The organism is Neorhizobium sp. BT27B (assembly GCF_050455485.1).
Taxonomy (GTDB): Bacteria; Pseudomonadota; Alphaproteobacteria; order Rhizobiales; family Rhizobiaceae; genus Neorhizobium.
Map to the genome: position 1 here is coordinate 108,780 of NZ_JBCIYT010000012.1, position 53,970 is coordinate 162,749.

59 protein-coding genes and 2 pseudogenes (1 of these 61 cut by a window edge) are annotated in these 53,970 nt (G+C 57.0%); 28 read left to right on the forward strand and 33 right to left on the reverse strand.

Annotation, left to right across the window (positions count from 1 at the left end; translation table 11 throughout):
- On the reverse strand, positions 1 to 139 hold the 5' end (the start) of the coding sequence (locus tag AAIH70_RS25405) for a hypothetical protein (RefSeq protein WP_430036314.1). It extends 440 nt beyond the left edge of the window; the window shows 139 of its 579 coding nt (coding positions 1-139); the start codon lies at positions 137 to 139; its stop codon lies off the left edge, out of view.
- Positions 140 to 429: 290 nt separating this feature from the next.
- Between AAIH70_RS25405 and AAIH70_RS25410 the strand changes: the two genes are divergently transcribed.
- Together AAIH70_RS25410 and AAIH70_RS25415 are read left to right on the forward strand one after the other, a co-directional pair.
- Positions 430 to 798 carry a hypothetical protein gene (locus AAIH70_RS25410; protein WP_430036316.1) on the forward strand — a complete coding sequence of 123 codons (369 nt, stop codon included), beginning with the start codon at positions 430 to 432 and terminating at the stop codon, positions 796 to 798.
- Positions 799 to 1,034: 236 nt separating this feature from the next.
- Entirely contained in the window at positions 1,035 to 1,217 is a 183-nt protein-coding gene (locus AAIH70_RS25415; RefSeq protein ID WP_430036318.1) for a transposase, read from the forward strand.
- Between the two features lie 16 nt (positions 1,218 to 1,233).
- Here the strand turns inward: AAIH70_RS25415 and AAIH70_RS25420 are convergent.
- A pseudogene (locus tag AAIH70_RS25420) lies at positions 1,234 to 1,694 on the reverse strand (IS3 family transposase); the annotation flags it as partial.
- Here AAIH70_RS25420 and AAIH70_RS25425 point away from each other — a divergent pair.
- Both AAIH70_RS25425 and AAIH70_RS25430 read left to right on the forward strand, forming a co-directional pair.
- Positions 1,581 to 1,853, forward strand: coding sequence for a hypothetical protein (locus tag AAIH70_RS25425; protein WP_430036320.1), 273 nt, complete (start codon positions 1,581 to 1,583; stop codon positions 1,851 to 1,853). The pseudogene AAIH70_RS25420 and the gene AAIH70_RS25425 overlap by 114 nt on opposite strands.
- Before the next feature lie 179 nt (positions 1,854 to 2,032).
- Positions 2,033 to 2,491, forward strand: coding sequence for a hypothetical protein (locus AAIH70_RS25430; protein ID WP_430036322.1), 459 nt, complete (start codon positions 2,033 to 2,035; stop codon positions 2,489 to 2,491).
- Positions 2,492 to 2,603: 112 nt separating this feature from the next.
- Here the strand turns inward: AAIH70_RS25430 and repC are convergent, their stop codons facing one another.
- From repC to repA, 3 genes are all read right to left on the reverse strand, one after another.
- Positions 2,604 to 3,818 carry a plasmid replication protein RepC gene (gene repC / locus AAIH70_RS25435; protein WP_430036324.1) on the reverse strand — a complete coding sequence of 405 codons (1,215 nt, stop codon included), beginning with the start codon at positions 3,816 to 3,818 and terminating at the stop codon, positions 2,604 to 2,606.
- Positions 3,819 to 3,984: 166 nt separating this feature from the next.
- Positions 3,985 to 5,016, reverse strand: a complete 1,032-nt coding sequence (gene repB / locus AAIH70_RS25440; protein ID WP_430036326.1) for a plasmid partitioning protein RepB — start codon at positions 5,014 to 5,016, stop codon at positions 3,985 to 3,987.
- Positions 5,017 to 5,082: 66 nt separating this feature from the next.
- On the reverse strand, positions 5,083 to 6,291 hold the full coding sequence (gene repA, locus AAIH70_RS25445; RefSeq protein WP_430036328.1) for a plasmid partitioning protein RepA: 1,209 nt from the start codon (positions 6,289 to 6,291) through the stop codon (positions 5,083 to 5,085).
- A 456-nt stretch (positions 6,292 to 6,747) separates the two neighbouring features.
- Here repA and trbB point away from each other — a divergent pair, with 456 nt between their 5' ends.
- The 11 genes from trbB to AAIH70_RS25500 all read left to right on the forward strand — a co-directional run bounded on the left by trbB (position 6,748) and on the right by AAIH70_RS25500 (position 17,163).
- Positions 6,748 to 7,713, forward strand: coding sequence for a P-type conjugative transfer ATPase TrbB (trbB, locus tag AAIH70_RS25450; protein WP_430036330.1), 966 nt, complete (start codon positions 6,748 to 6,750; stop codon positions 7,711 to 7,713).
- On the forward strand, positions 7,703 to 8,083 hold the full coding sequence (locus AAIH70_RS25455) for a TrbC/VirB2 family protein (protein ID WP_430036332.1): 381 nt from the start codon (positions 7,703 to 7,705) through the stop codon (positions 8,081 to 8,083). Before trbB ends, AAIH70_RS25455 begins: the two co-directional genes overlap by 11 nt.
- On the forward strand, positions 8,076 to 8,375 hold the full coding sequence (locus AAIH70_RS25460; RefSeq protein ID WP_430036334.1) for a conjugal transfer protein TrbD: 300 nt from the start codon (positions 8,076 to 8,078) through the stop codon (positions 8,373 to 8,375). The genes AAIH70_RS25455 and AAIH70_RS25460 overlap by 8 nt, the downstream gene beginning before the upstream one ends.
- Positions 8,376 to 8,385: 10 nt before the next feature.
- A complete protein-coding gene (locus tag AAIH70_RS25465; protein WP_430036336.1) occupies positions 8,386 to 10,851 on the forward strand; it encodes a conjugal transfer protein TrbE in 2,466 nt (821 codons plus the stop codon).
- Entirely contained in the window at positions 10,823 to 11,623 is an 801-nt protein-coding gene (trbJ, locus tag AAIH70_RS25470) for a P-type conjugative transfer protein TrbJ (RefSeq protein ID WP_430036338.1), read from the forward strand. The genes AAIH70_RS25465 and trbJ overlap by 29 nt, the downstream gene beginning before the upstream one ends.
- Positions 11,624 to 11,793: 170 nt before the next feature.
- Positions 11,794 to 12,984 carry a P-type conjugative transfer protein TrbL gene (trbL, locus tag AAIH70_RS25475; RefSeq protein WP_430036340.1) on the forward strand — a complete coding sequence of 397 codons (1,191 nt, stop codon included), beginning with the start codon at positions 11,794 to 11,796 and terminating at the stop codon, positions 12,982 to 12,984.
- Positions 12,985 to 12,994: 10 nt separating this feature from the next.
- Positions 12,995 to 13,657, forward strand: a complete 663-nt coding sequence (locus tag AAIH70_RS25480; protein WP_430036342.1) for a conjugal transfer protein TrbF — start codon at positions 12,995 to 12,997, stop codon at positions 13,655 to 13,657.
- Positions 13,658 to 13,674: 17 nt separating this feature from the next.
- Complete coding sequence (gene trbG, locus AAIH70_RS25485) at positions 13,675 to 14,484, forward strand: P-type conjugative transfer protein TrbG (RefSeq protein WP_430036449.1); 810 nt, start codon at positions 13,675 to 13,677, stop codon at positions 14,482 to 14,484.
- A 3-nt stretch (positions 14,485 to 14,487) separates the two neighbouring features.
- Positions 14,488 to 14,919, forward strand: coding sequence for a conjugal transfer protein TrbH (locus tag AAIH70_RS25490; protein WP_430036344.1), 432 nt, complete (start codon positions 14,488 to 14,490; stop codon positions 14,917 to 14,919).
- Between the two features lie 11 nt (positions 14,920 to 14,930).
- Complete coding sequence (gene trbI, locus AAIH70_RS25495; protein WP_430036346.1) at positions 14,931 to 16,238, forward strand: IncP-type conjugal transfer protein TrbI; 1,308 nt, start codon at positions 14,931 to 14,933, stop codon at positions 16,236 to 16,238.
- Between the two features lie 226 nt (positions 16,239 to 16,464).
- Positions 16,465 to 17,163, forward strand: a complete 699-nt coding sequence (locus AAIH70_RS25500; RefSeq protein ID WP_430036348.1) for an autoinducer binding domain-containing protein — start codon at positions 16,465 to 16,467, stop codon at positions 17,161 to 17,163.
- A 3-nt stretch (positions 17,164 to 17,166) separates the two neighbouring features.
- Here the strand turns inward: AAIH70_RS25500 and AAIH70_RS25505 are convergent, their stop codons facing one another.
- Positions 17,167 to 17,457: a transcriptional repressor TraM gene (locus AAIH70_RS25505; protein WP_430036350.1), complete on the reverse strand. Its 291-nt coding sequence runs from the start codon at positions 17,455 to 17,457 to the stop codon at positions 17,167 to 17,169.
- A gap of 218 nt (positions 17,458 to 17,675) precedes the next feature.
- Here AAIH70_RS25505 and AAIH70_RS25510 point away from each other — a divergent pair, with 218 nt between their 5' ends.
- Positions 17,676 to 17,903 (forward strand): helix-turn-helix domain-containing protein, encoded by a 228-nt coding sequence (locus AAIH70_RS25510; RefSeq protein WP_430036352.1) that lies wholly within the window; start codon positions 17,676 to 17,678, stop codon positions 17,901 to 17,903.
- Between the two features lie 18 nt (positions 17,904 to 17,921).
- On the opposite strand, the gene AAIH70_RS25515 is transcribed toward AAIH70_RS25510, so the two are convergent.
- The 7 genes from AAIH70_RS25515 to AAIH70_RS25545 all read right to left on the reverse strand — a co-directional run bounded on the left by AAIH70_RS25515 (position 17,922) and on the right by AAIH70_RS25545 (position 25,969).
- Positions 17,922 to 18,437 (reverse strand): N-acetyltransferase family protein, encoded by a 516-nt coding sequence (locus AAIH70_RS25515; protein ID WP_430036354.1) that lies wholly within the window; start codon positions 18,435 to 18,437, stop codon positions 17,922 to 17,924.
- Entirely contained in the window at positions 18,421 to 19,680 is a 1,260-nt protein-coding gene (locus AAIH70_RS25520) for a threonine synthase (protein WP_430036356.1), read from the reverse strand. The genes AAIH70_RS25515 and AAIH70_RS25520 overlap by 17 nt, the downstream gene beginning before the upstream one ends.
- Positions 19,681 to 19,684: 4 nt before the next feature.
- Positions 19,685 to 20,767 (reverse strand): succinylglutamate desuccinylase/aspartoacylase family protein, encoded by a 1,083-nt coding sequence (locus AAIH70_RS25525; RefSeq protein WP_430036358.1) that lies wholly within the window; start codon positions 20,765 to 20,767, stop codon positions 19,685 to 19,687.
- On the reverse strand, positions 20,754 to 22,562 hold the full coding sequence (locus AAIH70_RS25530) for an ABC transporter permease subunit (RefSeq protein WP_430036360.1): 1,809 nt from the start codon (positions 22,560 to 22,562) through the stop codon (positions 20,754 to 20,756). Before AAIH70_RS25530 ends, AAIH70_RS25525 begins: the two co-directional genes overlap by 14 nt.
- The gene (locus tag AAIH70_RS25535) at positions 22,562 to 23,662 is read right to left on the reverse strand and encodes an ABC transporter ATP-binding protein (protein ID WP_430036362.1); all 1,101 of its coding nucleotides are present in this window, start codon (positions 23,660 to 23,662) and stop codon (positions 22,562 to 22,564) included. The genes AAIH70_RS25530 and AAIH70_RS25535 overlap by 1 nt, the downstream gene beginning before the upstream one ends.
- A gap of 62 nt (positions 23,663 to 23,724) precedes the next feature.
- Positions 23,725 to 24,807 carry a polyamine ABC transporter substrate-binding protein gene (locus AAIH70_RS25540; protein WP_430036364.1) on the reverse strand — a complete coding sequence of 361 codons (1,083 nt, stop codon included), beginning with the start codon at positions 24,805 to 24,807 and terminating at the stop codon, positions 23,725 to 23,727.
- A gap of 256 nt (positions 24,808 to 25,063) precedes the next feature.
- Entirely contained in the window at positions 25,064 to 25,969 is a 906-nt protein-coding gene (locus AAIH70_RS25545) for a LysR substrate-binding domain-containing protein (RefSeq protein WP_430036366.1), read from the reverse strand.
- A gap of 658 nt (positions 25,970 to 26,627) precedes the next feature.
- Between AAIH70_RS25545 and AAIH70_RS25550 the strand changes: the two genes are divergently transcribed.
- Together AAIH70_RS25550 and AAIH70_RS25555 are read left to right on the forward strand one after the other, a co-directional pair.
- Complete coding sequence (locus tag AAIH70_RS25550) at positions 26,628 to 27,167, forward strand: hypothetical protein (protein WP_430036368.1); 540 nt, start codon at positions 26,628 to 26,630, stop codon at positions 27,165 to 27,167.
- A 392-nt stretch (positions 27,168 to 27,559) separates the two neighbouring features.
- Positions 27,560 to 28,261, forward strand: a complete 702-nt coding sequence (locus AAIH70_RS25555; RefSeq protein WP_430036370.1) for a response regulator transcription factor — start codon at positions 27,560 to 27,562, stop codon at positions 28,259 to 28,261.
- 27 nt (positions 28,262 to 28,288) lie between these two features.
- On the opposite strand, the gene AAIH70_RS25560 is transcribed toward AAIH70_RS25555, so the two are convergent.
- The 5 genes from AAIH70_RS25560 to AAIH70_RS25580 form a co-directional block, all read right to left on the reverse strand.
- A complete protein-coding gene (locus AAIH70_RS25560; RefSeq protein ID WP_430036372.1) occupies positions 28,289 to 29,494 on the reverse strand; it encodes an ATP-grasp domain-containing protein in 1,206 nt (401 codons plus the stop codon).
- A gap of 43 nt (positions 29,495 to 29,537) precedes the next feature.
- On the reverse strand, positions 29,538 to 30,581 hold the full coding sequence (locus AAIH70_RS25565) for a pyridoxal-phosphate dependent enzyme (RefSeq protein ID WP_430036374.1): 1,044 nt from the start codon (positions 30,579 to 30,581) through the stop codon (positions 29,538 to 29,540).
- A gap of 15 nt (positions 30,582 to 30,596) precedes the next feature.
- Positions 30,597 to 31,328: a GHMP kinase gene (locus tag AAIH70_RS25570; protein WP_430036376.1), complete on the reverse strand. Its 732-nt coding sequence runs from the start codon at positions 31,326 to 31,328 to the stop codon at positions 30,597 to 30,599.
- A 334-nt stretch (positions 31,329 to 31,662) separates the two neighbouring features.
- Positions 31,663 to 31,935, reverse strand: a complete 273-nt coding sequence (locus AAIH70_RS25575) for a helix-turn-helix transcriptional regulator (protein WP_430036378.1) — start codon at positions 31,933 to 31,935, stop codon at positions 31,663 to 31,665.
- Between the two features lie 17 nt (positions 31,936 to 31,952).
- The gene (locus AAIH70_RS25580; RefSeq protein ID WP_430036380.1) at positions 31,953 to 33,275 is read right to left on the reverse strand and encodes a type II toxin-antitoxin system HipA family toxin; all 1,323 of its coding nucleotides are present in this window, start codon (positions 33,273 to 33,275) and stop codon (positions 31,953 to 31,955) included.
- Between the two features lie 440 nt (positions 33,276 to 33,715).
- Between AAIH70_RS25580 and AAIH70_RS25585 the strand changes: the two genes are divergently transcribed.
- On the forward strand, positions 33,716 to 34,633 hold the full coding sequence (locus AAIH70_RS25585) for a nucleotidyltransferase and HEPN domain-containing protein (protein WP_430036382.1): 918 nt from the start codon (positions 33,716 to 33,718) through the stop codon (positions 34,631 to 34,633).
- Positions 34,634 to 34,665: 32 nt separating this feature from the next.
- Here the strand turns inward: AAIH70_RS25585 and AAIH70_RS25590 are convergent, their stop codons facing one another.
- From AAIH70_RS25590 to traA, 6 genes are all read right to left on the reverse strand, one after another.
- On the reverse strand, positions 34,666 to 35,256 hold the full coding sequence (locus AAIH70_RS25590) for a PIN domain-containing protein (RefSeq protein ID WP_430036384.1): 591 nt from the start codon (positions 35,254 to 35,256) through the stop codon (positions 34,666 to 34,668).
- Positions 35,253 to 35,711 (reverse strand): excisionase family DNA-binding protein, encoded by a 459-nt coding sequence (locus AAIH70_RS25595; protein WP_430036386.1) that lies wholly within the window; start codon positions 35,709 to 35,711, stop codon positions 35,253 to 35,255. The genes AAIH70_RS25590 and AAIH70_RS25595 overlap by 4 nt, the downstream gene beginning before the upstream one ends.
- A gap of 223 nt (positions 35,712 to 35,934) precedes the next feature.
- Positions 35,935 to 36,537, reverse strand: a complete 603-nt coding sequence (locus AAIH70_RS25600) for a TraH family protein (protein ID WP_430036388.1) — start codon at positions 36,535 to 36,537, stop codon at positions 35,935 to 35,937.
- An 8-nt stretch (positions 36,538 to 36,545) separates the two neighbouring features.
- A complete protein-coding gene (locus tag AAIH70_RS25605) occupies positions 36,546 to 37,718 on the reverse strand; it encodes a conjugal transfer protein TraB (RefSeq protein WP_430036390.1) in 1,173 nt (390 codons plus the stop codon).
- Positions 37,708 to 38,268: a conjugative transfer signal peptidase TraF gene (gene traF / locus AAIH70_RS25610; RefSeq protein WP_430036451.1), complete on the reverse strand. Its 561-nt coding sequence runs from the start codon at positions 38,266 to 38,268 to the stop codon at positions 37,708 to 37,710. The genes AAIH70_RS25605 and traF overlap by 11 nt, the downstream gene beginning before the upstream one ends.
- Positions 38,269 to 38,270: 2 nt before the next feature.
- The gene (gene traA, locus AAIH70_RS25615; RefSeq protein WP_430036392.1) at positions 38,271 to 41,591 is read right to left on the reverse strand and encodes a Ti-type conjugative transfer relaxase TraA; all 3,321 of its coding nucleotides are present in this window, start codon (positions 41,589 to 41,591) and stop codon (positions 38,271 to 38,273) included.
- Positions 41,592 to 41,845: 254 nt separating this feature from the next.
- Between traA and traC the strand changes: the two genes are divergently transcribed.
- From traC to traG, 3 genes are read left to right on the forward strand one after another with little or no spacing between them, the layout of a single operon-like run.
- Complete coding sequence (gene traC / locus AAIH70_RS25620) at positions 41,846 to 42,142, forward strand: conjugal transfer protein TraC (protein ID WP_430036394.1); 297 nt, start codon at positions 41,846 to 41,848, stop codon at positions 42,140 to 42,142.
- Positions 42,143 to 42,146: 4 nt separating this feature from the next.
- On the forward strand, positions 42,147 to 42,362 hold the full coding sequence (gene traD, locus AAIH70_RS25625) for a type IV conjugative transfer system coupling protein TraD (RefSeq protein ID WP_430036396.1): 216 nt from the start codon (positions 42,147 to 42,149) through the stop codon (positions 42,360 to 42,362).
- The gene (gene traG / locus AAIH70_RS25630) at positions 42,349 to 44,274 is read left to right on the forward strand and encodes a Ti-type conjugative transfer system protein TraG (protein WP_430036398.1); all 1,926 of its coding nucleotides are present in this window, start codon (positions 42,349 to 42,351) and stop codon (positions 44,272 to 44,274) included. Before traD ends, traG begins: the two co-directional genes overlap by 14 nt.
- 43 nt (positions 44,275 to 44,317) lie before the next feature.
- On the opposite strand, the gene AAIH70_RS25635 is transcribed toward traG, so the two are convergent.
- Positions 44,318 to 44,563 carry a hypothetical protein gene (locus tag AAIH70_RS25635; RefSeq protein ID WP_430036400.1) on the reverse strand — a complete coding sequence of 82 codons (246 nt, stop codon included), beginning with the start codon at positions 44,561 to 44,563 and terminating at the stop codon, positions 44,318 to 44,320.
- Between the two features lie 142 nt (positions 44,564 to 44,705).
- On the opposite strand from AAIH70_RS25635, the gene AAIH70_RS25640 reads away from it, so the two are divergent.
- From AAIH70_RS25640 to AAIH70_RS25655, 4 genes are all read left to right on the forward strand, one after another.
- Complete coding sequence (locus AAIH70_RS25640; protein WP_430036402.1) at positions 44,706 to 44,975, forward strand: WGR domain-containing protein; 270 nt, start codon at positions 44,706 to 44,708, stop codon at positions 44,973 to 44,975.
- A 76-nt stretch (positions 44,976 to 45,051) separates the two neighbouring features.
- Complete coding sequence (locus AAIH70_RS25645) at positions 45,052 to 45,330, forward strand: HU family DNA-binding protein (RefSeq protein ID WP_430036404.1); 279 nt, start codon at positions 45,052 to 45,054, stop codon at positions 45,328 to 45,330.
- A 637-nt stretch (positions 45,331 to 45,967) separates the two neighbouring features.
- Complete coding sequence (locus AAIH70_RS25650) at positions 45,968 to 46,384, forward strand: SH3 domain-containing protein (RefSeq protein ID WP_430036406.1); 417 nt, start codon at positions 45,968 to 45,970, stop codon at positions 46,382 to 46,384.
- A 1,579-nt stretch (positions 46,385 to 47,963) separates the two neighbouring features.
- Entirely contained in the window at positions 47,964 to 48,182 is a 219-nt protein-coding gene (locus tag AAIH70_RS25655) for a hypothetical protein (RefSeq protein WP_430036408.1), read from the forward strand.
- An 8-nt stretch (positions 48,183 to 48,190) separates the two neighbouring features.
- Here AAIH70_RS25655 and AAIH70_RS25660 read toward each other — a convergent pair whose 3' ends face one another.
- The 4 genes from AAIH70_RS25660 to AAIH70_RS25675 all read right to left on the reverse strand — a co-directional run bounded on the left by AAIH70_RS25660 (position 48,191) and on the right by AAIH70_RS25675 (position 50,173).
- Positions 48,191 to 48,817 (reverse strand): hypothetical protein, encoded by a 627-nt coding sequence (locus AAIH70_RS25660; protein WP_430036410.1) that lies wholly within the window; start codon positions 48,815 to 48,817, stop codon positions 48,191 to 48,193.
- Positions 48,818 to 49,352: 535 nt separating this feature from the next.
- Complete coding sequence (locus tag AAIH70_RS25665) at positions 49,353 to 49,508, reverse strand: hypothetical protein (protein ID WP_430036412.1); 156 nt, start codon at positions 49,506 to 49,508, stop codon at positions 49,353 to 49,355.
- A gap of 156 nt (positions 49,509 to 49,664) precedes the next feature.
- Positions 49,665 to 49,838 carry an excisionase family DNA-binding protein gene (locus tag AAIH70_RS25670; protein ID WP_430036414.1) on the reverse strand — a complete coding sequence of 58 codons (174 nt, stop codon included), beginning with the start codon at positions 49,836 to 49,838 and terminating at the stop codon, positions 49,665 to 49,667.
- Between the two features lie 68 nt (positions 49,839 to 49,906).
- Complete coding sequence (locus AAIH70_RS25675; protein ID WP_430036416.1) at positions 49,907 to 50,173, reverse strand: hypothetical protein; 267 nt, start codon at positions 50,171 to 50,173, stop codon at positions 49,907 to 49,909.
- Positions 50,174 to 50,586: 413 nt separating this feature from the next.
- Between AAIH70_RS25675 and AAIH70_RS25680 the strand changes: the two genes are divergently transcribed.
- Both AAIH70_RS25680 and AAIH70_RS25685 read left to right on the forward strand, forming a co-directional pair.
- Positions 50,587 to 51,009 (forward strand): SyrB-like regulator, encoded by a 423-nt coding sequence (locus AAIH70_RS25680; RefSeq protein ID WP_430036418.1) that lies wholly within the window; start codon positions 50,587 to 50,589, stop codon positions 51,007 to 51,009.
- A 144-nt stretch (positions 51,010 to 51,153) separates the two neighbouring features.
- Positions 51,154 to 51,729 carry a hypothetical protein gene (locus AAIH70_RS25685; protein WP_430036420.1) on the forward strand — a complete coding sequence of 192 codons (576 nt, stop codon included), beginning with the start codon at positions 51,154 to 51,156 and terminating at the stop codon, positions 51,727 to 51,729.
- Positions 51,730 to 52,130: 401 nt separating this feature from the next.
- Here AAIH70_RS25685 and AAIH70_RS25690 read toward each other — a convergent pair whose 3' ends face one another.
- From AAIH70_RS25690 to AAIH70_RS25705, 4 genes and pseudogenes are all read right to left on the reverse strand, one after another.
- The gene (locus AAIH70_RS25690) at positions 52,131 to 52,295 is read right to left on the reverse strand and encodes a hypothetical protein (protein WP_430036422.1); all 165 of its coding nucleotides are present in this window, start codon (positions 52,293 to 52,295) and stop codon (positions 52,131 to 52,133) included.
- Positions 52,296 to 52,623: 328 nt separating this feature from the next.
- Positions 52,624 to 52,788, reverse strand: a pseudogene (locus AAIH70_RS25695) (DUF736 domain-containing protein); the annotation flags it as partial.
- Positions 52,789 to 52,951: 163 nt separating this feature from the next.
- Positions 52,952 to 53,251, reverse strand: a complete 300-nt coding sequence (locus tag AAIH70_RS25700; protein WP_024318408.1) for a DUF736 domain-containing protein — start codon at positions 53,249 to 53,251, stop codon at positions 52,952 to 52,954.
- Between the two features lie 463 nt (positions 53,252 to 53,714).
- Positions 53,715 to 53,840, reverse strand: a complete 126-nt coding sequence (locus AAIH70_RS25705) for a hypothetical protein (RefSeq protein ID WP_430036425.1) — start codon at positions 53,838 to 53,840, stop codon at positions 53,715 to 53,717.
- Between the last annotated feature and the right edge of the window lie 130 nt (positions 53,841 to 53,970).

Consider the following 53,970-nt stretch of genomic DNA (forward strand, 5'->3'; position numbering starts at 1 on the left):
CATGATGAGCATAAGCCAGATGTTTGACCGGCAGTGCCTTCAGCCAGCGCATGCGCTGCGCGATCGCCATCGACTTGGCCGCTTCCTCGCCGAGACGGCCGATGGAGAAGCTTTCGCGCTTCTGGCCCTCATTGGTCATCAGCGTCGCTTGCCAGACGTCACCCTCTACGGTCTCAATGGTAAAATGACCAGTATCGACAACAGGAGGATTATTCCTGCGTCGAGAGCGAATATTCAAGTCAAAGCAAGAGTCCATTCTCGTACCGACAAATTGACGGCTGAGGAACAGACCAGATTCACACGTCGAGTTAAGGGCCAAGATGTCGTTCCCAATACGTGGGGAGAGGCTATTGACCTTCGAATCTCGGGCCAAAATGGGCTGTGGCGCAGAACCTATCCCACCGGGGCACCATTTACAGGATCACCTGAATGACGGAATTTTACTCATCTGAAGCAGTTCGACCCGCTGGGTTTACCTACCCTCCCGAATTTACCAGCATCATTGAATTGGGACTGGTGGATTTCGCCGTATGGAATTTCATTCCCGGCAAGCGCGCGGACCAGATAATCCAGCATCTTAGTGGCACCTATAAAAAAAGTTATGTTCCTTTTGCAGAGCAACGCGGTAGCGATGACCTCGCATGCTGGGTTCCGGGCTCGGATAAGGTCTATATTATTGAATACTCGGCGGTGGATGGTGAGGAGATAATGAATGTGCATGAGACATTCTGGTCTTGGTTTACCTCGGCGACCTCGGAGATGATTGAACATTTGAAGTCCGAAATCGAATACGGGTGATTTTTTTGCGCAGGCTCAAAGTCAAAACGTGATCACCATCGAGATGGCATTACTTTCCTATATTTGTAATTCCAACAAAGTTCGTAGCATGTTGAGTTATCATGTTTATATATATTCGGTTTAGAAGTTCGCTTATGACAGTGTCAACGTGACCTGACAGCCTGTCCGAGAATTGTGTTGAGTGATCGGGTCGATGATGATTCCAAGACGGTGTTCAAAGCCAGAATGGAAGCGCCATGTGGAACCCGACCACCCGGCGGCAGTATAGTCGCAACCAGCCCCGATATGAAACCGACCTAACGGATAGCGAATGGAAGGTGCTCTCCCCACTGTTTCCTCAACCGGCCCGCAGAGGGCGCAAACCAGTTTGGTCTGTGCTCGAGATCGTCAACGCCATCTTCTATGTTTTCAGACTCTGAGACCCATCGTCCCTTTATCACGGCGCAGATGGATATGGACGCAGCGATATCCATAGCGAACGCGCGTCTCGCAAATCACCCTGATCCGTCTTTCGAGAGGGGCCTCCCCGGTTTCTCGGCGTTTGTAGTGGTAGGTCGAGGTGTCGCACGTCAGGACCTAGCAGGCCCGTCGGGTCGGTATACCCCGCGACACCAGCATCCCGTTGATCAGATTGCGCTTGCGGGCAGGCCTTAGAGCTTTCCGCGAATAACGTCCTGCAGCATCTCTCGGTCCAGGGTCACGTTGGCGACAATGTTTTTCAGACGACCGTTCTCGTACTCCAGAGCCGTCAATCGACGCATCTCGTCAGGCAGCCAACTCGCATGGCAGCAAATTCCAGCCAAAGGGACACCGTCATTACCCTGCTTCAGGATAAACACCTTCTGGGCGTCCGAAAATTCGACGCTTTCACCGTTTCCGCTCCTGCCAAAAGCCAGGAATCTAGCGCGAGAAACCCAATCAAAAACGATCCAGCTTTTGGGGATCAGGGCAATACACCGACGACTGATGTTCAGAATCTCTCCAAAATTCCCGAACGCGGGCCGTTACTCGCTCGTGCCACATTGTATGAAAAACCATTTCAACACCTCGAATAAAATATGGAGCCTTGGCGTGCAGAATCGCCGCGATATGGATGCGAGGATGTTCGGCAATCAGGAAAATGGCTATAAATTCCTGGCAACGCATTCGTCGAAAAAAAAGTGAGACCTAGATCTTGAATGCAAAATGCAAATTCCTCTTGATCCTATTTGCGGGATTCGTACTCACGACCCCAATGTCGGCTTTGGCCGACGGTCTCGACTTGGCAAAATTGCAGGTGCCGCTCAGACTGACAGCGATCCCCAAATCGGACAATGGCAAAGCCGTCGGAATGGCTGCAACGCTAACCAAGGACAGCCTGACCTATAAAGCAGTGAAGGGGTCGTTGCATCTGATGCACGAGGGCAGTTTCGATCTAGCCAAGATGAACGAGCGCTATCAGTCTGTTTATAAGAACGCCGATGGTGCTCACGTCTACGCAGTTACGAATTGGGAAGAAATAGCGGCATCAAACAAACACAACATCCATATTCGTGACGAAAACGCACCAAAATTTGTCTATGTGTACAAATCCAAATATATCCCAACTGGCCAGCGGGGGATTTTTGTGTGTCTAATCTCGAACATGGATTTCGAAAATTTCATGTCGACGGGATCCGGGCACGGACGCTGCGACGTGTTTAAGGACAAGTAACCGACGTCCGCGCAAGACATGCAGCCTGAGTACTGATCTTGCGCTACTCCGGATGCAAGCGGTGTAAGCCTCGGCCGGGGATTGCGACCGGACATCATTTATGAAGGATGCATCACCCCGTTTTACCCAGACCGTGCCCATGCGCACGAAGTTGTGCCATCACCATCGGGCCAAGCGAGAACTCCCCCTGTTCTGATCGGCGCGTCAGATCGCGAAGGTAACCGCCTGGCGAATTGATCAGGTTGGCGCGCTCCAGCATACAGGCCACAGCGATCGCCGCATTCTCCGGCCCCATCACCTCGCAGGCATGTTGATATGCAGACGGGCTGATATCCAGTGCCGATCGTATAACCACGGCGGCCGACATGAAATCCCGCCAGTTTTCGATCACGCCACCACTCGCATAATCGAATATTTGTGGGCACGCCTTCAGGACTACGGATAGCGGGAATGCCTTTGGCGGCTCGCTCGACGCCCGCTTCTTTTCGCTCGACTTCGCTCCCTGCTCTTTTTCGGGGCCAGGTTCAAATTCACTGAAGGATTCGGGTTTTGAATTCTGTATGTGACGCTCAATATGAGCATCATTGCTGCTCATATTTTGATCTTTTTCCTGCACTTCCAGCTGGTTGACGACCTCATCGCGCAATATAGACATTTCTTCCAGCAAGCTATCGATCTGCGCGCGGGTCGGTGAGCGCGGGATTCTTCCGACGATGCCGACATAGACGTCCTCAATGTGCTGCCAATCGCCATCAGCACCCTCTTCCATAGCCGCGGAGATCAGCTTACGAACGTCACGCCGGCAGATCGTCAGGCTCTCTTTCACTCTCCGGAAAGCAGCGCGCTCGGCAACGACTTTTTGCGCCATCTGCGCAAGCTCACCCGCGCGCGCTAAAAGCGGCGAAAGATCGAACCCGTAGGCGGATTCGACTGAACCTTCGTCATCTTTGCGGGCGAAACGTTTGCCGTTTGCGCTATCGCGGCGGATGATCAGTCCAGAATTGACCAGCTGCGCGAGATGCCGGCGTAGTGTCGCCCCGGCAATGCCGTGAGCACGCAAAGTCAATTGTGCGTTGGACGGGAAGACAATCTTCTGCGCGTCCTGGCGAAGCTCGTTCTCTGGATAAAAACTCAACAGAGCGTCGAGGACCGCCAGGCTGCGGTCCTGCAGCCCAAGCTCTATTCGCGCTTCCGAGGCATCGCGAAACACACGCCATTTTTCGGCCGTTCTGCCTGGCTCAATCTCGTTCACGGCAGTCTGCCGTTTCACGAGAGCAAGCGAAACCGACCGCCGCCCAAAGGGCGTCGTCACATTTCCCGTTTGCATTTTCTTCTACCTTCAAAAAGGCAAAGGAAATCCGCTCACCAAATAGGCGCCAAAGACTCTTGACTGTGATTCATGGAAATGCGATTCTCAGGCTGCTTACACCATAGAGAGGGGCTTCCACGACGGCGACGTTTGGGGGGCCTTTTTCTTTTGCTGTTCCTGTTCTCTATTTTTCCTCAGATGTTACACTTTTGCTCCGGAAGCTTTCATAGAGTTCCGGCAGCTGCTGCATGAGGTATTCTGCAAAATCGGCATCGCGATCGCGATCGATCTGAATTTTGCAATGCTTGGCTGTGAGCGCCAACGTCGCGATTTCCGCGCCATTTGCCGTGTGAGCGACAAGTCGGGCAGGGGAGGGGGCAGCAACGGGCTTTGCCTTGGTGGCACGTAGCACCGCCAAAAAGCGATCATCAGATTCCTTTTGGGCGAACGACTTCTCATCGATCGCGCTCCGGGCATTTCGCTCAGCAGTACTGGCCTTTAAGACATCGGCAAGTTCCTGCCATCTCGGTCGACCAATCTTCGGTGCGCGTCCTATCGCCTCGATCAACCAGGTCGGGACAGCTTTCGCAACGCTCAGAAGTTTAGACGCTTCCTGCCGGTCGATGGACAGGGCAGTCTGGATCAGCGATCGCTGGAAGCCGCCGGTCTCAAGCTTGAGTGCAAAGCTGGCACGTTCAATGAATGTGAGGTCTTCGCGTGCCGAGTTTTCGATACCCTGCGCGACGACGAGACGATCATCGGATAGCTCACGAACATAGGCCTTGACCTGCAGGCCGAGGTCGGTGGCAGCTTTGACACGCCGATGGCCGTATGCGATCTGATAACGTCCATGCTCGGACGGATGCGGGCGTACCAGAATCGGGATTTCCTGGCCGTGTTCACGCATGGAGGTGGTCAACGCCTCCACAGCGGCGGCATCCTGATCCGCGAAACGATCTGCAAAAGGAGACGGGTCTATCTGGCTCGGATCGAGTTCGACGGGGAACGAACCGTTGGCGACCTGCTTCTTGAGCTCCTCATAATCCCGTTCAACCGATGAAAACGTATCCTTCAGAGACTTGACTGCACCGGACGCGACACGCTGAACGGGCTGACGTGCGTCTTCGGCGGGCGCCTGTTCATCATCACCTGCGAATAGGTTACGGATCGACTGTCTACGGTTGCTGCTCATGTTAATCTCCCTGGTCACGACCATTGGAGGAGTTGATGTCGTCAGCTGACAACAGCTTAACTCTCTGAATTTCCGTCATCTGCACAGCGTTCATCGACCCCACACCTCGTTGATCAGGCCAACGGCCTCGTGGTTGACGGCACTGATCGATTCCATCGCTCGATCATAAGTCGATCGACCAACCGCACCGCGCGAAAGCTCGTACAGGGACTGTTTTGTCAGACCGGCATTGGCGATTGCGGTCGATTTCCAGGCCGATGCGGTCATGACATCCTCGGAGAAGACATCACGCAAAAGCCCGACGATCTCCTGCTCGGGCACATCGCGTGGATCGTGCCGCGTCACGAGGAAACGCAGGAAGTCATAGTCCAGACGACCACCGGCTTCCTCGATGACGGACACGAGGTCGGACGTCATAAGCAGGAACTGGCTCATTGATGCAACATCGACCATTTGCGGATGTACGGTGACGATCATACCGGTCGCAGCATTGAGCGCACCCATGGTCAGGAACCCGAGCTGAGGCGGGCAGTCGACCACCACGACATCGAAATCATCTTCCACCTGAGCAATTGCACCGGCAACCCTGCGGAAGAACATGTCCTCGGGTCGCGAACGGTTTTGCAGCATGAAGCGAGGGGTCTGGTGCTCGAACTCCATCAGTTCGAGATTGCCCGGAACGATGCTGATTCCGGTAAAATACGTGGGCCGGATGACATCTTTCATCGCTACGCGCTGTTCATCATAGCGAATAGCACCATAGAGCGTCGTGTTTTCGGCGACATCGAACTCAGGCTGATAGCCGAACATTGCAGACAACGACGCTTGCGGATCGAGGTCGATGGCGAGAACGCGGTAACCCTGGAGCGCGAGACCTTGCGCCAGATAAAGCGAGGTTGTCGTCTTGGCGGATCCACCCTTGAAATTGGCGACCGTAATGATCTGCAGCTTTTCACCGTCACGACGGCGCGGCCAGAAACGCACTGCCTCCTTCGGCCGCGCGGATGCCAAATACTCACGCAGCTGGTTGATCTGCTCCAGCGTGTAGGAGCGCCGACCGCCTGTACCAATATCCGGCACCGGACCGAGACCGTCGAGGGATAGCTGGCGCAGGTAACCATCGGATACGCCGACGATCTCGGCGACTTCACCCGAAGTGAAAGAACGGAGACTCTTCTGCGCCGTCGGCGGAAACGCCCGTTCGCCAACTTTCCTCAATCGCGCGGACAGCGCTTCCGCGCGTTGCGTGATACGAGCGGATGTGGATGCTCGGTTGATGTCCCGGTCAATCACGTTCACGGTGGCCCCTAGCTTAAGACGGTTTCTCGGCGTTAGACGCGCTATTGCCGTCTCAAACTAACGCACGATTCTCACGCTGCCGCAAGAGAAATAGAGTTAACAAGAGGTTAACGCCAATTTTTGCGCCCTCGAAGAATCTGGGCAGGAGCCTCCTATTCCATTGTAGAATCATGACGATGGGTCGTTTTTCTCGTAACATGCCCAAAAAAGTTACTCACACTTTTGGTAGTGCTCTCCTGCCGCGTGCAGGCGACTAGCGGCGCCTCCATCATTCCGAGTCGTGAGAATCACCACTGCCAGTTCTGCTAGTGGATCATGTGAGCGCGGTGTCGCACACCTTCGATGGAGAAACCGAAAAAGAGGTCTCCATGTTCATGACCTGCAACCTGCAACGCGATTGTTCAAAAGTCACATCCGGCATTCTATTGCCCTACCTATCGTCTGGACGGTGACGTCATGGCTCAGGTGAGATCACTTCCGCGGCTCATTCGAAAACTCCAGGACGCACTGGGCGAGCAGATCTGCGCCGCTCTCGACGATGGCAGTGTCGTCGAGATCGTGCTCAATCCAGATGGCCGAATATTTGTCGAGCGTCTCGGTCATGGCATGACACCCGCCGGGGAGATGTCTGCCGGCGCCGCTGAAACCGTGATAGGCTGCGTCGCGCATGTACTGGACACCGAGGCTGACGAAGATCGGCCAATCATTTCGGGGGAATTGCCGATAGGCGGGCATCGGTTCGAGGGTTTGCTTCCCCCGATCGTATCTGCTCCGTCATTCACGATCCGCCGGCGCGCGTCGCGGCTCATTCCGCTTGATGACTACGTGGCGTCCCATGTCATGACGCCGCATCAGGCGTCGGTGATCCGCAACGCGGTTGCCTCCCGATTGAATATCGTCGTCTCGGGAGGAACCGGCTCCGGCAAGACGACGCTTGCAAACGCGATCATTGCGGAAATCGTCGAACACGCCCCAGACGATCGGCTGGTCATTCTCGAAGACACTGCCGAGATCCAGTGTGCCGCCCGGAACTCCATCTCACTGCACACAAGCGACGGGATCGACATGTCCCGGCTCTTGAAAAGCACGATGCGTTTGCGGCCGGACCGCATCATTGTCGGCGAAGTCCGCGACGGGGCAGCCTTAACCCTGCTGAAAGCCTGGAATACCGGGCACCCGGGTGGTCTTTGCACCGTCCATTCCAATACGGCGAAATCCGCGCTGCAGCGTCTTGAGCAGCTGACCGCCGAAGCCAGCCAGCAGCCGATGCAGGCCGTGATCGGAGACGCGGTTGATCTCATCATCTCCATCGAACGCACGCCCAAGGGCCGCCGCGTTTCAGAAATCCTGCATGTCAGCCGGTTTGCTGGCGGCCACTACATCACAGAACCCTATGCAGAGGAGACGCACGATGCGGCGTGAACGGACGTACTCGCTGGTAGCTTATCTTACCATTGCCGTTGTTGTTGCCGGATCGCCGGCAATAGCGGGTTCGGGAGGCAGCCTGCCATGGGAGGGGCCACTCGAACAGATCCAGGAATCCATCACCGGCCCCGTGGCGGGCTATATCGCGCTTGCCGCGGTGGCCATTGCTGGCGGGATGTTGATATTTGGCGGCGAGCTCAATGACTTCGCGCGAAGGCTTGTCTATGTCGTGCTTGTTGCGGGCATTCTGCTGGGCGCGACCACGATTGTCGGCTTGTTCGGTGCCACTGGCTCCTCGATTGGCCTGACCGAGCCGTTGCCAATGCCAACGCAGTTTGCTTGGACAGAGGAGGGGCCCGATGTCTGAGGCGCTTTCCAGCCTGCACAGGAACCGCATCCACCGCGCTTTGTCACGCCCGAGCCTGCTGATGGGTGCCGATCGAGAACTGGTGATGATCACCGGGCTGGCCTCAGCCATCCTCATTTTTGTTGTGCTTACCGTCTATTCGGCCATCTTCGGCCTTGCCGTCTGGGTCGTGATCATAGCCGCATTGCGGCTGATGGCAAAGTCGGACCCTATGATGCGCCGCGTCTACATCCGACACATTGCCTACAAGCCGCTCTACAAGCCGACCACTGCGCCATGGCGCCGGTTCTGAGGAGGTGCTGATGGTCGCTCTCAAAAAGTTTCGCGCGACAGGTCCGTCATTTGCAGACCTCGTGCCCTATGCCGGCCTCATCGACAACGGGGTGCTTCTCCTCAAAGACGGAAGTCTGATGGCCGGTTGGTATTTTGCCGGACCTGACAGCGAAAGCGCAACGGACAGCGAGCGCAATGATCTGTCGCGTCAGATCAACGCGATCCTGTCGCGGCTTGGATCCGGCTGGATGATACAGGTGGAGGCCGTGCGTATTCCCACGCTCGACTATCCCACGCAGAACGATTGTCACTTTCCCGATCCGGTAACGCGCGCCATCGACGAAGAGCGCCGCGCGCATTTCAGACGCGAACAGGGCCATTTCGAGAGCAAGCATGCGATTGTGCTGACCTTCCGGCCGCTGGAACAGAAACGCACGGCGCTCAGCAAATACATGTATTCGGACGAAGAGAGCCGAAAACGCTCATACGCCGACACCGTTCTATTCATGTTCAAGAATTCCGTCCGGGAAGTCGAGCAGTATCTCGCAAACTGCGTCTCCATTCGCAGAATGCAGACAACGGAGGTCACAGAACGGGGAGGAGTGCGGATCGGGCGCTTCGATGAACTCCTGCAATTTATCCGGTTCTGCATCACCGGTGAAAATCATCCCGTGAGACTGCCCGATGTGCCGATGTATCTTGACTGGGTCGTGACCGCCGAGTTGCAGCATGGCCTGACACCAAAGGTCGAGAACCGTTTTTTGGGAATCGTAGCGATCGACGGCCTACCGGCGGAAAGCTGGCCTGGCATTCTCAACAGCCTCGACCTGATGCCGCTGACCTACCGATGGTCATCGAGGTTCATTTTCCTTGATGCGCAAGAAGCCCGGCAAAAGCTGGAACGCACTCGCAAGAAATGGCAGCAGAAGGTCAGGCCATTTTTCGATCAGCTGTTCCAGACGCAATCGAGATCGATCGATCAGGACGCGATGGCGATGGTCGGCGAGACCGAAGACGCGATCGCACAGGCGTCGTCTCAACTGGTGGCCTACGGGTATTACACACCCGTTGTCATCCTTTTCGACGAAGACCCGGAAGCTTTGCTTGAAAAGGCAGAAACGATACGGCGGTTGATCCAGGCTGAGGGTTTTGGCGCACGGATCGAGACACTCAACGCCACCGACGCCTATCTCGGAAGCCTGCCCGGCAATTGGTACTGCAACATTCGTGAACCGCTCATCAACACCAGCAATCTGTCGGACCTTGTACCACTGAACTCCGTGTGGTCAGGCAATGCCTTTGCACCGTGCCCATTCTATCCTCCGCAATCGCCTCCATTGATGCAAGTCGCAAGCGGATCAACCCCTTTCAGGCTTAATCTGCATGTCGACGATGTCGGCCACACACTGATCTTCGGGCCGACGGGCTCGGGCAAATCGACTTTGCTGGCGCTGATCGCCGCGCAATTCCGGCGCTATCGGCATGCGCAGATCTTTGCCTTCGACAAGGGCAATTCGCTGATGCCGCTGACGCTTGCAGCGGGCGGCGACCATTATGAGATCGGCGGTGACGACCGCGGTTATGAAGAGGAGGGTGGAACGCTTGCATTCTGCCCGCTTGCCGAGTTGTCGACAGAGGCCGACCGCGCCTGGGCCAGTGAGTGGATCGAGACGCTGGTGGCGATCCAGGGCGTCACGATCACGCCCGATCATCGCAATGCGATTTCGCGGCAGATCATGCTGATGGCGCTTGCCAATGGCCGGTCGCTCTCCGACTTCGTGTCCGGCGTGCAGATGCGCGACATCAAGGACGCGCTTCACCATTATACCGTCGATGGTCCGATGGGACAGTTGCTGGATGCCGAACAAGACGGACTGTCGCTTGGGGCCTTCCAGACATTTGAAATCGAACAGCTAATGACCATGGGCGAGCGAAATCTCGTTCCGGTCCTAACCTATCTGTTCCGCCGGATCGAAAAGCGGCTTGATGGGGCGCCGAGCCTGATCATTCTCGACGAAGCGTGGCTGATGCTTGGTCATCCGGTTTTTCGCGACAAGATTCGCGAATGGCTGAAAGTGCTGCGCAAAGCCAATTGTGCCGTCGTGCTCGCTACGCAGTCCATCTCTGACGCTGAACGCTCCGGCATAGTCGATGTTCTCAAGGAATCATGCCCGACCAAGATCTGTTTGCCGAACGGATCGGCGCGGGAGGCGGGCACCCGGGAGTTTTATGAGCGTATCGGCTTCAATGAGCGTCAGATCGAGATCGTCGCGACCGCGATCCCCAAACGGGAATATTACGTCGCCACGCCGGAAGGACGCCGCCTGTTCGACATGTCGCTTGGGCCTGTTGCACTGAGTTTCGTGGGTGCTTCAGGCAAGGACGACCTGAAGCGCATCCGCGCGCTTCGGGCCGAACATGGCACCGATTGGCCTTCCCGCTGGCTTCAGACGAGAGGAGTTGAGGATGCAATATTACCGACTAGCCATACGTAAAGTGCATGCAGCAGCTGCCGTCACTTTGCTGCTAACTGCGACAAACCCAGCGACGGCCGGCACGGCGACAGGTGCTGCAACCGAGTGGACGCAGCTTCTCAACAATGGCGAGCTGATTTCACTGGTCGGTCAGTCCGGCGAGCAAATCCAGAACCAGATCACGCAGATCACCCAGCTTGCCGAGCAAATCCAGAACCAGTTGAACATATACCAGAATATGCTTCAGAACACGGCTCAGCTCCCCAGTCACATCTGGGGTCAGATCGAAAGCGACCTTACACAACTGCGCAACGTGGTCGAACAGGGGCAGGGCATCGCATTCTCGATGGGCAATGCCGACGACATGTTGAGCCAGAGATTCAAGAGCTATTCCGATCTCAGGACCAGCCTGCCGGACAAGGATACTTTTTCGGCCACTTACCAGTCCTGGTCGGACACCAATCGCGGCACCATCGCTGGAACATTGAAAGCGGCAAGCCTGACTGCTGATCAGTTCGATAGCGAAGAGGACACGATGAGCGAGCTTCGGTCGATGTCGCAATCCGCTGATGGGCAAATGAAAGCCTTGCAGGTCGGGCACCAGATCGCGGCTCAACAGGTCGGACAGATGCAGAAACTGAGAGGTCTGGTTTCCCAGCAGATGACGTTGATGGGAACCTGGCTGCAAACCGAACAGACCGACAAGGATCTGGCCCAGGCCCGTCGCGAGAAATTTTTCAGCAGTACGGCTCCCTCGACGTCAGGTGGTCAGAAGATGGAAATTGAGTGGTGAAGACAAAGCTGACCACCCTCGCTATCGCCACCGTCGTCCTGGCGATGAGCGCTTTCGGATCATGGCTGGTCACCGAGAGGATGGATCAATCGCGACGCGCTGAATTCTTCGCGACACCCAGGCCGTTTCCGACAACCGGAGGGCAAAAAATGAGACCGGAGTGGTGAGAGATGCTCAAGCAGGTCGTTCGACGTTCCTTTCAGGCCGCGCTCATCTCGGGCTTCTTCGTTTTGGTCTTGAACTATCCAGCCATCGCTCAGGACGGCTCTGTCCTGACGTCGCTTCAAAATCAAATCACAACAGCTGCGAAAAGCTGGGAAACCTCCATCGGGGACGCCGCCAAGTCCTTGTTCTGGATCCTTGCAGCGATCGAGATCGGAATTGCGGCCGTGTGGCTGGCGTTGCAGGCTGCCTCACTGGATACCTGGTTCGCCGAGCTGGTGCGCCGGATCATTTTCATCGGCTTCTTTGCCTTCGTACTGGATCAAGGTCCAACCTTCGCCCACGCTGTGGTCGACAGCCTGTTTCAAATTGGTGCCGGCTCAGGAACGGCGTCACCGGCCGACGTGTTCAACGCCGGGCTCTCGGTTGCAGCTAAAATGTCTGAGAAAATTCAGTTTGGCCTTTTTGAGGACAACGCGTTGGCGATTTCAGCGGCCTTCGCAATGATCGTCACCGTGATCGCGTTTTCGCTCGTTGCGGCGATTTTCGTCTCGGTGATGGTCGAAATGTACATCGGGCTTCTGGCGGGGATGATCATGCTCGGCCTTGGTGGGTCTTCCTACACCAAGGACTTTGCCGTCCGATACCTGGTTTACGCGTTCTCTGTTGGAATGAAGCTTATGGCGCTGGTCATGATTTCGCGGATCGGCTCAGAAGTGCTGATCGGATTGGCGAATGAACCGACAATTGGCGATCAGTTTCAAACTGCGCTCGCAATAGCCGGCATTGCGGTGGTCGTTTTCATCATTGCAATCTATGTCCCAAACATCATGCAGGGTGTGGTTCAAGGCGCTTCCGTGACCGGGGGGATGGAAACCATTCGGCACGGCGCGCACGCCGCATCGTTTGCGGTCGGTGGCGGTTTCCTGGCCGCAGGTACCATAAGTGCTGCCTTTGCGGCGGCTCAGGCTGCAAGGGCAGGGGGATCATCAACAGCAGGCGCCGCGACAAGCGGTGTCTGGTCAGGTCTCAGTGCCGGCGGCAGGGCGATCGGATCCGCCGCAAAGGACAAGGCCATCGGATCACCTGGCGCTTATGCCGGCTCCATCCTAGGCCTCGCCAACGCCAAGCTCGACCAGAGACGGTCGGACCAAGCCGGCAAGGCACCACCGCCTCCACCAGTGACAAAGCAACCTTGAGGACAGACGGATGGCTGGAAACGATTTCCCGGAAAACCCATATCTTGCTGCCCGGCAAGAGTGGTCTGAACGGTATGGCTCCTATATCAGGGCCGCCGCAGCCTGGCGCCTTGTCGGCATCCTTGGTCTAGCGATGGCCGTGATCGGCTTTGCCTATGCGCTTTATCTGAGCAGCCAGGTCAAACTGGTTCCCTACATCATCGAGGTCGACAAGTTGGGGACGTCGGTAAATGCGGGCTTCCCACAACAGATCGAATACGCTGACCCACGTGTCGTTCGGGCTACGCTCGGAAACTACATCACGAGCTTTCGCAGCGTGACGCCGGATGCCGTGGTTCAGAAGCAATATATCGACCGCACCTATGCGCTTCTTCGCTCATCCGACCCGGCGACTGAAAAAGTCAATGCGTGGTTTCGAGGGAATTCACCGTTCGAAAAGGCGAGAAGCGCGACCATTGCCATTGAGGTCAACAACATCATCGCGCTGTCGAACCAGACCTATCAGATCGACTGGACTGAATTCGAACGTGATCGCCGCGGCAAGGAAACTGCGTCTCGTCGCTTTCGGGGGGTAGCAACCGTCACGCTGACGGCTCCGCAGGACGAGGCAACGATCCGCCTCAACCCAATCGGCCTCTACATCAGCGATTTTGACTGGACGGCACAGCTTTAGGAGCAGGGGACTTCATGATGGACAGGGTTACACTCGCGACAGCCATTTGGTTGGCCGTGCCACTGGTCGCGACAGCAGCCGATCAGCAAGGCATGACCTATAATGAAGCCAAGGGGACTGCGATTTCGGGGAAATGGCGCGGGTCGGCGGGCTTGGTCACCCGCGGTACGGACGGAAAGGTCGTCTTCCTGTTCGGCGAAATCCAGCCATCGGTCGTGTGTTCGCCCTTGCAGGTGTGCGATATCGAACTTCAAGGCGGCGAAATTGTCCGTGATGTCCTTGTCGGCGATACAGTCCGATGGAAGGTCGAACCAGCAACGTCCGGCGCAGCCACTGGTCAGGCCATCCACCTCGTCGTCAAACCATCCGAACCGGGCCTCGCCACATCGATGGTTGTCACGACGTCGCGTCGCACCTACCACATTCAACTGAAATCGCATCAAAGCCAATACATGGCGCGCGTCGGCTTCGAGTATCCTCAAGACGTGTCGACCAGACTTGCCGACGTCAATGCGAGGCTCGAGGCGGGTGATCTTGCGAGCACAGCTGCTGACAAGCTCAATTTTTCCTACTCGGTCAGCGGTCGGGCGCCGTGGAAGCCGAAGCGGGTTTATTCCGACGGCGAGAAAACCTTCATACAGTTTCCCCGATCCATCAGAGGTCAGGACGCACCGGTTCTGTTCGTCGTCTCCGGCGGGCAGAACCGGATCGTCAACTACCGCATGAAGCACGACATGATGATCGTCGATTACGCGGTCGAAAAAGCAATCCTGATTTCCGGAGTTGGATGGCGTCAGCAGAAAATTACCATCAGAAGGGGAGGGTGAGCGATGCGTTTATGGTTTTCCATGTGTCTGATCGTCGTCACTGTTTCGAGCTGCCAAATCTCGAGTGAGGCGATTGGCCCAAAGGCTGAGCCGATCGCAGTTTCCAGCGCCGCAGTCGGCGCCATCGCGGGCGACATGGCTGCGCGACTGGCCGAACATCTGCCGCCGGCAGCAACACGTCTGAACATGAAGTCGGATGGGTCGGAATTTGCCGCCGCTCTCGAAGCCGCGCTCAAGGGTTGGGGTTACACGATGATCGCGGAGCAATCGTCCGGCAGCGCGAGCGCGATGAAGCTCGAATATGGTCTCGAAGGGACCGACGGACAGCTCCTAGTACAATTGTCGACCACGACAATCGCGTTGGGGCGCGCCTACGACGCGTCGCATGCCGGTGCCGTTCCAGCCAGCCCTCTTTCCATCATGACGAGAGGTTGAGAGAGGCAGACATGGCTCAGTCATTGCAGCTCGGCACATCCCCGCAGACTGGAAATCTACCCGGCGTACGCCGGATCAATCGCCTGCCGGTTTTTATCGCGATCGCAGTACTCGTGCTATTTCTGGGCGTGGTTATCCTGGGGCTGTCTTGGCGTGGGACCGGATTCAACCGTGGCAACGATATCGGCAGCGCCTCAAATTCCCCGGCAACATCGTTCGGCGATCAGTTGAAGCGAGGCATTAGCGACGGCATTATTGGTGACCCCGATCAACGGGAAGTGTTCCAACCATCGCCGATTGCTGAACCTCCGCGTGAAAGGCGAGCGGATGTCAAACCTCAGTCGGCGACATCCAACACCGTGCCACAACGCGCGGGGCTGGAGCCGGATGCGGAGTGGAGGGCGCGGCTGAAGCGCGAGCAGGAAGAACAGTTCGAGCGGGAACGCAATCGCCAACGAATGGCGCGCCTCCAGGCCGCCGCAACGGCGCTCGATTCACCCCTCGAGATCGACGTTTCCAATGTCTCCGATCAATCCGAGGCGGCGGATGCTGCCGTCGTTGGTTCGGCGAGAGCAACACCAGGGGGGAACACCTCGGATGTCTATGCGGCGGCGATGAAAGCAGGACTTGCTGGCCAGACGACCGATCAAAACGGACAGTCTTCAAAAGAGGACTTTTTCAACCAGGACATCAAGGAGCTTGGCTACCTTGCCAATTCGGTCGTGTCGCCAATGTCCCGGTACGAACTCAAAAGAGGATCAGTCATTCCAGCCACCCTCATTACCGGTCTCAATTCAGATTTGCCCGGCCGCATTTCTGCGCAGATCAGTCAGAACGTCTACGATAGCGCTACCGGTCACCAGTTGCTGATTCCTCAAGGCGCAAAGCTGTACGGCCGGTACGATTCCAAAGTGTCGTTCGGCCAGGAACGGGTGCTTGTTGTCTGGACAGACTTGATTTTTCCCAATGGTTCGACGCTACAGCTAGGAGGGATGGCTGGAACGGATGCGCAAGGATCCAGCGGTTTCAAGGATAAGGTCGATCGGCACCTGTGGCGCACGTTCGGTTCGGCGGCGCTGGTTGCGGTGATCGGAACTGGAATTGACATGTCGATGCCACAAAGTTCAACGCTCGCAACCCAGGACACCGCGTCGGATGCTGCCAGGCGCAATTTCGCAGAAGTGTTCGGACGGGCCGCGGAACAGACGATCTCAAAAAATCTCAATGTTCAGCCGACGATCCGAATTCGGCCCGGCTACAAGTTCAATGTGCTTGTTGACCAGGACATCATCTTTCCAGGGCGGTACCACGCTGAGTAATAGCGCCGTTGTCCGATCCCCAAAGCCGATGAAGGCTGCCTAACCATTCCTGCCTGCCGAGCGCAGGTAAAAATGGGTATTTTTACGGATTCCATCAATTCTGCAGGGTTGACCGCCTTTCGACGGTCTGTCACGTTTGCAATGCAATATATTGTCGCATTTTTATAACGTGCCCATTTTGATTGCAACTCGGTTGCATTCATTTCCTCAATTGGGAGGCTGTGAATTGAATCAGTGGTTCGAACACCTCACGGACAGAATCTCGGTTGTGCGCGACACGCAGGCAGCCAGTACAGAGCTGGAAATCCTGACCCACGAGGCGGGCTTCGACGCCTTTGCCTATGTCATCGTCCATGCTGCTACACATAAAGTCATCTCCAACTACGCAGCCGAGTACCAGACACTGTACAAACACAAATCCTATTTCAGCGTGGACCCGGTCCTGAAAGGCTTGCGCTCTCGCACCGAGGCGTTTGAATGGTCCTACGCAGACACGACCAATTCGAAGAAAGAGCGTAGACTCTTCAACGATGCTGCGACCTACGGCATTCGCGCCGGCATTGCGGTGCCGATCAGGGGGCCGTTCGGAAGTGCTGCGGTCCTTGCTCTTGCCACCAGCGATGCCTCACTCATTGCCACCAAAAAAATCGATCCTGTCATTGCCGCCTCGGCCGTCGCACAAATCCATTCCTACCTCGATAACTTGTGCAACGACACAAAGCTCAACGTCGATACGGACCTGAAGCCCAATCAATTGCTCTGCCTGAGTTGGAACGCCGAGGGGAAGACAGCGGAAGATATCGCGGTCATTCTCGGAACGACCTATGGAAATGTGCGATTTCATCTACGCGAAGCGAAACATGCACTGGGAGCCACCACACTCACCCAGGCAGCACGCATCGCAACGGCTTTGCGGATCTTCTGAAGATCAGTTCAGGGGATCGTTGGGTACATTCGGGATGTGACCCAATATGTCGAGAAGTGTCGATAAGGCTGCCTGCTGCGCATAAAGCGCGATCATGGCCGATAGATAGGCCTGTTCCAAGGCTCTATCGTCCTGGTCAGAGCCTCCCTCCTTGCGCATTGCGTCTGCAGATGTTGCGGCGTCAAGCAAGCGACGGTGCTCTTTGATCTCGGCGATCGTGATGCTTTCGATGAGGTCTTGCGGCTGGCCGCGCATCAATCCGATGAGCGGCTCCAAAATTGATTTTTGCGACACAATTGCTCCTGTTCAATATCATTTGGGCGATACGCCGAACCCTCGACGCCACAAGTCTGCATCTTGAATGAGACACGATTATCACAGCTGCGTAGACAGCGCAGTTGACCGATCGCCGGTGTGCACGTTTTGGGTAAAACTGGAAATCGGCGCTCCATGGATGAAATGTAGAGTATACTCCGTGGAGGAATACTCTACAGGCGACTGATGTCGTCCGCATGGAAATTCGGGACGTCTTCGCGAGAAATTTGAAAGCCGGGCGCCAGGCAAAAGGCATGACGCAGGAGGAGCTCGCGCATCGGGCAGAGCTTGATCGAACCTATGTCAGCGCCTTGGAGAGAAGCGTGTACAGCGCCACCATCGATATCGTCGAGCGACTGGCGGCTGCGCTGGGTGTGGAAGCCTGCGAACTCCTCAAGCGGTCGCCAAAGAACCTTGCCGACTGAGCGAAAATCGCCGAGCCGTCAGTTTGATTCAGAGCCAGGGACGTCCAGTATGAAATACAGCTTGTTCTGTTCAGCCTGGGCGCCAATGTTCTCGTAAAATGCGATTGCATCGGGATTGTCGCTGGCAACGCCCCACTTGATGCGAAAGCATCCAAGCGACCACGCTTCGGCATACAGAGCCCTGATGAGTGCCGCAGCGACGCCTTTACGTCGATGACGTTCGTCCACCATCAGGTCGTTGAGATAAAGCAGAGGCCTGTTCCTGAACGTAAATTCCTGGAGAAAGTACAGGGCATAGCCATTGATTTTTCCATCGAGGGTTTCGCTGACGAGCAAACGATAGGCAGGCTTCCCGACGCCAAACCCGAGCAGTCTCAGCGCTGTTTCGTCGAGCGAGAAGTCGTCGCGATAAGCCTCGGTTTCCGCGTGTCGCCTCATAAGATTGAGAACCTCAGCTAGGTCGCCAACATGAGCCTCTCGCACACGCATCGTTGCCTCCACCGAGATCTCGACAAGCTCATTGTAACGAGCCATCGGAGCAATCAAAGCGAAGCTTCTGCAAAGTTTCTGCGACACCCATCGATCGATTTCCCAATCTGCTATCGACCTCCTTGTAACCGTGGGACGTCGCAACAAGCAGCACGGACGCGCCGCGCGCTATGTCAGACTGACGGCGCAGCGTCTGAAGTCCTGACAGGACTATGGCCGAGGATGTCTCCACGAACAGGCCCTGACGACCAAGGTCGACCTGTGCCGTGATCGTCTCGTCCGTGTCAGGTGACACGACAAGCCCGCGTGACTGCTGCAGAGCAGCGATCGCCTGATAGGTGACGCTGTCTCCTCCCAGAGAGCGAAAAGGCGACTGCCCTTCGAAGCGCCCAGCCCAGTTTTCGCCAGCCAGTGCTCTGGAAATGCGCGGAAATGGTTCGGCCGCATGAATACGCGGCATTACCTTGAGAAGACCGGCGGACACGAGATCGGCATATCCTTTGGTTATCCCCCAGAGAAGATCGGCACGAGACACCGGCACGACAATGTCCGTCGGCTGATCACTGCCCAGAGTGAGGTAGAGCTCGAAGGCCATGGCCCTCAAACCATCGACGGCAAAGGGGTTGCTTCCGACCGCCGGCGTCGTGAAATTGGTGGCGGGATACCATTCCCCGGAGCGGACACGCTCGGCAATCAATTCCCACCGGGACACTGGATCCCCAACCACGATCAGCTCTGCACCACTCAACTCGATGGATCGCCGCCAACCGGGTGCCATGCCTTGCGTCGTCACCACCACGCATTCGATGCCTGCACTGGCGCAGTAAGCCGCAAGCGACGCGCCGGCATTGCCACTGGAAGCCAGCGCTACCTTACGGGGACCGATATCAAGGGCACGCCGGACAAGCGCTGCGCTCATCCGGTCTTTATGCGATCCAGACGGGTTGGCAGCTTCGTTTTTGACCATTAGCCTCTCGAGGTCATTTTGAGTGGCCAGGCGAGGAAGGTCGATAAGCGGCGTATTTCCTTCCCCCAATTCAGATGCCCCGGGATAAGCCATCCAGAACGGTATGTCCTGCGGCGTGCAGAGGCTGGGGAGATGGAAAAAACTTGGCGCAACGCTTGCCGGTGTCCCCGCCTGCGCACAGGCCGGGCACCCTGACAAATGATCGTCCAGAGGCCAGACTTTAGCGCACTTGATGCAGCGCAATCCGTTGAGGAACGGACTGGGTTTACCAAAACGGACAGGCTGCGGGATCGACCTGCGCTCACCGGGGGAGATGGGCATGGTTTTAACCCACATCCGAGACAACGGTGCAAAGCTCGTCTCCCCGTCCAACAAGCGCTGGAATGTGGAGTGACAGAACAGCACCCGACACCTCGAAACGCACTTCGTCCGGCTGCGCCATCGGCAGATCGTGGAAATGGATCAACCCGGCGAGCTGCCCGGCCGCAACGGTATCGCCCAACGAAACTCGAGGTTCGAATATCCCGGCAACATGCGCGTGGAGCCGATTTTCCGGACCCTTCCTGACCCAACGTGTCGCCGTCGCGGCCGGCACGTCGCAGAATGGTAGAATTCCGATGCGATTGAGCACGCGCGTGACGCCATCGCGTGCGAGTGCAAGTCCCTGCGGCGACATGGTTTCGCCACCGCCCAGTTCGGCGGTCAGGCATATCACGCCCTGGCGCATGCATTCGCCGGCAAGCGTCAGACTGCCACCTCGGCCTTTGCCGACGCTGACAAAACTAACCGGAGCACCGAACCATTCGGCAACCTGAGCCAATCCCGCCGCTTCGTGCGGATCCCGGGCCTCCTGCACGATGGAGCAGGGGACAAAATGTGCCGAGCGCCCGCCTGCATGAAGATCGATCACCAGGTCGGCGAGGGGAACCAGAACGGTGCTGACATAGTGCGCCAAAACCTGTGTCGGGCTGCCCGACGGGCTCCCGGGGAAGGATCGGTTGAGGTTTGCTCCATCGAGTGGCGATGCCCGCGTACCAGCCATAACCGCCGGATAGTTGAGCGATGGCATGATGATGACCCGACCTCGCACGTCACTTACCTCAAGTTCGCGCGCCAAGCTCATCAGCCCGACGATCCCTTCATATTCGTTGCCGTGGTTGCCACCGAACAGGAGCGCGGTCGGACCTTCACCATTGCTGATGCAGATGACCGGGATTGGCACATATCCATAGCCGTTGGTTTCGCCCGAATAATACAGGCGCAGGAAACCGTCCTGTTTGCCGTCTCGATCATAGTCCAACGGGGTCAGGATCGGCGTTTGCGCAAGCCGCTCCGCCAGATTGAAATCGCGGGCTGGCTGATGATCATTGACGACATTCAGGCGTGTGCGTGCGTCAGGCTTTCCCATAGCGGGCTCCTCCCTTGCGGCGGATAAATTCTGATACGAGAATGACGATCGTCATGAAGATGAGGAGGAGCGTCGCAACAGCTGCCAGACGTGGGCTGACCGAGAGCAGGGCATCCTCATACATGAGTTTGGGCAGGGTGGTGACGCGCCCACCCGTCACGAAAAGTGCGATCGTCAACTCGTCAAAGGATACGATGAAGGCGAACATGAAGGATGCGATCGTGCCCGATCGGATCAGCGGAAACGTGACGCGCCGGAAGGTGGTCCATCCACTTGCGCCCATCGTTGCCGCGGCATGATCGAGATTGCGATCATAGCCTTTGACGACGGCAAGCATGGTCACGACCACGTAGGGTATGACGATAACCGTATGGCCAAGAACGACCGCAAGCGTCGTCCCTGCTATCCCAATGCGCGAAAACAGGAAGAACAATCCAACCGCGATGAAGATATTGGGGACGATCATCGGCGCGACAACCAGGCCAAACAGGATCTGTTTCCCTGCAAACCGCCGCCGTGCTAATGCGAAGGCGCATGGAACGGCGAGCAGCATACCGATGGCAGCCGTAATCAATGCCACCATCAACGAGCGCCATGCGGCATCCAGCCAGACCGGTGATGCGAACACATCACGATACCATTTCAGGGAGAACAGATTTGGCGGCCAGGTCAGAAAGGCCTCCGATGTGAACGATACCGGCACAACGAAAAGTGTTGGCAAAGCGAGAAATGCAAAGACGAGGGCGCAGATGAGATAGAGCCCGATGCCGCGGCTGCCACGACGGGAAGAAGGGATTTTTCCACCGAGTGAGATTGCCGCGTCAGTGGCGATCCCGAGCGCACGAGCAAGAATTTTCCCAGCCCGATTTGCCAGCTGTCGCAGCCTGGAGCGATCCTCCGAAATTGGTGTTCGCGCATTTCCACCCATGACCGAAAGCCCGAAGACACGATCGTAGAGATAAAAGATCACCAGGAATGTCAAAACCAGCAGCACACCGATGGCACCCGCGAATTGCCAGTTGAGGACTTCGCGGATCTGAAAGACGATCAATTGGACGATCATCGTATCCTGCGGTCCTCCGAGGAGGGCAGGGGTCACAAAAAAACCGAGAGAACTGATGAACACCAGCAGACCCGCAGAAGCGACACCGGGCATCGTCAGCGGAAAATAGATCCGCCAGAAGCGCGTTCCCGGGCTGGCACCCTGTGTCGCTGCGGCCTTTGACAAGTTTGGATCGATGCTCTCCATTACCGACAGCAATGTCATCACCGCCACCGGAATGAGTGCGTGCGTCATGCCGATCATGATACCGGTGAAATTGTAGATGAGCTGGACAGGTGCATCGATCAAGCCGGCGGCCTGAAGGATCTGATTGAACGCGCCTTTTCGTCCGAGAAGGACGAACCAGGCAAAACTCTTCACGAGGACACTTGTCCAGAACGGCATCAAGACCAGAATGATCAACCAGCTGCGCGTCGATTTCCTTGAACTCGCGAGGAGGTAAGCGACAGGGTAGGCCGCAGCCAAGCAAAACAAGGTGGTAAACAGCGCCACCTTGATCGTAGCCCACAAAACCTTCCCGTAGAGCGGCACATCAACGAGCCTCTGGTAGTGCGCCATGGTGAAAGCGAAGCGGTCATCGACAAAACTCAGTCCCAGCAACATGACGACTGGGACGATAAAGAGCACGATCAGGAAAAGCGTGCTTGGCCCGACCTGCCAGAAGAGCTTACTTCCGGTCGGAATTGAGCGGCGATGGGTGACGTCGCTGGCAAGAGTATCCACGCTGGTCATCACGCCGCCTCCAGCGCTCTTCCGGCAAGAAGCCGGCCCACATCGACATCCCAGCCGACCCTGACCGCATCGCCTTTGCGTACGCGTGGCGAACGGCTGGTCAACATCGACAATTGCAGTTTTGCTGCCTCCCCAAAGCGGACGAACAGTTTTGTAATCGCGCCGGAAACCACCACCTCGTCGACCAGCCCACGGAAGGCATTGTCCTTGCGTTGTTCATCAGTGAGGATTTCGATCGATTCCGGTCGGGTAAAATGCACGATATCCGGACCGGACCGGAGAAGGGCCGACGGCAGCGTTTTCACGACACCGATCCCCGGAAGATCGATCGTCATCCATTTGCCGTTCTCGGACTTGACTTTGCCGGCGATCAGATTGGATTCTCCGAGGAAATCGGCGGCAAACAGGCTTTTGGGTCGGAAATAAAGCTCTTCCGGCGTGCCGATCTGCTCGATCCGCCCCTGGTTCATCAGGCATATGCGATCGGACATCACCATCGCCTCCTCCTGATCATGCGTCACGTAAAGGACAGTCATGTTCAGCTGTTCATGGAGCCGCTTGATCTCAAGTTGAAGGTGATCGCGAAGCTTCTTGTCGAGAGCCCCCAATGGCTCGTCCATCAGCACGATCGAAGGTCCGGCGACAAACGCACGGGCCAAGGCAATGCGTTGCTGCTGACCTCCTGACAACTGGTTGCAGAAACGATCACCGACATGATCGAGCTTCACCATTTCCAGCGCGCGCTGGATTGCGAGCGCTCTTTCCAGCGCCGGCACCTTGCGCATTTCGAGCGGGAAGGAGAGGTTTTCGGCAACGGTCATGTGCGGGAAAAGGGCATAGTTCTGGAAAACCATGCCGATATCGCGGGCCGAGGCCGGCATGGATGTCGCCTCGCGGCCGTCAATCCAGATCTTTCCGGCATCGGAATCATTAAGGCCGGCGACCGACCAGAGCAGCGTCGATTTACCTGAGCCGGATGGGCCAAGCATTGTTAGGAACTCGCCATCGGCCAGATCAAGGTCGACATGGTCGAGTGCCATCGCGGATCCATAGTGTTTGGTGAGGCCGCGAATGGCCAATTTCATTTCGGGTTGGGTCATTGTGCATATCCTGGAACAAGGAAACGGGATCGCCGGGGCAAGTCCGGCTGTCGAAATCGCGCTCAACCGAGCAGCCAGGTCTCGAACCGTTCCTGTGCCTTGTTGCTATTGGCACTCCACCAGTTCGCATCCATCACGAACATCTGGGCGAAATATTTCGGGTTGGTCGGTAGAATGTCCGCGAGCTTTGGATCGATGAGATCGAAGGCTTTCGGATTGCATGGTCCGCTTGTGGAATATTTGACGAATTCCGCCTGGTTCTCGCCGGCCGAGGCAAACTCGATGAACTCGCGCATCAGCGCGACATTGGGCCCGCCGCGCAGGATGGCAAAGCCACCGAAGGAAAACATGGCGTCCTTCCAGACGATGCGGACCGGCGCGCCGTCATCGATCGCCACCTGGGCACGACCGTTCCATGTGAGAACGCAATCGACCTCGCCGGTCTTCAGCATCTGCGACGTCTGGGCACCACCCGTCCACCAGACCGCCACATCGTTGCGGATCCTGTCGAGGATTTGGAATGTCCGATCGAGATCGAGCGGATAGAGCTTCTCCTTGGCGACACCATCGGCAAGTAAAGCCGGCTCCAGCGTGCCGCTTGGATGTTTGCGCAGGGAACGCGTTCCAGGGACCCCGGCGATATCCCAAAAATCGGCGAAGCTGGTCGGAGGCTTGCTCCCCATCGTATCGGTCCGATAAGCGATAGCGGTCGCATAACCCATCGCGCCTACCAGAAACTCGTGACGCAGTGTCGCTGGTATCTGCAGCGCATTGGGGCCGAGGCCGCCAGGGCCAGCAACAGGATCGAGGTAGTTGCCCTGCCTTAACAGGACGGCATCGCTCATGTCGATGAGGGCACCGTCCCAGGCGTAGTTGCCGGCCTCGACCATGGCCTTGATCTCGCCGGTCGGACCATGGGATGACTGGACACCGACGACGTCGATGCCGGTCGCCTTGCTGAATGGCTCGAAGAAGGCTTTTTTGTAAGCCTCGCCAACGGGCCCGCCGGGATCGCGGATTGTCAGCGAGCGGTTCTGCGCCGCAGCCGATTTGACAAATGGCGCTGAGAGCAATGCCGCGCCTGAAGCAACCATGAAGCTGCGCCGGTCGATACACGGCGCGGATGTCTTGTCTTTTGTATGCATGATAGGTCCCCTTGTTGGATTGCCCACCTTTTTTGACGGTGGGTCATTGTCGATCGGCCGAGGGTGCAGCCGTCCTCACACCTTCGAGCCGAGCACCTTGCAGAGGCGACGGTGAAGCCATGGAGATCGGACCGAACGAGGCGTGATCGAACCACTCAAGGTTCAGGAAAATGGGCGCCGGCGTCCAATCGAATTATCTTGGCAATTCATGCACGGATGTAATGTAAGCGATCGCTTGACCGCATCGCGACAGATGTCAGATGGCGTCGAAGCCGAGCAATATCTTGTCCCGCTCCTCCATCAGAACCGACAGGAATTTGCGCGTGACAGCGGACTGGGGACGCATGCTTGGCGCGACCATCTGGTAATCGATCCGCACTGCCGGCCGAAAACGACGCATCACCAGACCTGTGCCGATAAAGTCCGCCGCCGCAAACGGGCTGATGATCGAGACACCGGCACCACCCAGCACAAAATTGCAGATCGTCGCTGCAAACTGCGTCTCGATATGCTGGGTCAGAGGCACACCCGCATCCTCGAAAATACGATCGACCTGACGCCGGGTCGTGTCGTCCTTGACCAGGCCGATGAATGGCAGGCCGGTAAGATCGGCAGGCTCGATCACGACCTTGTTCGACAACCGGTGTCCGGTTGGCAGAATGCAGACTGCATCGACACTTGCGAAAGGCTGAGAGTGGTGTTCGTTGTCGTTCGAGACGGATGGCAAGAAGCCGAGATCGAATTCCTGGGTCAGGGTGACAGCGCGCACGGAACCAGAGCTTCGGACCTGTAACGACACGTCTACGCCGGGATACTCCGCAGAAAACCGGCTGATTACACGCGGAAGGAAACCGAAGCCGAGCGCAGGCAGAGACGTGATGCGCAGATGGCCGGTGTTAAAATTGCTGATCGTATCGGCGATATGGCGCAAATTCTGGAGGCCAACGAACGAGCGCTTCACTTCCTCATAGAAGGCAAGCCCCTCAGGCGTTGGCTGCAGTCCTCGGCCGACACGGCGAAACAGTGTCAGGTTGGAGACTTTCTCAAGCCGCTCGATCTGGCGACTGACGGCGGGTTGCGACAGGTTCAGCAATTCCGCGCCTGCGGTCACACTGCCGGTCCGCATCACCGCCTGGAAGACCTCGATCTGCCGCAAGTTCATGTGCCATCACCCCCAAGGAGTGATTGTGCAAGATCTAAGAAACCATCGAAGAATTCATGGCTCCCGCGGCAGGTCGCCGGCGGCAAGCGAGCACCCGGTTGAATTTCTGGAAAGGACAGCAAAGCTCTACCCCGAACCGTCCGGCGCGGGCATGACAGGATGCCATCTCGGTCCGGACGTTACCAAAGGGCAGATTGCGCGTCAGTTTATGCGCGCGGTCCCACGCCGAGGAAGCACACTCATACTGGCAGAAGCTTCAATGGCGCGCAATACTCGCTTTCGACAACGCAGCAAGAGCATCAAAAATGGCACTTTTGTGCAGTTCCGTCATTTTACGGAAAGCTGTCCAGATCGGGCTCAACTACGATGAGCATGCTTCCTAACTTGGAAAATAGGGAAGCCCCTCGTGCAAAGGGTACAGGCGGGCTGTCGTCCTCGCGTCGAAACGGGGACGACAGTTTGCGAGCAGCGGCAATGCCGCCTTGACTCGGATCGACCGGCAACCGGGGCACTTCATTTCTGTTTAAGGAAAATATTAACGGAAAGGAAATCCGCCCGTTGTGATTGCGTTAGCAATCAATAAAGTGTGCGCTAGTTAGCGTCAATATCCCTGTTCACGGGAATGGTGGCTCGGCACGTTGATCGGAGAACGGCGACAATGACGTCAAGGGTGACGGGTTCCCTCCTAATCTTGATATCAGTCGCTGGAATGCTCGCGGTTCGCCCTTCTCTAGCTGAAAATACAACTAATGCAGCCTGGCCTAAATCGGTCACGGCTGATGACGCTAAACGAGAGCTAGAGCCCGCGGAATCAACGGAAACGTTCAATTTAATTATAAGCGGGCAGCTCTATTCGGTCCCTCGACTGTATCTGATGACTATTCCTAGGATATCTGGCAACAATTGCCTCCTGCACTCTCGTTCATTTTCCATCAGGTTTTCGGTCGAAGATGGAAGTCCGCTAAAGCCGACTATTGAAGGTCGTGCGCTTGGAACGACAGCGGCGAAAGATCCGACTGGCGTCGTGGACGGTTACATTCAGATCAATTTTTCGAAAAGCGAACAACGGCGCGACCCGCGCGTGCAATACGATAACTTTAGAAAATATATTATCACGCCTGAATACGTCACTCATGCAATCTATAATTATACGATACATGAAAATAAATCTGAATCTATTATCTATTTCTGGATTTAAGATCCGATTTCAGCTGCGCTTATAAGATGCTCAAAGTCCCTATGCACAGGTTCAGCCAGATTTTTTGGAAAGGATATTTCAATTTGGATGAAAGGTACTCGTAATGACACACTTAAATATAAGTCTACCGAGCAGATTTTCCTGAACCTTTTGGGCGCATGGAAAGCGCCGCTTGCATTGAAAGAGAGCGGCAAATGAGCGCCAGCGCGCCCAGCTTGATGGCGAACACAGCCAGTTGATCACAAAGATCGCTCGCGCCGCGACACGGGTAGTCTCATTGTGCACTAACGGATCTGCGAGTTGACCAACCTTCAAAGCTTCGCAGGATAAACGTCCTGGAACGTCCGGCTGTAGCTTTCAGGCTAAGTCGCTGTCTTGAACGGGTTCATCCGATGACACACACAATCATAATCGGGTCGCAGGACGCTGAATTCCATTTGCTTGCAACCCACATTTTGAACGCTGACGGATTTAACTGCGTTTCAGCCGACAATGTTCAGGACATCTTCAGATTGTCATTGCGTCGCAGCCCTGTCGCCGTTGTTCTTGATTGCCGCGCGGAAAGTCTGAGGATGGTCATTGAAGTCTGCGACCGCTTGAAGAGCGAAAGGGCTACCTCCCACATCTTGACGATTGCAGTGATAGGACGAAGCGCCGAGCAGCATCATTTGGACCTGCTGAAAGTCGGCGTCGATGAAACGCTCAAGCGTCCCATTTCGCCTTCGACGCTTCTCGACGTGCTGAAGACTGACGCCCTGCCGCGACGGACCGAGAAACTATTTCTACGATACGATGATCTCGAGATGAATGTCGCGAAACGGCGGGTAGTTCGAGGTGGGGCGACACTTCCAATGGCGCAGGTCGAATTCAATATCCTCAAACTGCTGCTTTCGGCGCCGGAACAAGTTTTCACCCGTGACGAGATCATCTCCGCGGCATGGCCACCAAGGGTCTATGTCGAACCACGCACCGTCGATGTGCATATCGGCCGCTTGAGAAAACTCCTGAATGGCAAAAACCGCAGAGACATCATCCGCACGGTCAGATCTGTCGGCTACTCGCTCGACGCCAATACCACGCAGGACGGAGGATAAGAGGGAAGGGTTGCACCTTCGCCCGCTTCAACCGTCCTCAACCCGCGCTCCCAATGCGCGCATTGCATTTTCAAGTGCATGTGCTGTTTCATTCGCATCGTCCGTCACCGCTATGACGTGACCCACGCGATCTCGAAAATCTCCACGTCGCTGAACGCGAAAACTGTCCGGCTGATGCAGTTCAACGTCGACGACGCCATCGATTTTCCGCGCGTCTTGGGCACCGGCGCCCCAGTGAAGAATACCGTCCCTGTCCGGACTGACGAAGCGGATGCCGGCGCTTCGGTTGGATGTTCGGTTGAGCACGGGGTTCCCACCCGTCGCGAGTATGACGGTAGCCTCGACCGGATCAACACCGCAGGCTAGCCGAACGAGTTCGGGAATAAGCTCTCCCGCCATGCGCGGATTGACCTCTATGATCACAGGTCCGTCTGCGGACAGGCGTATTTCTGTATGCGCAGGTCCCCAAAGGAGATCGAGTGCCCGGATTGCGCCGATCACTGTGGCTCCGATTGCTTGCTGCACGTGCCAATCCAAAGACGCCGGGAAGTCATGACCAACTTCCACAAAATGTGGGTGGTCTCCGAGATGCTTCGCGGTGATCCCAATGACCACGTCACCAATCGTCTCGACCGAGAACTCGGGACCCGAGACATACTGTTCGATCAAAATGCCAGGTGAGGCCGCAAATTCGTCGCCGCCCAAGACCATAGACATCTGCTCGATGACTTCGACCAAGCTGCTGCAAAGTTTCACCCCCATGCTGCCACTGCCGATGGCCGGCTTGACGATGACCGGAAACCCAATCTCAGCACAAAACTTTGTCGCTGCATCGGGGTCTGCCGTAAAAAGATAGCTCGGAGACAATAGGCCGGCACCTTTCAGGCAGTCACGCTGCGTAAACTTGTTCAGACACCGCTCGATCGCTTCCGGCTTTGCACCAGGCAGCCCCAGTCGGCGACAAACGGAGGCCGCCATCCCGGCAGAAGCGCTTGAGCTGGAGAGAACGCCAATGATATCCAAACCGAATTGATCCCGCTGACACCATTCGACGATAGCGTCGATGGATGCGGTATCGGCAGAGACAATGGCAAGATCAGGCGTATCGAGATGGCGATATCTGCCGGCATCGGCAGTAAGAAGAACCGGAATATGGCCAAGATCTCGGATGGCTCGATGGAAAAGATGGCCGGAAAAACTGCTCTCGATCATCACGATGGCTGTCGAACACATCTGTACTCTCCTTCCAGTCGTAAGCGGGTCCAGAAACCGCTATTCATTTCGATGACATGGTTTGCGATAGCACTTCGACCAACGACCGCCGCCCCCAGCCAAAGCGCGACCATCCCGCCATATTCTCTGTCGGTGAAGTGACGGTGAGGGGTCTCTTTCGACGTGCATCGGACCATCCACCGATGTTCGCCTTCACCCAGCTCTCGTCGTAGACTGTGTCCACGTATCGATGTCCTTCGTCAGGACACAGTGCGACGGCCGTTTTACCGGGATGTGTTTCTCCCCACCACCGGGCGACCTTTACAGCTGCACCGCTTGTTGGGCCCATGAACAGGCCGCGGTCGCTATGGAGGTCATGAGCAGCTGCGATGATTTCTGCCGCCGACAACCAGTGCACCTCGTCGAACTGGCTGTGGTCGACATTCGCAGGGACGATGCCGCCTCCGAGACCGCTGACCTGGCGCAACGCACCGGGTTGACCGAAGAGAACGCTGCCCGGAGTGTCGATGCCGATCAGCACAAGCTCGGGAAACAGCAGACGAAGATAGTGTGCGATCCCGCACATCGATCCTCCCGAGCCGACAGCCCCCACCAGGCAATCGATCTGTCCGACTTCATCAATAATCTGTGCTGCGACCTTCGCGTAGGAGAGAGGGTTGTCGGGATTGGAATATTGGGCCGGCCAGTAGCTGCCTGGCCTGTTCGCCAGATGCTTTTTCAGACGCTCTAGCCGTGCCAGTTGATATCCGCCGCGCGGATGTGGCTCCTCGACGATATCGAGCTCGACACCAAGGGCCAGCAGACGTCGTTGCAGACCAACATCAAGTGCCCAGTCGCCGACGATCAGAAGTCTAAAATTTCCCTGTGCCGCCAACATCGCCAGCGCCAGTGCGAAGGTACCCGATGACGACTCGCAGATCGTTCCACCCTCGGTCAGCTGGCCGCTTTCGACAGCCCGTTCAAGCATGTAGCGTGCCGGAAGCAGCTTCATCAGAAAGAAGCAGGCGCCGTAGACGCCGTCACCCAGCGGAACAATCCTCGGGTCCTCGAAAGACTTTAGATCCCGCAAGCTTCCACGCTCGTCCATTGATACCTCACTGTCTCACATAAGGAATTGGCGATGATGCAAACCCATGGCATCCACGGCCTGGGTTGCGCGCCGGACATTGTCGGGGGTCGTTTTCAATTGCGGATCAAAGATGATGCCGGCCAGCGTGCCGCTATGGGCAACCTGGATTCCCGCGGCATCGAAACGCCTTGCGATGTCATGCAGCGTCTGAAGGTACGGCTTGGGTAGAAATCGTTCATTTATCCTTGCGCTTGCCGTTGCAACGCGCCCTAGCAACTGGACGTTTCCGGTATTGATCGCCAGTCGCAGCAGGCTGTGAAGCGGACGAAAGGCCTCGATCTCATCAGGCTCATACACGGCCGGCTGATGCTCGAGCGTAGAAACTCTTAAGTCGGGCGCGGTGTCGATACTGATGATCGCCAGAGGAGGGATCGGCCGGCGAAAAGCCTCAATGACAAATCCCTCGCGGTGCGCAAAGACCACGGCATGTTGCCGGAACAATGTCGCATCGCAGGCCGTCTCGGCGGCAACCGCGATCTTCATGATCATTTCAGGAGTGGGCTCGGCACCGTGATAATCGAGAACCGCATGAATGCTGGCAAGCACGTCGGCGGTCGAGGAGCCCATGCCCTGGCCAATGGGAATATCGGTGGCGATCTGTAGATGTCCACCGACGCTTGCGTTCCCGAAAGCAGCGATAGCCAGTTCGCCGGCGTTACGGGATTTTTCACAGGATGAGGGTGAAACGGTAATCGCGGATGTCACACCCGGCGTAAAGGTCGCGATCGATTTCAGCGCAGGACAGGGCAGCGACACGAGACCGCGGTGAAGGGTTCCGTCGGGACCTTCGAAAATGCCCTGCAGCAATTCCCCATGATGGGCAATCGCTCTACCTGTTCCCCATTTTTTCGACATCTGAAGCCCCACCCACAAGGCGCGTGAAACGACACCGCTCAGAAGTGTCAAAGAGTTTCAGAGATCGGGACCAATGGCTGTAAACCGCACGTCAAGTTCAGGTGAAGTCTTCGCAACAGGTGCGAACGTCACACACGAAGCGTATTCGATGTTCGTAGTGTCGGCGTTGCTTTTTTCCGCACACCTATTTGGCTACGAACCCAACCGCGAATCCGAACAATCGGCCTATCTTTTCCAGGGTTTCAAGCGTGGGATTCGCTGATCCGCCTTCGATCTCGGCAACTTGCCGCCTGGTGAGCGATAGGGTTTTGGCAAATTCCTCCTGTGTCATGCCGAACCCTTTGCGGATTTCCGCCACGGCGCCAGGTATCCTCAAGTCGCCGGTCCGAGCACGCTCCGCGAGCTTTCGCCGGTTTTCAAGAACCTCTTCCTTAGTCGGCTTTTTCCAGCGAGCCATTCAGCGGATCTCCGACATCACTGGCACGCCGCCAAAACACTGTCCGCGATCTCAATGCAGCGTCCCATTCCACGTTCCAGAACTTCCGGGGTGGCCCCCATGTCTTTCGCCATGCCTGGGACTTCCAACAGATGTGCGGCAAACTCGCAAAGCGTGACGTTGAGTGCTTTCTGCTCTGCCGGGTCTGGCATCATTTCGGCGCAAACCTGCTTCCAGTCGGGAAGATGATCGTGGCCACTGTCGCGCATCATGGCCCACCGGGTAGAGCGCACGATCCCTTCTTTGGCGAGCCGCATTGGGGCAAAATCAAACAGCGGTGAAAGGCGGATTGTGCCGTCGTGGTGTTTGCTAAGTGCCGAATTACGGCCGTGATTGTCGGGGTTGCCCATGGCCAGGTTGGCGATGTCGCGCTTCAGGTATTCAACGACATCGGCGAAGGGATCGGCAGAATGTTGCCGTAGCACGTCGATATATGCCTCGTGTGTCCCGACATGGCCGAAGTCCGCAACGCCGATCGCAGACACCAGACTTTCCTGCCCCAGACGGACGGTCCCGCCGCCTTGCTTCTTCTTCCGGTCGAAACGGGGAATGATCAGTACGCCTTCGGCGTAGGTTGATGGCTCGCTGACATTCAGACCAATTTCTCTTGCAAGCCTCGAATAGAGGCCCTCACCTTCGAGTATGAGGCGGTCCACGAGTTCGTTGCTGCGTACCAGCTTTACGATGACATGGCACAAGGCTTCTTCATCGGTTACGAAGCTGTCAGGATAATAAAGACCATCGGTAGCTTGGGTCATGGAGACCTTCGGCCATTCGCCTTGCAGGCCGCTTGAGCCGGACGCGAGCATGCCAAACCGGTCGGCGACTTCCATGAAGCGATCCGAACGCTCGAGAATCTCCGCTTCCGTAACCCCTTGGCGCTCAACATCACGCAGCCGGTCCGCTTCGGCCTCCGCCGCTTCCATGATGCGGATATTTCCTATGCCGCCTGTCGCTGATCGCAGAAGCAGAGGGAGATCGGAAATGCGCGAGGCTTCCGAGAGCCCGAGATGTTCGGTAAGCTTTCGCCTCGCATGTCCCTGCGGCATGAGATCAAGGAGGAAGGGTGGCCAAGTAGGGCTGTAGCGATTTTCGAGATCGACGGGATTACGGACGGACAAGGCACGATGATCGCGCACCGTCTTTCCGGCCGCGAATTCGGCTGATGCCATCGTGACGAAATAGTCGAGATCGTAATCAACGATGGATGCGCCCTGGAAACCGATGGCATCATCCTTCAGTTCCAGCGTAGCGGCGTGATGCCACTGACCGTCAAAATGGATTTGGAGCGTTAGGCGCATTAATCGACCCTCTTAATGGTTCAATTAATGCATTTTATGCTTTTATTCAACCCATTAAAATGGGTTAGATAATTGTCGTTTGAACTACGAGTGGGCCGCCCCGTCACTGGAAACTGACCCGGTTGAGTATCTTTCCATCTCTCGGCGCATCGCCGCCGACCAACCGCTCTTCAAAAAGTCGAGGACGAGCACGCTCGGCACTCAAAGGTAGACCTCCTCATATAGCTGACCTCACAAATTTCTCTGCGACTTCCTCACCGAAAGCACCTTGTTTTTCGAGGCCTTCGATAAGGTCTCGCGACCCAAACGACCGTAGCAGCGGCAAAAAAAGCCGACCATGATGAAACAGGATTCTTCAAAATCTGCCTTTTTGATGCTATGGTTGTGATAGGTTCGTTTTCACCCAAAGCCTTTTCACCACAAGCCATTGACCCTGCCACATGATGAAGTCTTCGCTCGATCATATGCCTCCGCGCAAGCAGCGTGAACTCGCCAGGGTTCTGGAAATCCTGCACGAGGAATTCGAGGATGCGCTCAGCGAAGGGACCGCGGATTTCAAGAAGCGCGGCCGTATCCTGAAAATCATCCTGTTCGGTTCCTACGCCAAGGGTGGCTGGGTTGATGAGCCATTCACGATGAAAGGCTATCGATCCGATTTCGACCTTCTTCTCATCGTCAACAATCGCAAGCTTTGCGACTTTGCGGAATATTGGCACAAGGCCGCCGACCGGTTGAACCACGACAAAGGGATCGAGACGCCGGTCAGCTTCATCGTCCACTCGCGGCGGGAGGTGAACACTTACCTCAAGGAAGGCCAGTATTTCTTTTCCGACATCCGCAAGGAAGGCATCGTTCTTTACGAACTCGATGACGAACCACTACCAGAGCCAAAAGCACTAACGGCGGAAGACCGTTTTCGGATCGCAAGCCAGCATTTTGAGCAGAGGTTTGCAACGGCTTCGAAATACTACAAAGGCATGAGGTTCTACCTTGGGGAGAAAGACCTAAACGAGGCAGCATTCCTGCTCCATCAGTCGTTGGAGCAAGCCTACTCATGCGCCCTGCTGACACTCACCAATTACGGCCCACCATCGCATAATATCAAATTCCTGAGGTCACTTGCCGAAGAACAGGACCGCCGCCTAGCGGAAGCATTTCCGCGGGACCAGCACCGCGAACGCGCTTGGTTCAATACGCTGAACGAAGCCTATGTGAAGGCAAGGTATTCCAAACACTATGAGATCAGCGACGAGGCACTCGATTGGCTGGGGCAACAGACCGCGACCCTAATCGAACTGGTGGAAGTCGTCTGTAGTGATCATCTGGCGACGCTCAAACTTCCAGAACTGGCCAAGTGACGGTGTCCCGACAGTGATTATCACTGGAGCGATCACTCCCTGAACAGATCCGAGAATTTCTGCATCATCGATGCCGACTGCGTGAGCCCCTGGGCTTCGACTTTCTGGCAGATCGCATCCCAGGTCAGTTCAGGATGTTTGAACCGCAAGCGCATCTTGTTCAGCGCCGCCATCGCCTGAGCATTATCGAGATCAATGCAGTCCGCGATAAAACCATCTGAACCTTGAGCTTCCAGGCCTAGTGGCTTCAACGTCTTTTCTGGAAAATCACGCAGGTTGTCCGTTACGATCACCGAGGCGCCGCACTTGATCGCCGCAGCGATCACATGCGCATCTCCGACGTCCCGCAGCCCCCCATCGATCAAGAGTCGCTCCAGCTCTTCGAAATCTTCGACGGTTGCTTCGGGAAAGGCTCGGGTCATGGCATCGATTTGTTTCGAAGAATCGGCCTTTCCTCCGGTGATCGTATCGATGGCGCGGGCGGTTTCATCCATGATCCTTGCGGACCATCGAACGCGGTAGAAGCCAGCTTCAGCAAGACTGAGGATCATGTTTCGGCGGAGCGCGCCCGCCAGACAATTGGCATCGATGAGGACCGTAAACCTGTCTGCGTAGTGGCTCACAACAGTTCACTGTCCAAGACAGCGAGCTCGCTCAATGCCGCCGACCGGGTATCACCCCGCCTTTGCTTGTAAGCGAACAGCTCTGACGCCCTGACCTTGCGATGTCGTCCCGTCTTCACATGCGGAACATCACCATTCTCCAGAAGCTTGATGAGATAGGGACGTGATACGTTCAGGCAATCTGCGGCCTCCTGGGTCGTCAGCTCCGCATCGACCGGGATCATGCGGAAACCACGGCCTGTCGACACGAGCCTGAGCACTTCCATGAAGGATTCTGCCAGCGCAGGAGAAAGCGTGATCGTTTTCACGTCGCCCAACGGCTGAGCCAGTGAAATTTGTGCACCTTCTTCAGATTTCAGCTGAGAGGCGATGATCGTGCGCAGTTGCTCCGCATTCCTGATCTCGACTTCATCGGGAAGTCGCTCGGCAAACGCGTCTTTTCGTATTGCGCTCATTGGTTGTGTCCTTCTCTTATGACGTCAAGATAAGCGACCCGGCGCAACCTAACAAGTGCATTATTCGCAATATTCGAATTATTCGCAACCGTCGAAACCATGACTTAGGTCGGACACAGCATGTGACAGCGACACATTCACGCTTCAGGCTTCGCTCCGATAAGGCATCCGCAACATCATAATGTCCCACTTGGACCCCCGTCCTATAAGCTGCGGAGCTGCCTCACTGGCCTCCAATTCGCGAGAGATCGACACGGATCGCGGCATTGTTAGGTTCCACCAATTGCGGGTTTGGCTCGTTTTCAGCGGATTGCGCAACGCTATCGGATGCATCGGGTGATGGCTGCTCTTCCTGTATAACAAGGCCGCCTGGATCCGGCGCCTGAAACACATTATCGCCCTCGAACTTGCCCGTGCGCCAGGCGTGAACGGCATCATCGAACAACTGGGGAAACACCTCTTCGTTCGTCGGGTTTCCATACCACTTTGCAACGATGCGGAGGATCTTGGAAAACATCGCTGTTCCCATCCGCAGGTTGGCACAGGAATCGACGAGATCGGCATGTCGTTCCGACGCATCCTTCAGACCGATGCCCGCCGGAATCTGCGTGAGACCGACCCGTACCACTGCGCCACCAATGTTTTCACGAACGATTTTCATCGCTTCTTCTGGCGTTTTCGGCTTGGGAACGAGGATCAGACGATTTCCGGATTTCACGGTGATGGCGAGCGGATCGTCCGAGCCGACCGCAGCCACGAATTGTTCGACGATTGCCGGCTTCAACATTGGATCGGCACATTCCTTCATCAGCGTGGCATCCAGCATGCGACCTCCTACCTGTTGAATGAGATGACGAGAGGCAGGGCAAACAGGCGTGCCCAGGCCTCGCTGCTCGCCCGCTGTATGCCGATGATCGACGTACCCGCAGTCCACCAGCCGTTTCCGACTGCGACGATCGCCTCGGGCCGGTGGATTGCCGATTGCAAGATCGGCCAGACGAGGAGTTGCTCGTAACAGATCATCGGCGCGACCTTCGCATTGCCAAAGTCAACGACGGGGTTGGCGAAGAAATCTGCCCGCGCGCCGCCGCCATCATCATTGCCGTCACCAGTCCAGCCGCGCCATGGCTGCCACATCGCGCCGGGGACCGGCATCCGCTCCCGGTAGAGTACCTCGCTGCCCTCCGCGGATATCTTGACCAGCACATTGTCGTAGCCATGCGGAACGATGATTGCCGCTCCCGCGATCACGGTGACATCCGTCCCGGCGAGCCCCTTCTGCCAGAAACGGCCAACCGTCGGTGTCCAGAACCCCAAAGCGCTCTCCGGCATCACGATCGTTGTGCCGGGTGGGTGGGCGCGAGCGATCTGAATCAGTTCCCGTTGCCGCTCTAGGCCTGCGTCTCGGCCGAGGGACGCACCCAATTGAAGGTCGACACCGATCCACGACGGGGGTAGTGCCGGCATCGTCCACCCAGCGGCGGACCAGAGCCATAAGCCTGTCATGGCCGTGGCTACCGCCGGTCGATGGCGCATCGTTAGGACGCCCAGGCCGGCTGCCATCGCCGCCAGTCCCCACCATCCCCAGCCTGGAAACAGAATGCCAGCTGCTGTGATCGGATGCGCCCATCCCAGAATACCGAAAGGTGGAACCGCCATGGCAGCGCAAGCGGCCGTGTATCGGAGCGGCCTTCGCCATCCTGCGCGTCCAGTCCAAGCCAGTGAATGGACCGTCACGAACGAGGCGGAGGCAACCAGCCATAACAAAAGGCCGGGCAAGATGTCCGAGGCGTAGAAGTTCGCTGCACCCAGAGGCAATCCTCGCGATGCAGCAAGGAAGTAGGCGGCGGAGACCGCCGCTGCTTGAGGGCGGGCCGGCGCCAGGGACCAGAGCAGCGGGAAGACGGCGGCGAGCGGCAGAAGCAGCACATGACCGCTCCAGCCGATCCATCCGGTGATGGCTGATAGCCCGACGAGCATGGCCCCTCGGGAAAGCTCACGGTGCATAAGTCCACACCTCCAGCGCCAACCCGAGGATGCCTTCCATGGGAAGAGGGCCGAAATACCGGCTGTCAAATGACCCCGGAAATTCTGAATGGAGAAAAACCGTGGCAGGCGGCACAACACCACCCACATGAGGCACCATCTCGCGCCCTTGACCATCCGTCCGAGAGATACGCGAATGAGGGAGCGGCCTTCCATCGATACGCACCTCCTCGCGGATGTCGATCGCCTGACCGGCTGTCGCCCCCACCGTCTTGATCAGTGGCGCGACGTGGCCGGCACATAGCCCGGAGCGCAGATATCCGCGTGCTCGCGCCTCACGCATTTCGTTGGTGGTCGGTGGGCAGATGAAGATGAGATCGCCGACCAGGATCGGGCCATCGGGTTCGACGATACGCCACAGGCCTAACGGTTCGCTTGGCGTGACATTGATCCTGAAACCTGCGCCTCCAAGCAACACGACAAAGCCAAGCGTGAGGAGGCTGACGCTGCTGATCCGATAAAACCAGACGAAGTGATTTGGGCGCTGGAGCCTTCTTTCTCGACGGCGCATTTTCATTTGAGGGTGATCCCCTGGGATCTAGTCTGGCGCATAGCCTCCGTCTGCTTGAGTGCCGTCACACTCCGCTCGTGGGCAGATAGCTGCTGCACGGTTCGCATCGTATTCCAGGCTTGTCTGACCTCGCTCTTCTGCGCAGCGTTCATGCCCGCGGTCAGCCATTGGAAGGCCTCGTCATCTGTCGCCTTGGCGGCAAGCGGCAGGAACGTTCTTTCGCCGAAGCGTTCGGAGACGGCCTTGGCGAAACCCTCGAGTTCCGCTTTCACCATCTTGTCGGCGAGCGCATACTCGAGACCTGACGGCAGGTCGTTTCGATCGATGGCGTCACGGACGCGTTCCAAGACGTTTCTCGCGTTGGACGAAAGCGCCGGGATCTCCAGTGCGACTTGGCTACGCACCACCATTTCCTCGGCGTGATTTCGCCGCTCGGCATCGGCGCGCTGGCGAAGATAGTCGCTGATACTGTCAGCGAGCGGCGTCACATTCTTGAGTGCGCGATCCCGGTCCGATTTGTCGGCCGGGCTCGCGAAGACCCCGACCTTGCCCTTGAGAGCGCCGAAGGACCCAGGCTCACTGGCAATCCTGGCGATCGTCTTCGCCGCAGCCGCCTGATCACTCAGCATCGCCTCGACATTTACCGCCTTGAACGCTGTTTCAGGCTGCGCGTAAACGTGGTGGAAGCGCATCGAGACTTCCTCCCACTGCTTCTTTAATGCCGGATCGGATGCAAGCTTGTCTTCGACTGCCTGATCGACCGATTTTGGGAAGGTCGTGATACCGGCCACCATGGGCTTGGCCTCCTTTGCTGACGTTGGACCCGTGCTGACTGTAGACGTTGCAAAACCGAGCCTGGCGCCGATGGTCATGAGCCGACCGGCGAGATCGAGTAGCTTCTGTTTCTGACGAACGGTCCAATCTAGCCGGTCGCGCGCAACAGTTCTGGCGACGTTAACGATGTGAAGCCCGCGCGCCTCGGCAAAGCGGAGTGCTTGGCCGTAGATGCTGCCACCGGCATAATCGAGCGTCGTTTCCTTCGAATTCCTGCGCGAAAGGATTTCGACCAGACCGCCAGCCTTGGCGAAGGATCGCCGGCCGTAATAGACCGCCAGATCCTCACGGTGGCGGGTCATCGCGACATAGGTCAGGTGGCGATCGAGAGAAAGGGACGCGAGCACCTTGACGCAGTCGACCGTGGCACCTTGGCTCTTGTGCACCGTGGTGGCGTATCCGTGATCGACATTGTTATAGAAGCGCTGCTCGATGATAACCTGGCGCGGATGTTCGCCCTCGCCAATTGCGACGACGACGCGCCCCGGCGCAGCCTCCACCACCTTGCCCAGCATGCCGTTCTTCACGCCGATCGCGCCCTCGTTCTTCAGGAAGACAATCTGGTCGCCTGCTGCAAAACGTCTGACACCATCGGCGGTCGTGAACGCGAAACCCTGCTCGATGATGTCTCGCTCGATGAGCTTGGCACGTGCCAGCTCATTCAGAAGTCGGACGTCACGGCGCAGGTGAGCGAGGATCAATGTAGACTTGGCGGGGTCGTAATCACGGCTCCAGTCGGCGATGAGGTTAGTGATGGCATCAGCCTTCAGCTCAGCGCCAACCACCTTGCCATGGGACTGATAGGCTGCGACGGCTTTGTCAACATTGCCACGTGCAAGTTCGAGCGAGGCGTCGCGCATCCATTGGTCATGCTGGCGATAGATCGTTTCGAGTTCCGCGTATCCGATGCGCTCAGTGATCGCCCGGAAGGCCGCACCCGCCTCGATCGGCTGGAGCTGCTCCGGATCGCCGACGAGAACGAGCTTGGCGCCAGCCTTGGTGACGGTTTCGACGAACAGTGCCATCTGCCGCGACGACACCATACCGGCCTCGTCCAGAACGAACACTGTCTTTTCATTCAGTTGCCCGTGACCCTGGCTCCAGCGCAGCTCCCAGGACGACAGCGTGCGAGAGGCGATGCCGGCTTCTTTCTCCAGACCTTCGGCTGCCTTGCCGGCAAGTGCGCCACCGACGACACGATAGCCGGCCGATTCCCATACCTCGCGCGCCGCCTTCATCATCGTGGTCTTGCCAGCGCCGGCGCGGCCAATCACGGCAGCGATGCGCCCGTCGCCAGCAACATGTTCGATCGCCGTCTTTTGCTCATCGGAAAGCCGTTCGTGACGCGCAAATGTCGCCTTAAGCGCCGGCTTGCGGACACCATGCGACGACCGCTGTGAGAGCCAGATCGCCCGGTTGGCCATCTCGGCTTCAAGCCGGATCAGCTCGCGTGTCGTGTATTTTTCCGGTGCGCGGATCCCGGTCGCGAAGTCCATCCGCTCACGATCAAGCCGGAGGGTCTCCGGGCTCTGCAAGATGCGCGCCATCAAGCTTTGAAAGAGGCCCGCATCCTCGATATAGCGATGCAGGATCTTGGCGACATCGCGTTCGTCGAAAACACTCTTTTCCCGCGTGATCAGATCGAGCACGATCTCCGGCCGACGCTGGATCCTACGTGCATTCTGCGCCCGCCGCTCCTCCTGCAGCACAAGACGTTCGAGCGCGACTTTCTCGTCCGTCTGTCCATTCCCGCTCGCTGCCTTTCTCTCGATTGCCTTCGTGCCGACGCCAAGATGGATGGTCGGAGTAAGCTCGATGCCCTGCTTTTCGAAGGAGCGCCCGTCGATGCTGATGTCGAGACCGGCAAGCGCAAGATGCCGGTTCTGGCATGTAAACCAACCGTCCCGAAACGCGTTGAAGTCATCGAGCCCACCGGCCCAAAGCTCGTAGACGATCTTGCCGCTATCGTTGCGCAGCACATCGCCGTCAGGGCCAGTGACCGCCACCTTCTTCGATCCGAACCCGTCCTCGGTGAGTGGTCGCAACGTCGTCATCAAATGGATATGCGGATTGCCCGGTGCGTCATGAAACACCCAGTCACCCACCATGCCCTGTGCCGTGATGTGTCTCGCCACGAAATCCTGTACGAGCTCAATATTCTGCGCGCTGGACAGCTCGATCGGTAGTGCGATCGTTATGTCCTTGGCAAGCTGCGCATCCGACCGCTTTTCGAACTCCTCGACCCTGTTCCAGAAAGCTTCCGATGCGCCTGAGACGGACCGGTCAGCAATCAAGGATTGCAACCATTCCGGTGCATTTCCCGGAATGACAAACTGCTCATGCAGCAGCCCCTGCTTGCGCGTGTAGTCGATCGTCCGGGCTTCCCGTTCGTATTCCATTTTCGCGCAGTGCCGATACGCCGCCGACAGCACAGCACTGCGGCCGGATCCGCGTGCAACGATGCTGACTGAAAAATGCGGGACGGCCATTGCAGATGCACTCCTGTGATCGAACAAAATCAATGTGTTCGTCAGGATCAAACGGCCCCGCCAGGGGGCATAAGCGGAGCGTCGCATCCGCGACGTATAATTGCGCCCTTCGGGTCCGTCCTTGCGAACGGTCGGGATGATGCTCAAAAGCGTAGGCTCCGCCTACTCGCATTTCTGTTAGTAGATCGGCACGCCGATCTGAACGATCCTGGGTGCACTAGCTGCGACATGCACCAACAGAGGACAATCCAGAGATGAAGAAACCATCCTCCAGGATCCGCGAAGAAATCGCCAAACTCCAGGAACAGCTCAAGCACGCGGAGACGAGAGAAGCCGAACGCATCGGCCGCGTGGCGTTGCGGGCAGGCCTTGGCGAGATCGAGATCGAGGAGGTCGACCTCCAGGCAGCGTTCGAGGAGCTGGCGAAACGCTTTCGCGCAGACCAGCCTGGCCCGAACAGAAGGAAAGGGACGGGTGAAGGTAGCGCTGGCAGCGGGCAATCCGAGACGGTCGCGTCTGGCGCGGCTTCGGGCATCACTCCTGAGGCTTGAGCGCATGAGCAGGAACGCAATCTCCGACGCCAGGAAGAAGGACACGCGCGACAAGATCGAGCTTGGTGGCTTGATCGTCAAAGCGGGCCTTCGCTTCGAGAAGCGAGCGCTTCTGCTCGGCGCCCTGATCGACCTGCAAAAGCGGCTGAAGTCCGACGACAATGAGCGAATACGTTTGACGGCGATCGGAACGAAGGCGTTCGGCAATGAAGGCGAATAGGATCATTCTCATCATTCTGCCCGTGGTCGTGATGAGCGCTACCATGTTCGCAATGACCGGCATCGAGGTCTGGATTGCAGGGTTCGGGAAGTCCGAGGCGGCAAAGCTGGCCTTAGGACGGGCAGGGGTCGCGGCACCATTCACGGCGGCTGCAGCCCTTGGCTTGATTTTCCTATTCGCAACGGCCGGGTCGGCAAGCATCCGTACCGCGGGCGTTGGTGCTGCAATCGGAAACGCCGCCATTATCCTGACGGCTTGCTTGCGAGAAGGCATCCGGCTTGCAGCGCTGTCCTCACATGTGCCGGTGGGACAATCCGCGCTATCCTATCTCGATCCATCGACCATGATCGGCGCGGCCGCCGCCCTGATGTCCGGTTGCTTCGCACTGCGCGTGGCGATGGTCGGCAACGCCGCCTTCGCCCGGGCCACGCCGAAACGCATCATTGGCAAGCGTGCGCTGCATGGCGAAGCGGACTGGATGAAACTTGCCGAAGCGGCGAAGCTCTTTCCGGAGGGCGGGGGCATCGTGATCGGCGAGCGGTATCGCGTTGACCGAGACAGCATCGCCGGCGTGTCCCTCCGTGCCGACACCAGAGAAACATGGGGCGCCGGTGGCAAGTCTCCGCTGCTCTGTTTCGACGGATCGTTCGGCTCCTCGCATGGTATCGTCTTCGCCGGATCAGGCGGCTTCAAGACGACATCAGTGACGATCCCCACAGCCTTGAAGTGGGGCGGTGCGCTCATCGTGCTCGACCCCTCGAACGAGGTCGCACCCATGGTGTCGAAACATCGTGAAGAAGCCGGCCGGCGGGTCAGGATCCTGGATCCGCGCAAACCGGAAACCAGCTTCAACGCTCTCGACTGGGTCGGCCAATACGGCGGCACCAAGGAGGAGGACATTGCTTCCGTCGCCTCATGGATTATGAGCGATAGCGGTCGCGCAAGCGGCATCCGCGACGACTTCTTCCGAGCCTCGGGGCTTCAACTCCTGACGGCTATGATCGCAGATGTCTGCCTGTCCGGGCATACGCCGCAGGAGCAGCAGACGCTGCGCCAGGTCCGCGAGAATTTGTCGGAGCCCGAGCCGAAGCTGCGACAGCGCCTGCAGGACATCTACGACAATTCGGGTTCGGACTTCGTCAAGGAGAACGTCGCCGCCTTCGTCAACATGACGCCGGAAACGTTCTCGGGCGTTTATGCCAACGCGATCAAGGAAACGCATTGGCTGTCCTACCAGAACTATGCAGCCTTGGTCTCGGGTTCGACATTCCAGACCGAGGATATCGCCTCGGGCAAGGTCGACGTGTTCATAAACATCGACCTTAAAACGCTTGAGACTCATGCCGGCTTGGCCCGTGTGGTGATCGGCTCCTTCCTCAACGCGATCTACAATCGAAATGGCGCGATGGAGGGTCGGGCGCTGTTCCTGTTCGATGAGGTCGCAAGGCTCGGCTACATGCGCATTATAGAGACAGCGCGAGACGCTGGTCGCAAATATGGCATCAGCCTGACGATGATCTATCAATCGATCGGCCAGCTTCGCGAAACCTACGGCGGGCGCGATGCGTCAAGCAAGTGGTTCGAGAGCGCTAGCTGGATCAGCTTCGCAGCCATTAATGATCCGGAAACTGCTGAATATATCTCGCAGCGATGCGGTACAACGACGGTCGAGATCGATCAGATCAGTCGTAGTTTTCAGGCGAGCGGATCGTCTCGGACGCGCTCGAAGCAGTTGGCCGCGCGGCCGCTGATCCAGCCGCATGAGGTCATGCGAATGCGCGCCGACGAACAGATCGTCTTCACAGCCGGGAACGCGCCACTGAGATGCGGGCGCGCGATCTGGTTCAGGCGAAAGGACATGATCGAATGCATTTCAAACAATCGGTACCACGAGCACAACCGGGAGCAATGATGTGGATAGTATTCGCGCGAACGTCATCGAAAGAAGCGGGAACCTACAACGTCTCGGCGCGGCTCAGCAGGTCTCGCCAGCGTCTGATATAACCGTCTACGAATTTCGGATTGACGCCGTCGGCGACAAGCTTCGCAGCCCATTCATCCAGATCGAACTCCTCGAGTGGCGCTTCGCCCCGATATTGCTTGATGGCATATTTGAAAGTGTCCTCCCAACTTCGTCGAACCGGGACGGTTTCGTCCGCGAGATAGGGGCGATAAGCCTGGATAAGCCCGTCCAGTGTCATGCGTCTTGTCCTCGTTTCACTTCAAGCGCGCTGTCGCAAACCTTAGCGATTGTCGTGTTTCATCACCGATATGAATCGGTCAGCACACTCCGATTCAAAACACTCGTTGGACGATCCACGCGCACAGCGCGATGATCTGTTCATGAGCCTTTACCCATATCAACTATATTGCCAACGCCTCGACCCCAGCCAAAACATGGCTCGATATTACATGCTTTCGATACAGCCGACTCTGTTCGGTGAAATTGCCGTGATGCGGTCCTGGGGACGGATCGGTAATATCGGCGGAGAGATGATGGACGTGTTCGATACGGAACGCGACGCCGCGCAGCATTTCCTCGAACTGGCGCGCCGAAAGCGAAAAAAGGGCTACCGTCCGGTCGCAAGCTGTGGAAATCCGCATAATTGCTGACATCCAGGGATGTTCATCGCGTGACATCGCCGGTGATGAAGGCGAGGTTTTCAGCGTGTACAACGAGGAATGAGTCATGACCACCACAAACGAAATCGCAGACAAGATTGCCGCCGACAACGGCCTCACCAAGGCTCAAGGCAAGGCGATCGTCGAATCCGTATTTGCTGCGATCACGGCAGCGGCCACCACCGGAGCGGAAACATCGATCCCGGGATTTGGGAAGTTCAAGGTAAAGGACACGCCGGAGCGTGAAGCACGCAATCCGGGCACCGGTGCGATGATCAAGGTGGCGGCTGCCCGCAAGCTCGCCTTCCAGCCAGCCAAGGCGCTGAAGGATAGCTTGAACAAGTAAGCAGGTATCGCCCCACGAGACATCGTGGGGCAACCGGGTTTATACACGCACAAGCCTGTGACCGTCTTACAAATCAGAGGTAGGAGCCTGCATAATATGGCAATGCGTGTTCTATGTTGCATCCATGTCGCGTAACTGTTCATCCTTCAATTCTTTGCGGACGTGATCCGCAGCCACCCGTCTGAGAACGTTTTTCGCGCTCGAGCAGATCGAAAGGCAGGCACGTAAGCTTGCGATCCCAACGCACGATTTCCAAAATGCTTGGCAGTCACTTATCTTGCGAGGATATTTGGCTCGCATGGATGACGATACTGCCGCCATCACCAACACATGCGCAACCTTCGTCAGACAGGCTTGGAAACAGTAGGTTTCATACGAGCTCGGCTAGCTCGACTCTTTCGCAGGTTGTGGCATGATCCCCGTCGGGCGGGGATAGGGCATGACTAAACGTGGAATGATCGGGTGGGCAGTCGCCGTAGTGTTGTTGATAGGCTGGATAGGGTCCAAGAGTGACAAGCAAGATCCGCAACCCGAGCCTGAATCAATTATGGCTCCATTACCCTCGCCACCATCAATATCCCAGCCTCGACCAACTGCTCCACCAGCGGAGCTGCCCACACGACCGCAACCTCTTACTATGCCTGATTTGCCAACGCTGCCGGAACGTTTGTACGCTGCCTCAAACGTCCGGCTACGGTCCCGGCCGTCGTCCAGCGGGGCTATAGTATCTACGGTGCCGGCGGGATCGGCAGTAGAGGCGACGGACGCAGAGCGGGGGTGGCGCAAGGTAAAAGTTGGAACCTTGGAGGGCTGGATCAGCAGTGACTTCCTGAGCCCTACGCCGCCAGCGTCGCCAGACATCAAGCCGCAAAAACCTGCGCCCATTGCACCACTCGTTCGCCAGACGAAACCCAGCCGATCGGGAGAGGCAGCCCGGGAACCATACGTTGCGACGTGTGACTGTCCTTACGATTTGATGAGGAATGGCCGGAAATGTGGTGGACGATCAGCCTACAGCCGTCCAGGAGGAAGAAGCCCCCAATGCTATTTCTGAAAGATATTTAGGGCGGCTGGACTTAGAGGGGTCGCCATCCAGCGAAAGAAAGGATCGAGCCGACCTTTCCGGCGCCATCTATAATGTCGCCGGGCCCGAAAGCCATTCTAAGATGATTCGTTCTACGACTATAGATTTGAACTGAGTCCGTCCGTTTTCGTACAATTCGAGAATGATGAGTGGGCTTATTCAGATACGGTATTTTCCGATCTATCATCCGCTCGCAGCCAATCACCAATTTCTTTCATGATGACTCTCCGGCCAGCGGGTGAACGCATTATCTCCATGGACCGGCTCTCGACTTCAGCTTTGTCGCTCGCTGAGGGCCATAAGCCGATTGCATCATAGATCGCGATGGCGGCCCGAGCCGTAAGAGCGTCCGGAATCTCTCGCTCATTGCACCGCGCTACCATCCAGGCATTGTTCTTAATGATCTGACTTGCATGCGACCGAGAGATGCCATGTCTTGAAGCGATTTCCGACAGGTTATCACCGCGCGAGCGCGCAGCGGCTATCTCGTAATTCCGATCGGTGCTCATGTCTGACAGAGTAGCGTGACTTTCCAGTGGGTGCAACGGCCTCCCTCGGGCCGACGGGCGAGCTTGCTCTGGTAACAAGGCGCGATCATCATTTGCAACATCTTCAGATGCGAAAAGCGGTGCCTCTGCGAGGTCCCGAAGCTCTTCAGCCAGCTTCACGAGTTCGGGCGATAGGCCCTGAGATGTTGGAGGATTCGTCCCAATGCGTCAATGACTAGGCGGGCTCCAGCGTATGCCCATATGCAGGGCACCAGCGACTTTATCCTTGACCTTCCAGAGAGACTGGATCGGGTTGAGCGTCAAATCTATGGCGCGGCTAGAGCGACGTCACCCTGATCAGCCATCTACCCCACTCGACCCAGCAGCAGGGACGTCTATGCCGCGCGCAATGTGATCCTTTACCTCAGTGAGCGCCTTGACCGCGTGGGACGCTTTGGACAATTGCAGCCTTTAACCTGCGGTCCGCAGGCGAATACCTAGGGGGCATGTAAGATTATCGTTGGAAACTCTAGTCTTCACTATCCACCCAGGTGACTGCTTTTGCACGCTTGAGTACGAGAAGTGCGGCTTCGGCCATACGTAAACCCCGAGCCTTGCTCGGAGGCGGATGCGGCTTACTTCGGGATCTAAAGCTTATGCGATCCGATCGAGTGGAATTTGCGCTTTTTCGCCTCATACCTTCCTCCCAGAAAGCACAAACTCTTATGCCTGCTAGGCGGAATTGCAATTCACGAATTAACCTATTGTTAACCGGTAAGGTTATCGCGAATGCTCGTCCAAAACGGGCGGCGACGAACGAGGGGGTGTCGTCGCGACAAGGTACTGGTTGGCCAGTGCCTCGCCAATCCGTGGGACACACGCATTACGCCCTTCCCTGGGGGAGAGGCAAGTCTCCAATACGCACAGCAGTCGTTCAAGACTTAGCTGTGATTTTCCCGTTAAAATTTCATTAGCTATTCGGCTGGCCGTGGCAGCGGGATGGGAACCATGCACGCGGGCGAAGGTTCTAGGGCCTCCTTATCTCGCGGTGGAAAGCCTTCATGACTGAACTTATTTTCCCTGTCACGCTCGCAGGGTTTTTCTTTCTGGCTGGCGTAGCGCTTATGATCCTCGGACTAACGCCTGGGTCTGCTGATGAGCCTACCCGCACGGCGGACAAAAAGAAGCCCGCCGAAGCGGGCTTAATCAATGCGGAGGATATTAAGAGAGTCAGTACGGGTTCTAATGTCCGTGACACCTCACTAAAGCGACATGGTTAACACGGACTTTACGGGTATGACTGAGCCTGCAGTTCTGCAGCACGAATACGCTGCTGCGCAGCAAGTAAGAAAAGGTAGGCTGCCAGTTCCACTGTTTCCTCGAAGATCTGGCTAAAGCCGAGGTAGTTTTGCAAAGTTAACCCCATGTTATTCTCAGCCGCAGTCGTGAGCAGGAGCGCAACTCCAGTCATCCCGGTTTCTAGGAGCGGTAAGTGCCCAGAGCTCCACATTGAGCGGCACAGCCTCCAAACCTTGCATCGAATGAAGATGAATGCCGACGCCATGAGAAGGGCGCCGACCGCTGGCGCAACCAAGAATTTGTACGGCAACGATGTGCTGGTGTAGAAAGGGCCGATCTCCGCAAAATCTGCGGGTGGCACGAATACAGCGCCCCAGCTTAGTTCTCTTCCTACGCATATTATCCAGATTGGGACCGCGGCAGCCCACAGATTTCGCCATGGTGATTTCTCCCGAACGACGTAGCTTATGGCTTGTACTGCCCCAAGCACCAGAACTAGGTTCTGAGTTATCTCGATCGGACCGTTTTCGTAACTGCTCCATTTTGGCAGGTTGAAAGACAGCGTATAGGCGAGGCAGAATGCAGCTGTGGCAAGCGCCCTGTATGCAATTAGCATTGGCATTCCAATTTATTTCATCCCTTCCAACTCACGCCGCAGTTAATCAACTGGAACGCGGCTGGCCTGCTCTGGTAAGCTACCCATGGTGCGACGGTGTATCGTTGTTGCGACTACGTCACTGAACTGAAGTCAGCGAAGTCTGTTAGCGACTGATGCCCAGTCACTCCCTGATATCCGCAATCACTCCTCGACGATTCGGAAAACGAAGGATTCGGTACCACCTGTCGGCTATATAAGGAATATCCGCGTCCGTCGGCCAAATTTCTAGAGCATCCTCGATCGCTACGGCAGCCCTTGCGGTGAGACTGTGTGGCAGCGGGCGATTGTCGCGTCGCTCCACGTAAATTGCGTTCTCTTGTGCAATCCGCCCAATCGATTTGGCGTGCAACCCCTACTTGTCTGCTAGAGAACTCACCTTTTCTCCGGCAAGCCGCGCTGCGGCAATATCATAGTTGCGGTTGGTGATGTCGTTCATGTGTCGAGCTTATGGACCGTCAGTGTGCAGAGCAACTCGCAAATCTGCAAGTTGTACTTATTCCGGATCCGGCATTTCACCGCTCTGAAAGATGATGACCGCGGGGCTGGACTCTCCGATACCCGGATCGGCCTCCCGGCTCCGCGCGACGACGCCCGCGTATTGGTCCGGCATCAGGCGCGCGCCGCGCTTTGCCCGCTCTTCCGTGTCCACCGAGGGCTTACTCGGTCTCTGTCTGCGTTTGATCTATCTCCGCAAGCCGAGCGCTTTGCTGCTGGCGGTATTTCTCGCTTCATCCTTGTCGGAAAACCATGCCTCATGTCTCCCACCGTCTTCCTTAACGGTGACGATTATTTGGTTACCCTTCATTTAGGAGAAGGCGTCAGAGATTTTTGCAGCCACGTCTGAGAGTTCGGTAGGAAAAGGGGCGGGATCGCGCTCCTCTACTACGTCGCGCCGGATGCGCACGAGCTTGCCCACTCGAAAAGCGGGGAGCTCGCCATTTTCGATCATTTTGCGAATGTGGCGCTCCGAGCACTCCATCGCTGGGCAAGGGTCTTTGGTGTGAACACCTCGGGCATCGCTGCCTCACTAAGTATTTTTCCGTAAATTTAGGCTGATGGCTTGCGGTCGAAAAGCTTCTGAAAGATGTCTGCTTGTCTTTCAGAAGCCGCTCGAATGGCCTTGAGCTGCGCAAGCATGCTGCCAAACGCTGCGACAAGCACGAACCCGACGAGAGCCGGCGCTGCCCATGGAAGTGCCGCGACGAGGGCAAGCATGGGGTAATACCCGCGACCGGCAGCTGCCACAATCGCGAGAAGCGCGAAGATCACAATGGCGATCCCGATCCAGCCAACCCAGAGCAATATCTTTTCCATGCCATCCCCCCCAATGCTTGGTTCGAGACTGCCACGGCATGTGGCATGTTGCAATCAATGTCGCACGGAGCGGCCGAGGCTGTAGGGAGTCCCACGTAATCCGGTGTTTTCCGGCGTGACAGAATGCCACATGCCCGCCACTCATTTTCAGAGTAGCAGGCATGTCAAATAGCTGACATTGCTATAGAAAAAGTGGTGCCCCCGACAAGGTTTGAAATCGTGACCCCCTGATTATCAATCAAGACAGCGCCGCATGTAACATTGCATTCAATCTGCCCTCCGCTGATTACACGATCTCCCGTCTCCATACCGTTCACTTGGCAGCAAGCATCTAGACATGTCGTATCGCCTTCACATGTTGACTCTGCAGGCATGTCCATCAATGAAAGGCTCGCCCAGCAAGGAGATAACTGATGGCTGAAGAGACGAATACTGGCGTGACCGTCGAAAATGCTGCGACTGAATCTGCCGCGGCCGCGCCAGTCGCGAAAAAGACCCGTGGTCTCAACCGCAAGAAGCCTGCGGCTGAAGCAGTTGCTGCAGCGACCACTGCAGAAGCACCTGTAAAGAAGATCCGCGCAAAGCGCGGCGAAAAAGCTGCAGAAGTGCAACTGGCCAAGGCTGCAAAAGCCGAAAAGGCAACCAAGGCACCGCGCGTCGCAGCCGTCGCAAAGCCGGTCGCAGACGCCCCGGCACCGGTTACCGCTGCCGCCGCATCCGACGAGTTTTCTGACCTTCTGAAGCTTGAAGAAGAAAACAAGCTTCTGCGTAAGGAGCTTGGCTACAAGCTGCGCACAGAAAACGCCGACCTGAAAAAGAAGCTCGGCAAGAGCTGACCGTCTCAATCAATTGCGGCTGTTCGCATAAGATCGGGAACGAAGACATAGCCGGACCTTTTTTCGAAGGTCCGGCATTTATTGATGCGGGACCTATCCCGCCTTGTTGATCGAGGTTGAAGTGCGATGAGAACACCATGGAGAATGATTGCGGACCTGGTGTCGGGAAAACCATCCAAGACCGAGACCGCCCCGCAGACAAGTACAGTTGAGGTAACACCGGCTGTACCTGATGCGAAGAAGACTGCAGCAAGCACGGACGATATTGCTGGACGCATTGAGGACGTTGTCGTGACGTCGCCTGAACCGGAAAACACTCCCAAGCGCGAAGTCATCAAAGACCCGGCGACCGTCGACGACACAGGACCTGTGGCCGAAACGAAGTCAGTAGAGTTGGCACTGCCCATCGAAGAGAAAGCGGAATCGGTCGTTTCATTAGAGACAGACACCAAACCAGAAATAATTGCGGTAAAGCCGCCAACCGTGAAAGCACCGGCACCCGCAAAACCCAAACACGCGGTCGCCAAGCGGGGCCAACAGGAAATCGCTCTTGAGGCTGTCGAGTTTGCGAAAAAGGCGAACCCCAGCCCTAAGTCGGACTCGGATGAGATGGCCGACCTTGATCGGGACATCGAAGATTTGCGCAAACAGCTTGCTGAAAAGCTGAAGCTCCAGAATGCACAATTGCGCAACCTGATCGATCGCTACGAAGGCCCATAAACGCGGCGCTGCGCCGTGTCGTCCTCAAAAAACTCTGGCACGGTTTCCTCATCACCATTATCATGCGGAGCTTGCGCTCGATGATGAGAAGGTAGTTTTGCGTATGGGCCTGGTGAGTATGATTTTGGAACTTCGAGAACAAGGCAGCCCTCCCGAACCTCAGTCCGGGTCGGACGCCCCTCTGGCGGACGGCATTCAGACAAAGGTGTCATCGGCAGATGATCGCAGCACTCAGGAGGCGATCTCATTGAGGACCTTTGCTCTGCGGCTTGATACGAAGAAACGACGAAGTCAGAAACTTGGCAGGTAAGTTTGGCCGACAGTCGCCTGTTATCGGCCACCGGCCATAGTCTATCGCCACGCCAAAATCTCTCCCGATCGCTTCAAGTCGATAGCCGCCTTCAAAAAGGCGGCTCGGTGTCGTTTCTATCGATCAGGTCCGCAATTCGGACCTGAAGCTCGGCCCGTGCAAGATCGAGTTCGACAACAAGCAGCCGACGCTCTGCCGGATCCCACGTATTCGATAATTCGGCACGCAGTTCTTCAATCAGTGTTTCGAGTGACATTGTCATCGTCCCGTTCTCCTTGAGTTTCGAAAGACGGGAGGACGGGGCGCGAAGAGCGCCCGGGGTCAGGGATCGCCCATGCGACCGGCAGAGCCGGGGAGTGGGGGAGCCGATTTTGTCAAACGGACACGCTCCGTTTTTCAGAATTGATGGGGGAACCGCTCATCCTTGAGGCCGTCCTGCTCATTTGGTACCATTCCGCATTATGAGCAACTTCCCCGCCCACCGTATGGCACCACGAAAGCCGAAACTGGCTCGACGCCAGGTCCGGCTTTGACCTCTCGGAAGAGGGGAAGGCCCCGCCTGTGGCGGAGCCTCGTGATGTCAATCAGTCCCGGTTCGAGCGAGACCAGATAAGCTGAAGGCCATCCTCGCCTTCGACCTCGGTAAGCGTTGCGTAGATCGGGGCCGGGAAGGAAGGATCGTCGAGCTTGACCGATAGGTAGTCGCGGCCCTGCTCAGAGGTCTTCTGCCAGGCTGCGCCGAGTTCGACCTTATGCGGTGCACCGCATAACGTTGATTATGCAGAGAGCGGGATTATGCGGAGCGTTGGTCGCTGAAGCCTGCTTTGCCGAGGTTTGCGGTGGATTTTACTCCGCATAATTCCGGGGGTTGATGGGTAGCGCCCCGCTGTGGGCGGAGCGCCGTGTTTCTGGTCAGCGGGACCAGATGAGCTTGTGCTCGCCTTTGTCGCCCTGGACGAGGGAGGCATAGACCGGAGCTGTGAAGGACGGATCGTCGAGCTTGAGCGAGAGGTATTCGGCGCCGGTTTCCCGGGCGGTCCGGCTCCAGCCGGCTCCGAACTCGACACCCGTTGCTGTGACCCGGAAGTCCGGGGCGCGATCGTTGTCGCGGTCGCAGGGTTTGATGGATGCCTTGACGTTGAGGGTGAGGGTCTTGATGGTACCGTTGTAGGCGCCGGTTTCGTCGCGGGTGAAGGTGCCGATCTGAGCCATTGTCGTTTCTCCTGAGAGTTGTTCGAAGCCGCCCGATGCGGCCTCGATGGCGGTCGAGAGGCGACAGGTTGGCCTGCTGCATCCAAAGGACCACAGCGCCAGCGGAGGACGGCGGTAGCCGAGCTTGTTGGCTCGCGAGGAATGGCCGCTTGCGGTCAGGGGAAGAAGGTCGGCGAAGCCGTTGCAGGCCAAGGCCGGACCGGCGCCAGACCAGCCGAGATGAGAGGCCGTATCGGGGCTTCGCGGCATTGTCGGCCGAGAACGACGTGGATGATCGCCTCATCATCAGCAGGAACACCGCTGTCGCAGCGTCATCGCCCCTACCGATGTCATTGCCATCACGCTCCGAGCCGACGACACCAATCCCGCTCGACATGGTGCGGGCCATGTCAAGCAGGATGCCGGTGGAACCAAGCGGCTCACGCGGTGCGCCGACGCCGCCTCAGATCTGTAACCGATCCGATCACGCCGGTGTTTCCAAGTCCGAAAGCAGCGATGCGATCAAAGCATCCGGTGCCTTGAACCGTCCGCGTCGCAGTTCTGGCGGGACGACCGCCTCGACCGCTTCCAGCTTTTCGGTAGGATCCATGCGCAGGTAGACCTCCGTTGTACGGATGTCGGTGTGACCCAACCACAGGGCGATGCGTAGCGGCAATCTAGGTGAGATTCAGCGTCAATCAGGATGAGACTCGCGCCGGGGTGTGACGGAGTGAGGGCGT

Excerpts from the sequence above, each read along its gene's own strand:
- AAIH70_RS25410 (WP_430036316.1), top strand. The coding sequence starts at position 430 with ATGACGGAATTTTACTCATCTGAAGCAGTTCGACCCGCTGGGTTTACC.
- AAIH70_RS25415 (WP_430036318.1), top strand. The coding sequence starts at position 1,035 with ATGTGGAACCCGACCACCCGGCGGCAGTATAGTCGCAACCAGCCCCGA.
- AAIH70_RS25425 (WP_430036320.1), top strand. The coding sequence starts at position 1,581 with ATGGCAGCAAATTCCAGCCAAAGGGACACCGTCATTACCCTGCTTCAG.
- AAIH70_RS25430 (WP_430036322.1), top strand. The coding sequence starts at position 2,033 with ATGTCGGCTTTGGCCGACGGTCTCGACTTGGCAAAATTGCAGGTGCCG.
- repC (WP_430036324.1), bottom strand. The coding sequence starts at position 3,818 with ATGCAAACGGGAAATGTGACGACGCCCTTTGGGCGGCGGTCGGTTTCG.
- repB (WP_430036326.1), bottom strand. The coding sequence starts at position 5,016 with ATGGTCGTGACCAGGGAGATTAACATGAGCAGCAACCGTAGACAGTCG.
- trbB (WP_430036330.1), top strand. The coding sequence starts at position 6,748 with ATGGCTCAGGTGAGATCACTTCCGCGGCTCATTCGAAAACTCCAGGAC.
- AAIH70_RS25455 (WP_430036332.1), top strand. The coding sequence starts at position 7,703 with ATGCGGCGTGAACGGACGTACTCGCTGGTAGCTTATCTTACCATTGCC.
- AAIH70_RS25460 (WP_430036334.1), top strand. The coding sequence starts at position 8,076 with ATGTCTGAGGCGCTTTCCAGCCTGCACAGGAACCGCATCCACCGCGCT.
- AAIH70_RS25465 (WP_430036336.1), top strand. The coding sequence starts at position 8,386 with ATGGTCGCTCTCAAAAAGTTTCGCGCGACAGGTCCGTCATTTGCAGAC.
- trbJ (WP_430036338.1), top strand. The coding sequence starts at position 10,823 with ATGCAATATTACCGACTAGCCATACGTAAAGTGCATGCAGCAGCTGCC.
- trbL (WP_430036340.1), top strand. The coding sequence starts at position 11,794 with ATGCTCAAGCAGGTCGTTCGACGTTCCTTTCAGGCCGCGCTCATCTCG.
- AAIH70_RS25480 (WP_430036342.1), top strand. The coding sequence starts at position 12,995 with ATGGCTGGAAACGATTTCCCGGAAAACCCATATCTTGCTGCCCGGCAA.
- trbG (WP_430036449.1), top strand. The coding sequence starts at position 13,675 with ATGGACAGGGTTACACTCGCGACAGCCATTTGGTTGGCCGTGCCACTG.
- AAIH70_RS25490 (WP_430036344.1), top strand. The coding sequence starts at position 14,488 with ATGCGTTTATGGTTTTCCATGTGTCTGATCGTCGTCACTGTTTCGAGC.
- trbI (WP_430036346.1), top strand. The coding sequence starts at position 14,931 with ATGGCTCAGTCATTGCAGCTCGGCACATCCCCGCAGACTGGAAATCTA.
- AAIH70_RS25510 (WP_430036352.1), top strand. The coding sequence starts at position 17,676 with ATGGAAATTCGGGACGTCTTCGCGAGAAATTTGAAAGCCGGGCGCCAG.
- AAIH70_RS25515 (WP_430036354.1), bottom strand. The coding sequence starts at position 18,437 with ATGGCTCGTTACAATGAGCTTGTCGAGATCTCGGTGGAGGCAACGATG.
- AAIH70_RS25520 (WP_430036356.1), bottom strand. The coding sequence starts at position 19,680 with ATGCCCATCTCCCCCGGTGAGCGCAGGTCGATCCCGCAGCCTGTCCGT.
- AAIH70_RS25525 (WP_430036358.1), bottom strand. The coding sequence starts at position 20,767 with ATGGGAAAGCCTGACGCACGCACACGCCTGAATGTCGTCAATGATCAT.
- AAIH70_RS25530 (WP_430036360.1), bottom strand. The coding sequence starts at position 22,562 with ATGACCAGCGTGGATACTCTTGCCAGCGACGTCACCCATCGCCGCTCA.
- AAIH70_RS25535 (WP_430036362.1), bottom strand. The coding sequence starts at position 23,662 with ATGACCCAACCCGAAATGAAATTGGCCATTCGCGGCCTCACCAAACAC.
- AAIH70_RS25540 (WP_430036364.1), bottom strand. The coding sequence starts at position 24,807 with ATGCATACAAAAGACAAGACATCCGCGCCGTGTATCGACCGGCGCAGC.
- AAIH70_RS25545 (WP_430036366.1), bottom strand. The coding sequence starts at position 25,969 with ATGAACTTGCGGCAGATCGAGGTCTTCCAGGCGGTGATGCGGACCGGC.
- AAIH70_RS25550 (WP_430036368.1), top strand. The coding sequence starts at position 26,628 with ATGACGTCAAGGGTGACGGGTTCCCTCCTAATCTTGATATCAGTCGCT.
- AAIH70_RS25555 (WP_430036370.1), top strand. The coding sequence starts at position 27,560 with ATGACACACACAATCATAATCGGGTCGCAGGACGCTGAATTCCATTTG.
- AAIH70_RS25560 (WP_430036372.1), bottom strand. The coding sequence starts at position 29,494 with ATGTGTTCGACAGCCATCGTGATGATCGAGAGCAGTTTTTCCGGCCAT.
- AAIH70_RS25565 (WP_430036374.1), bottom strand. The coding sequence starts at position 30,581 with ATGGACGAGCGTGGAAGCTTGCGGGATCTAAAGTCTTTCGAGGACCCG.
- AAIH70_RS25575 (WP_430036378.1), bottom strand. The coding sequence starts at position 31,935 with ATGGCTCGCTGGAAAAAGCCGACTAAGGAAGAGGTTCTTGAAAACCGG.
- AAIH70_RS25580 (WP_430036380.1), bottom strand. The coding sequence starts at position 33,275 with ATGCGCCTAACGCTCCAAATCCATTTTGACGGTCAGTGGCATCACGCC.
- AAIH70_RS25585 (WP_430036382.1), top strand. The coding sequence starts at position 33,716 with ATGATGAAGTCTTCGCTCGATCATATGCCTCCGCGCAAGCAGCGTGAA.
- AAIH70_RS25595 (WP_430036386.1), bottom strand. The coding sequence starts at position 35,711 with ATGAGCGCAATACGAAAAGACGCGTTTGCCGAGCGACTTCCCGATGAA.
- AAIH70_RS25600 (WP_430036388.1), bottom strand. The coding sequence starts at position 36,537 with ATGCTGGATGCCACGCTGATGAAGGAATGTGCCGATCCAATGTTGAAG.
- AAIH70_RS25605 (WP_430036390.1), bottom strand. The coding sequence starts at position 37,718 with ATGCACCGTGAGCTTTCCCGAGGGGCCATGCTCGTCGGGCTATCAGCC.
- traF (WP_430036451.1), bottom strand. The coding sequence starts at position 38,268 with ATGCGCCGTCGAGAAAGAAGGCTCCAGCGCCCAAATCACTTCGTCTGG.
- traA (WP_430036392.1), bottom strand. The coding sequence starts at position 41,591 with ATGGCCGTCCCGCATTTTTCAGTCAGCATCGTTGCACGCGGATCCGGC.
- traC (WP_430036394.1), top strand. The coding sequence starts at position 41,846 with ATGAAGAAACCATCCTCCAGGATCCGCGAAGAAATCGCCAAACTCCAG.
- traD (WP_430036396.1), top strand. The coding sequence starts at position 42,147 with ATGAGCAGGAACGCAATCTCCGACGCCAGGAAGAAGGACACGCGCGAC.
- traG (WP_430036398.1), top strand. The coding sequence starts at position 42,349 with ATGAAGGCGAATAGGATCATTCTCATCATTCTGCCCGTGGTCGTGATG.
- AAIH70_RS25635 (WP_430036400.1), bottom strand. The coding sequence starts at position 44,563 with ATGACACTGGACGGGCTTATCCAGGCTTATCGCCCCTATCTCGCGGAC.
- AAIH70_RS25640 (WP_430036402.1), top strand. The coding sequence starts at position 44,706 with ATGAGCCTTTACCCATATCAACTATATTGCCAACGCCTCGACCCCAGC.
- AAIH70_RS25645 (WP_430036404.1), top strand. The coding sequence starts at position 45,052 with ATGACCACCACAAACGAAATCGCAGACAAGATTGCCGCCGACAACGGC.
- AAIH70_RS25650 (WP_430036406.1), top strand. The coding sequence starts at position 45,968 with ATGCCTGATTTGCCAACGCTGCCGGAACGTTTGTACGCTGCCTCAAAC.
- AAIH70_RS25655 (WP_430036408.1), top strand. The coding sequence starts at position 47,964 with ATGACTGAACTTATTTTCCCTGTCACGCTCGCAGGGTTTTTCTTTCTG.
- AAIH70_RS25660 (WP_430036410.1), bottom strand. The coding sequence starts at position 48,817 with ATGCTAATTGCATACAGGGCGCTTGCCACAGCTGCATTCTGCCTCGCC.
- AAIH70_RS25670 (WP_430036414.1), bottom strand. The coding sequence starts at position 49,838 with ATGGAGTGCTCGGAGCGCCACATTCGCAAAATGATCGAAAATGGCGAG.
- AAIH70_RS25675 (WP_430036416.1), bottom strand. The coding sequence starts at position 50,173 with ATGGAAAAGATATTGCTCTGGGTTGGCTGGATCGGGATCGCCATTGTG.
- AAIH70_RS25680 (WP_430036418.1), top strand. The coding sequence starts at position 50,587 with ATGGCTGAAGAGACGAATACTGGCGTGACCGTCGAAAATGCTGCGACT.
- AAIH70_RS25685 (WP_430036420.1), top strand. The coding sequence starts at position 51,154 with ATGATTGCGGACCTGGTGTCGGGAAAACCATCCAAGACCGAGACCGCC.
- AAIH70_RS25690 (WP_430036422.1), bottom strand. The coding sequence starts at position 52,295 with ATGTCACTCGAAACACTGATTGAAGAACTGCGTGCCGAATTATCGAAT.
- AAIH70_RS25700 (WP_024318408.1), bottom strand. The coding sequence starts at position 53,251 with ATGGCTCAGATCGGCACCTTCACCCGCGACGAAACCGGCGCCTACAAC.
- AAIH70_RS25705 (WP_430036425.1), bottom strand. The coding sequence starts at position 53,840 with ATGGATCCTACCGAAAAGCTGGAAGCGGTCGAGGCGGTCGTCCCGCCA.